We start from the raw sequence: 57,671 nt of genomic DNA, 5'->3' as shown, positions 1-57,671 counted from the left end.
CAAGGAGCATACATCAGTATGTGACTTGGGTAGCGCAATGCAGCGAACACCCCTGTAGCTCAAAGAATGACAGGGAAAATTCATATGGAAGTTAAAGGTACATAAACTATGTCAGAACAAAACAACTCAGAAATGGTTTTTCAAATTCAACGCATTTATGCAAAAGACGTTTCATTTGAAGCACCTAACGCACCACACATCTTTCAACACGAGTGGCAGCCAGAAATCAAATTAGATTTAGATACTTCTTCAACTCAGCTGTCTGAAGGTGTTTATGAAGTTGTTTTACGCGTCACAACGACTGCAACTTTAGGTGAAGAAACCGCTTTCCTGTGTGAAGTTCAGCAAGCAGGTGTTTTCTCTATCGAAGGTATTGAAGGTACTCAAATGGCACATTGCTTAGGTGCATATTGCCCGAACATCCTGTTCCCATATGCACGTGAAGCGATCACTAGCTTAGTGGGCCGTGGTACATTCCCACAATTGAACTTAGCGCCAGTTAACTTTGATGCACTGTTCATGAACTATTTACAGCAGCAACAAGGTGAACAAGCGCAGAACTCAGAAGCTCAACAGGACGCTTAATGAATACTGCTTCAATGACAGTGATCGGTGCCGGCTCGTACGGCACCGCTTTAGCCATTACGCTTGCACGTAATGCACATCAGGTTGTGTTATGGGGCCATGACCCAAAACACATTCATCAATTAGAACAAGATCGCAGCAATCAGGCGTTTTTGCCTGGCGTTTCTTTTCCTGATAGTTTATCTCTCGAAACGGACTTAAAACGCGCCGTTGAGGCGAGCCCCAATATCTTGATTGTGGTACCGAGCCATGTTTTTGGTGATGTACTAAAACAAATCCAGCCATACTTACGCGCAGACTCCCGTATTATTTGGGCGACTAAAGGCTTAGAAAGGGATACTGGCCGTTTGTTGCAAGAAGTGGCACGTGAGGTATTAGGTAATGAAATTCCTCTGGCTGTGTTGTCCGGCCCAACGTTTGCAAAAGAGCTCGCCGCAGGTTTACCAACAGCAATTTCTGTTGCCGCAAGCGATAGCCAATTTGGTGATGACTTACAAAAGTTATTCCATTGCGGCAAGAGTTTTCGCGTCTATAAAAACCCGGATATGGTTGGGGTGCAACTGGGCGGTGCAGTGAAAAACGTGATTGCTATTGGTGCCGGTATTTCTGATGGCATGGGCTTTGGTGCCAATGCACGTACTGCATTGATTACCCGTGGTTTAGCTGAAATGAGCCGTTTAGGTGCAGCTTTGGGAGCAGACCCTGCAACTTTTATGGGTATGGCAGGCTTAGGTGACCTTGTGTTAACGTGTACAGATAACCAATCCCGTAACCGCCGTTTTGGCATGATGCTAGGTGATGGCGTTAGCGTTGAAGATGCAGAAAAAGAGATTGGCCAAGTCGTTGAAGGCTATCGTAATACCAAGGAAGTCCGCGCACTAGCTGAGCGGGCAGGTGTTGAAATGCCAATTACTGAGCAAATTTATCAAATCCTTTACCGCCATAAAAATGTGTTAGAGGCGGCGCAAGCACTACTGGGGCGTGCGACGAAAGATGAAATTGCCGATATGCCAAAGCTGCATGATTAATAAAAATAGATAGGTGAGTGATTATGTCGCGTGAAGAACTGGATAGAATTTGGGGTTTCATTAAAGATGAAGCGAAGTCTCTTGCGGACTGCGAACCACTCCTCGCCAGCTTTTTTAACGCGACATTGTTAAAGCACGACAATTTAGGCAGTGCGCTCAGCTATATGCTAGCCAATAAACTGAGCTCGCCGATTATGCCAGCGCTTGAAGTGCGTGAAATTGTTGAAGAAGCTTATCGCAATGACGAAGGTATGATTTTCTCTGCAGCAATGGACTTAGCCGCGGTTCGCCTACGTGACCCTGCCGTTGATAAATATTCCACGCCATTATTGTATTTGAAAGGTTTCCACGCCTTGCAAGCCTATCGTATCGGCAATTGGCTGTGGAAAGAAGGCCGCCAAGCGCTGGCGGTTTACCTGCAAAATCAAATTTCTGTGTCATTTGGGGTCGATATCCACCCAGCCGCCCGTATTGGTTGTGGCATCATGCTTGATCATGCAACAGGCATCGTGATTGGGGAAACTGCAATTGTGGAAAATGATGTATCAATCCTACAATCCGTCACACTCGGTGGTACCGGGAAAACTTGTGGTGATCGCCACCCCAAAGTGAGGGAAGGAGTGATGATTGGCGCAGGGGCAAAAATACTCGGTAATATTGAAATTGGCCGCGGCGCAAAAATTGGTGCAGGTTCAGTTGTGCTTCATCCAGTCCCACCGCATACCACAGTGGCAGGGGTTCCAGCACGCATTGTCGGTAAACCCACCAGCGATAAACCGTCCTTAGAAATGGATCAAAACTTTAATGGTAGTATTTGGGGTTTTGAAGATGGGGATGGGATTTGAGTTGTGAGGGTTCTAGTTCGATCGTTTTTTATTGATTAAAACTAAAGGAACTCAAACTGAGCTCCTTTTATAGTCTAGTCCTTTAGCAGCGCCCCTGCATACCCCAACTGCCTCCATGCTTCAAAAACAACCACTGCCACAGAGTTGGATAAATTCATACTGCGGCTATCTGCCAACATAGGAATACGAATTTTTTGCTCCATTGGCATGTTATCGAGAACATAAGGTGGTAACCCACGGGTTTCAGGGCCAAACATCAAATAGTCATTTTGTTGGTAGCTGACATTGCTGTGGCTTGGTTTACCTTTAGTAGTTAAGGCAAACACGCGTGCCCCACTTTCAGATTGGTTATTATCCGGGTTCAGCCCTTCACTTTTCAAAAATGCGTAATAATCATGGTGATGCTTGATATCGGCAAATTCGCTATAGTCTAAACCCGCACGGCGTAGGCGTTTATCATCCCATGTAAAGCCAAGAGGGTGAATAAGATGCAAATCAAAGCCAGTATTGGCACAAAGACGAATGATATTGCCAGTATTTGGCGGTATTTCTGGTTCGAATAAAACAATGTGTGGCATAACGTTAAGCTGATATTTTTGATAAGAAATGATGGGAAGAGTTTACGCGCAAATGGGTTTGTTTTCATGTGGAACTTTTGTTTTTATCCCCTGCAAACAAAAAAGCGAGCTATGAAAGCTCGCTTATAAAGACAATAAAATAGATTAGCTGTTATAGCCGTTCGGGTTCATGGACTGCCAACGCCAAACATCATCTGCCATATCTTGAATGGAGTATTTTGCCGTCCAACCTAAGTCACGTTCAGCTTTTGCAGGTGTTGACCAGTATTCAGCAATATCACCGGGGCGACGAGCTGAAATAGTATAAGGGATTGGCTTACCAACGGCTTTTTCAAATGCAGCAAGTACTTCTAAAACACTGGTACCTGTTCCCGTGCCAAGGTTATAGATATGCAGCCCTGCTTGCTGGCTAACTTTATTCAGTGCAGCAATATGCCCATCAGCTAAATCCATCACATGGATATAGTCTCGCACACCCGTACCATCTTTCGTCGGGTAATCTCCACCAAATACTGCCAACTCTTTACGGCGACCTACCGCGACTTGTGCAATAAACGGTGTCAGGTTATTTGGAATACCATTCGGGTCTTCACCCATCAAACCTGAGTTATGAGCACCTACAGGGTTAAAATAGCGCAGTAATGAGATAGACCATTCGCTATCTGCAATATTTAAGTCAGTCAAAATACGCTCAACCATATACTTACTGGTACCATACGGGCTATTGGTATTACCCACTGATGCTTCTTCTGTTAATGGGATATGCTCAGGTTCGCCATATACGGTTGCCGATGAACTAAAAATCAGGCTTTTAACACCGGCTTTTTTCATGCTTTCCACTAATACCAACGTGCCATTGACGTTAACATCATAGTATTCAATCGGTTTCTGTACTGACTCACCAACAGCTTTTAACCCAGCAAAGTGAATGACGGAATGAATTTGATGATTAGCAAAAATGGACGCTAAAATTTGGCTATCACGCACATCACCTTGGTAAAAGACCGGCTTAACACCTGTGATAGCTTCAATACGGTTAAGCACTTCAAGGTTAGCATTATGCAGGTTATCTAAAATAACCGGCTGCATCCCTTGCTGGATCATCTGTACACAGGTATGGCTACCAATGTAGCCAAGACCACCAGTAACGAGAACTTGTTGATTATTCATCTCAATATTCCTGAGTCTTAATATTCGTAATGGTAGTTATAATCGTCAGATCTTGCATCAATACCATTCAAGATCACACCCGTAATTTCGATATCATTTTGCTTAAAGCGTTTCAGTGATAAATCGACATCTTTCACGGTATTCACCCCGTAGAAAGCAATCAGTAATGAAGTACCGACATATTTACCAATAATCGCCGAGTCAGTAATTGCTAAGATTGGTGCGGTATCGATCACCACAATATCGTATTGGTTTTTGACTTTATCCAGTAACTGCTTAAAGCGCTCACCCATTAACAACTCAGAAGAATGAGTGACATTTTTACCACGGCAAATCACATCGAGGTTTTCAATTACGTTGGTATGAATAGTGGGTGATTCTAAGCTTTGCTGTGATAAGTAGTCAGATAACCCAGCTTTATTATTTAAGCCAAAGGCTTTATGCAAACGGCCCTTACGTAAGTCAGTATCGATTAACAGAACTTTCTTCCCTGCGTTAGCCAGTACGACTGCCATATTCGAGGTAACAAAACTTTTACCCACCCCAGGGGACGCACTGGTGACCATTACTAGGTTATTACCTTGGTTCATCACCGAGAAGTAGACGCTGGTTCGCAATGAACGAATAGCTTCAACAGCAGTATCCGCTGGATTTTCTATCGCTAATGGGCTCTTATTACCTGCTTCAATCAGTTTTTTCTCATAGGTAGAAAAAGGAATAGTGGCGTAGACATTGACACCCAATGCATCGATATCATCGGTACTTTTAATTTTATTATTAAAGAACTCGCGGGCAATCACATACGCACAGCCGATAATAAAGCCAAGAATGGTAGCCAGAACGACAATCAGGGATTTTTTCGGTGCTACGGCGTTTGGTTGGGATTCCGCGGAGTCAATAATACGCACATCCGCGGTAATACCGGAGTTTAATACACTGAGCTCTTGTTGTTTAGCCACTAGTTGGGTATAGATGGCTTGTTCTGCTTCGACATCACGGGTTAAACGGACGATTTCTTGTTGGGTATTGGGTAGTTTTTGAATATTTTTGCTGATTTTCTCTTTTTCGCGTAATAATTGTTGGCGTTTATCTAACAATGACTGGTATGCAGGGTGGTTACGGGTATATAGCTGCTGAATTTCCACTTCTTTGAAGGTTAATTCGTTGAGCTTCTCTTCCACCTGCAATGCAGTATCTAAAGCGGCCTTGGCCTCTAAAGAAAGGTCAATCGATTCATTCTTTTTGCGGAAGGCATTGAGCTGGTTTTCGTAGTTATCTAACTTGGTTTTAATGGCCGGTAAGTAGTCATTTAAGAAGACTAACGTATTGTTGGTGACTTCTTTTTTACGCTCAGTATTTTGGTCTACATAATTTTGGATAACACTATTGAGAATTTTAACATTCTCAATTTTATCCGCACCTTTAATTGCTAAGTTGATAATACCGGTGCCTTTACCGGTTTCAGCGATGGTTAAGGTATTGCGTAAGTTTTCAATAGTGGAGTAGCGGGCATTTTTGATTAATGAAAACTCTTCGCCAGTTTCAGCTGTGAAACTGGAAATTAACAAGTTAATTTCCCCTTGTTTGAGCACTTCACCGACTTTACCTTGCAACACTTGGCCATCCACATTGAGGGAATAATTATTATCCCCTAAATACGTCAGGGTCAATGGCTGGCCAATTAAACTTTCAGGTAACTGAAATAGGGCAATATGAACGGGAGCTACTTCACCAAGTAATTTACTGACAAAGCCTTCAGGGGCTGCTTGAGTGTCAAGATTGAGGTCTGCAACAGTTTTTCCGAGTACCATTCGGGACTTGATCACCTCAATTTCGGAATCCACTTGATTATTACTATTACTAAAAGGCATCACGTTACTCATTTGGTCGAGCAATGAAACCTGACCTAGCTTGTCATACTGTAATGTCGCATTCGCTTGGTAAATCGGTGTTGCCAGTAAGCTATATGCCACAGCGATAGCTGCGAAAATAACGGTAAAAAATCCAATTTTAATGGTATTGGATTTCAAAACTTTAAACAGAGCGAACAGATCGATTTCATCTGAGGCCGGGGAGCTATTTTTTGTTGTGTTCATAATAAGTTAAATGTTAAGTCATCCAATAAATAAAATTAAATTTTGCCTTGCCAAGCAATCACAGCTTTTTCCATCAGTTGATAAACATGTTCAAACATTTCATCACTGCGCTTGTGAGGGTCAGGGATTTCAGTTTTATTAATCCATTGGCCAAATAGCATCACTTTGCCGCGAGTTTCAGGAAACTGCTGGTGGATTTTAGCAATATGATCGTTTTCCATCACTAGGATTAAGTCGTTTTTTTTACATAATTCGCTAGTTAATCGGCGTGACTGGTGGTTTTCAAGGGAAAGGTTGTGCTGCTCGGCAATCCAGATGGCGCTGTCATACGCTGGCATGTCATTTTTAGCGACAATACCTGCGGATTGAATGTTTTTTCCGGGGAAATAATGTTGTAATAGACGCTCCCCCGTAGGAGAGCGACAGATATTTCCCATACAAACAACGAGAATATTATTAAACATATCGATTACCAATCGTGAACTCGTTTCACACCTTCAGTTAACTGATTATAGGATGCGATAGTTGGTAACAACTGGGTAATTAGACGGTTCCAGCGTACCACTGGTGCGGCAGTAACATATACCAAATCATAAGGCTGCAGTTTAAATTCGGTACCCATCACAAGTGATGTGGCATCCGATAAATCTAGCTGATAAACCGCGGCCATTTTTTTCGGCAATAGGGCCTCGAGTTCTTTGTCTTCCACTGACTGATTTTTAATTGGGCGGATAACAAATACACCGGTTGCATTGGCGGTATTTTGGTTAATACCACTGGCTTTACTGAGTGCTTCGGTAATACTCATACCTGCACGGTCAATAGTCAGTGTGGTTGGTTGACCGACTTCACCCATCACAAACACTTTCTGGCTATCATTACGTGGTACATATAGTACATCACCTGGTAGCATCAGGTAGTTTTGGGTTAAATCCCCATACTGAACCAAATCTTGTAATGACACTTTAATTTCTTTGCCATTACGGGTAAGCACCACGTTATCCCAATCGGCTTTCTCGGTTAAGCCACCGGCATTATTAAAGGCTTCTAAGATAGTCAAAGGCACATTAGTGATAGGCAGCGTACCCGGTTTGGAGACTTCACCCGACACATACATTTTTTGTGAACGGAAGGCAGCAATACTGACATCCACTTGTGGGGATTCAATATAAGTGGCTAAACGGTTGCTGATAAGTGTACGGATTTCAGTGACCGTTTTACCGATCACTTTGACTTTACCAATATACGGGTAGTAGATGGTGCCATCTGAATGTACCCAGTTACCCGAGTCTTGCGCACTACGGTAAGAACCCGCAGGGATAGTCAATTCAGGGTGATCCCAAACTGTAATGGTTAATACATCACCTGCACCCACGCGGTATTCATAGTTGGTTAGTTGTTTTTCTAACTGTGTATTGGGTTTGGCGATGGTGGGTGCGGTGTACATATCATCCAACAATTTTGGGGAAATTGGGTAGATATCAACCAGCTTGGTAATATCACGGTCACCGGTATCAACCACATTTTTGCCTGAAGTTGATACATAGGCACCAGGGGCGACGGTGCAGCCGGTTAGTAAAATACTCATTGTGAGTAGTGTAAGTGGGAGACGCTTCCTAAACACGGTACCATCCTATGATAAAAAATGATTAGATAAGGTATAAGTGATGATGGGTATCATAATTCCCACTTATACATAATTACTACAAATTGGAGCAGTTTATATTGATGCTCGTAATTTGGCAAAGTTGCTATTTTAATAGTTAGAAGTTAATCGTTACCAAATAAATCGCGGGTATAGACTTTATCGGCTACATCTTCGATCTCAGGTACCATCCTATTTACTAAGATGATATCGCATTGAGCTTTAAATTCTGCTAAGTCATTAACTACTTTAGAATGGAAAAATTCTGTTTCTTTCATTACTGGTTCATAAACGACAACTTCAATTCCCTTAGCTTTAATACGTTTCATGATGCCTTGCACTGCTGAAGCTCGGAAGTTATCTGACCCTGCTTTCATCACTAAGCGATAAACACCGACTTTGCGTGGTGCTTTAGCAATAATTGCATCGGAAATAAAGTCTTTGCGGGTACGGTTTGATTCCACGATGGCGTTAATCAGATTGTTTGGGACATCATCGTAGTTGGCTAATAGTTGCTTGGTATCTTTCGGTAAGCAATAACCGCCGTAACCGAATGACGGGTTGTTATAATGGCTGCCAATACGAGGGTCTAAAGAGACACCCTCAATAATTTGACGTGCATTTAGACCGCGGCTTTCCGCATAGGTGTCGAGCTCATTAAAATACGCCACACGCATGGCTAAATAAGTGTTAGCAAACAGTTTAATGGCCTCGGTTTCAGTGCCGTCAGTAAATAACACTGGCACATCTTTTTTAATCGCGCCTTCGAGCAGCAAATCAGCAAAAATTTGTGCACGTTCAGAGCGCTCACCCACCACGATACGGGAAGGATGCAAATTATCCCACAAGGCACGGCCTTCACGTAAAAACTCCGGGGAGAAAATCACGTTGGTATAACCAAATTCTTCGCGTAAACGCGCGGTAAACCCAACAGGAATAGTGGATTTTACGATAATCGTCGCATCGGGGTTAATCTTATTCACGTCATGAATAACAGACTCGACCGATTTAGTGTTGAAGTAATTGGTTTTTGGGTCATAGTCAGTTGGCGTCGCCACAATGATGTATTGTGCGCCAATATAAGCTTCTGTTTTATCTTCTGTGGCACGAAAATTCAGTGTTTTTTCCGTTAAAAACTGTTCAATTTCTGTATCGACAATCGGTGATTGGTGGTTATTTAACATCGCCACTTTTTCAGGAATGATATCCACAGCAACCACTTCGTGATTCTGTGACAGTAACATGGCGTTAGATAAGCCAACGTAACCGGTTCCTGCAATTGCTATTTTCAAAATTAACCTCATATTTGAAATATATGTACATTCTACTATCTAAAGACTCTAGTAGCTGTAGTTATCTTGAGTATTTATAAGCTGCCTTCATTACCTTTTGAGGTAATATATGGAAAAACAATCTAGCCAAAATAAGAAAAGTATTTTTTAGAGAGAGTTTTTTTAGTCTAAACATATTTACTACACGAATCTTTAATTCAGTAAGTCCTTTTTTTATACCGCTTCGTCTAGATATTGTATTTTCACAAAGACGGTAATCAAGTAAAATGGTATTAATATTTGCAAATTTAAATCTTGCATTTAGTAGCTCAAACCAAAAAGACATGTCCTCGGTAAGTACAGTATTGACAGGATATCTGTAACCTAATTGAAAAATTTTCATACGAAACATAACGGTTGGATGAATAAAAGGGCAACGAGTAATGCTGAAATTAATAAGCTCATCATGACATTCAGGTAGATGCTTTTCATTGAGAGCGAAGGGTGAACCAAATTCGTGGCATGAGGTACCTAATACATCAATTGACTGATTTGAATCTAAATACTTACATTGCAGCTCTAACCTTGTAGGATGAGAATAATCATCAGCATCCATTCTAGCCACATACTCGTATAGCTTGTTTACGGTATAATCGATTAAGACATTTAATCCAGTTGCAAGTCCTAAATTTTCATCAGATTTAAATAATAAAACACTATCATTACTCAGTGCGTCAGTTAAAATAATGTTTAAATTTTCACTAATAGGTCCATCCTGATATATTAGTAAGTCACATTTTAATGTTTGGTTTAATATACTATCTATTGCGATTTTTAGATGCTCTGGATTATCTCGGTTATAAACACACATAATTACAGCTATTCGATTATTCACTATTATTACCCTAAATTTTTATAATTTAATAATTTTAGTAAATTAAAATTATCTTTATAGATAAAATTCTTTATACCAATTTATGAACATAGGAACACCTTCTGTGATACTAATACTTGGTTTGTACCCAATAGTATCGAATAGATCAGAAACATCGGCAAATGTTTGATAAACATCACCTGGTTGCATGCATCGAAAATTTTTAATTGCTATAATCCCTAAGTTTTTTTCTATTTCGTTAATAAATTTAAGAAGATTAATAGGGGAACCATGTCCAATATTATAAATAGCATAAGGAGCTGAGCTTAATGCTGGATTTCCATTTTCAACAGACCAATTATTATCTCCCTGAGGAATTTTATTGGAAATTCTAATTATTCCTTCGACAATATCATCGATGTAGGTGAAATCTCTCCACATATCACCTTGATTATTTATATCGATAGGTTTTCTTTCCAGAATTTTTTTTGTGAAAATAAAAGGTGCCATATCTGGTCGACCCCATGGCCCGTACACAGTAAAAAATCTAAGTCCTGTAGTTGGTAAGTCATATAAATGAGAATATGAGTGAGCCATTAATTCATTGGATTTTTTTGTTGCTGCATACAATGACACTGGGTGATTTACTGAATCAGAGGTAGCAAAGGGTATTTTATTATTTAAGCCATAAACAGAGCTAGATGAAGCATAGACTAAATGCTTAATTTTGTTTGTCTTACAACAGTCAAGTATGTTAAAAAAACCAACTAAGTTAGCATTTATATAAGCCTCTGGGTTTTCTATTGAGTAGCGAACACCTGCTTGCGCTGCTAAGTGAATGACATAGTCTATGTCGTTATTTAAAAAAATAGTATTTAATTCATTTTTTTTACAAATATCAGTACTAAAAAAAACGAAATTTTCATTAGCTATATTCTGTAGTCTAGATCTCTTTAGATCCACTGAATAATAATTATTTAGGTTGTCAATACCAATAACAGAATGACCATTTCGTATGAGTTCTTTTATTAAAGCGCTACCTATAAAACCAGCAGCACCAGTCACTAGATATTTTTTCTTGTACATTTTACGTTCTCATTTTTTAATTTAATTATATAGGCAAAAACGAATGATATTGAAAGGATGTTGAAGAATTCTTTGTAGCTCACCATACCATAATCATAAAAAAACTTTAAGAATATCAAAAGAATGCATACTCTAATGGTAAATGAGCTAGCTTTATTTTTTTTCTTTATTAAATAATACAAGGAGTAAATAATCGGAAAGTAGTAAAGAATTAATGCGGGAATCCCACCATTTAAAGCTATTTCTATATAATTATTATGACTGTATTCACCAGATAAAATAGGCTTAACACCTCTTTCAAATAATAAGATATAATATTCAGGGAATAGGTAGTACCTAGATTGATTTATTCCAACACCAATTATAGGATGCTCATTTATAATATTTAACCCATCTAATATTAAATTCATTCTTATATAAGAGCTTTCGCTAATATTTAATTCAGAAGGAGTGGTAACAGAATAAATAAAAGTGTATATACGTTCTGACAAAGGGTTTTGATGGATGAATGCAATGAAAATGAAAGTAAATATAAAGAAAATACTAACGAGTATCATCTTTGGTGTTAATCTAATATTTAGAATTGCATAAATTATAAATAAAGATAAAAAACCTTTCATTGACTTGGTTAATAATATGAGAATCGAAAGTGAAAAAAGTAAAAAATATAATGTAATTTTATCTTTCCGAGGTAGCAAGTACTCTCCAACAGCGGATTTATAAGATGTAATTAATGCAATTATTAAAAATATGGCTGTAATTGCAAAAGTATTTCTATTGGAAAATAAACCAGAAAAATCACTTCTATCATTATTAGATATATAATTTATGAGTGATAAAAATGAAACTAAAACAAAAGAAACGGATGCTATTTTTACATATTTATATATTAATCTAGCATCAGAATTGAATGTATATTCACAGATAATCGCGCAGGAAAGAGAGTAAAATATAGTTACTATAGTAAAAGATATAAAGTCGTTAAAATCTTTAATTATAGGGAAGTTTAATAAAGACCAGAGAATCCAAACAGTATTAAGTATAAGCACATATAAAGTTGATTTTTTTATTTTATGATTAATAAATGCTTTTATAAGGTAAGCAATACAGAGACTTAAAGATGCCCCCCAGAAAATATAGAAAGGAAAGGATTTTATATCATATAAAATAATGGCGGAAAAAAATGAAAAAAAACATAGAGACTGGATTAACTTATTCATATCATTTTCTTAAAGATATTTTCATCAAGTATCTGATTGTTATTAGTAAATGTAGTATAGTATCAGCTAAATAGGTTTCTTTAGTTGAAAGTTTTTCATAGTGAGATATTAAGGGGGGTATGCTATTTTTGACATCAAAATAGTTCTTAAAAAGAGATGAACTAAAATTTTCACAGTCGTAATAATACTCTTTATTCTCGATAAGAGAGATAATATCATTAATAACTAAATTTTCGTTATATTCCGGTAAATTAATTCTTGGAGAAAAATTCATATCGAAAAAATAGTCAATATTAGTATCATTGATCAACACAGGATATTTTTGTTCTCTGACCGGTATCAATATAGGTAACCCTAAGCTTGATGCTTCCATTACTCCTCTTCCTGTACCTATACAAATGGAAGCGGAGGTTAATAATCTGGATGAATTAATTGTGAAGTTATCTGTAGTGAACCAAACAATTAAGTTATGTACATCTTTAGCTTTAATTTCATTGAATAGTGATTTAGATTGTATAACACCAATTAGAATTAAACTAACATTATATCCTAACTCAAATAGTTTATTTACTAAATTTAAAGATTGAAAAAATAATTCTCGATAATGTTCATCTATCCTAGATATGCGAATAAAATTAAAATCACTATCTGCTTCTTTTTTTATAATGTTTACATATTCATCATCGATGCAAACACGTGTGCTTCTAGCTGGTGCTAAAGTAATTCCTTTTATTTTTTTATTTTTTGAAAAAAACAGGTAATTTTCTTTGCTAAATGTAATAATCGACGTTAGTTTTGGAAAGTATTCTTTTTTAACTGGATTAGGGCCGCCACATTTAGATAATACAATTTTAGTATTAGTCAGGATAGATATTATTCTGGAAATAGAATATGAAATTAAATCATAGCTATTAATAACGTTTGGTTTTTCTTTCTTTGTTAATTTAACTAACTTTCTGATTAAAGAGAAAAAATTAAATCCATTAAAATAAATAAATAGATGATTGATTGATGACTTTTCAATTACAGGTGATTTTTTTATACCTATTTCAATGATAGTAATATCAATACCTTCATTATCTAAAGCTTCAGATATAGCTGTAATATCATAAAAATGGCCACCTCGGCCATGTCCTAATGTGCTAATAAATTTAAAAACTTTCATATTACCTTCATCGTATAATATTTTTTATGTATTTCAAATAAATATCTGTCATTAATTCTGATGATATTGAATGATAAATATTATCATCAACTTCTAGAGAAGTATAAATTTTATTTTTTAAGTGATTATCATTACAAAGTATCACGATTTCTTCATTTAAAGATTTTTGAATTTCTAAATGGGGAGCTATACCGGATAACACAACTTTACATTTATAAGAAATAGCTTCTAAGACTGATAGTGGATATCCTTCAGCCAAAGACAAGGATATTAGGATGTCAGCATTCAAATATATAGATTGAATATCGTCTACAAATCCCTTGATAGATACGCGAGAATCTTTAATAGTTAATTTTTTTAGATCTCCAAGTAAAGGACCTTCACCATAATAAAAAAGTTGGTCACCTTTAGATGCAATTTTACAAAATAATTGATATGCTTGAATAGGTTGTTTTCTCTCAATTAAACGGCCAACAAAAACAAAAATTTTGTTTTTGTTTTTGTTTTTGTTGTAAAGAGAATGGTTATGATCTATACATACCCCATTTTTTATCGTTACAGAACTTACTTTAAAAGATTTGAGATTTTCTCTTACGGACTCAGAGCATGATATTGTATTTTTTAGTTTTGAAAATATAAAAAAATGAGCCTTACTTAAAAAGGAGCCTTTAAATTTACCATACTCGTGTAAATAATCTATATTAGGATAATTGTGACAAGTAGTAATACAACTATATTTTTTGGAAAAGAATAATGCTAAAAAATCTGGAATTAAGCAATGTGAATGTATGACTTCAATATTATTATTTTTTAAAAACTTAATTAAATCAAATAGAGAAAGGAAAATATTCTTTTTCCGACATGGTGAATGTACTTTATCAGAAAAATAGGCAAAATCTGAATATAATGTTCCGCTTTTTAGTGCGAAAATAAAAACAGAGTTTCCCCTTGACTTATAGTTTTTTGCAAGTTCAAAAGCGACTTTGACTGGGCCAGTATTGTTTAATGATGGAATTAATATACATATACTATAGCTCATCTAGTTGCTCCCTATATAAATCCCCAATTGATTGTAACGTGAAAGGTTTTAATGAGTTTTCAATGTCTAAAGATAACATAGGGTTTTCTTTAATCGAAAAAAGTGATTTACAAAATAGATTTTTATCTAAAAATGGCACTAGGTATCCATTTTTTCCATGTATGATTATTTCTGATGGACCTGACTGGCAATCATACGAAATAACAGGAGTTCCTGATTGTAATGACTCTAATAATACATTAGGAAAACCTTCATAATGTGATGTTAGAAGTGTAGCATCTGCATTACTGTAATACAATGCAGGGTTCTTTACCTGACCAACAAGCTCAATATCTGGGATATTATGCTTTCCTATATATCTAACAATGTCAGTTCGTAGCGAGCCATTCCCTAAAATTTTTAGCTTATTTTCCCCTCCTGCTTTTTTATACATGTTAAATATATCTATCAAGTCAAATAGATTTTTTTGTTTTTCTAGTCTACCGACAAATAAAAAATAATTTGTATCTTGACAAAAATTGTCTGAAGGTGAGGCCTCAATCATAGGGTTATTAATAACAATAATATTATCATTTTTTATGTTATAATTCTTTATTAAATCTTCTTTCATTCCTTTTGATTGGCAGATTATTTTTCCACAGTATCTATATAGCTTTTTTACGATGATATGTTCTATTTTTCGATAAATCCCTTTTTTATACATATAATCTAAAGATAACACATTTATATTTCTAGTGATTAATTTTATTTTTCTAAGATAAATTAAAGGCAACAGAATTAAAGATATTTGGTGTGAAAATGAAAGAATAGTTGAATCAGCGTTTTTGATTATATATTTGTATAGCTTAAATATGGAAAATATTGACCTAGAAGAATTTAGTTTCACTAAGTTAATGTTTTCTATATTTAGTTCTATTGCTGGCGTTAATATTATTAATTCTATTTCATAATTTAAGTTTTTGAAATATTTAAAGAGATTAAGGCAATTTTGCTCAGAACCTCCTGTTTTTAGAGAGTGTATGATAAACGTTATTTTTTTCATTATTCATCGGATCCTATAATAAATCTTTTTATTCGATTAATGTTTGGGATTCTTGGGGAACTAATGAAATTTTTCAACATAATACTTCTTCTTATGAGTTTTCTGTAATTTTCAAAGCCTATAATTTTTGGCCAATTAATCTTGTTTTTTATCTTTTTACTGTCAATGTAATATGAATCGTTATCAAAGTAGGTTGGTATACAATGAGCCTTAGCTCGATTTACTTCAATCATGTATCCTTGCTTGTTTTTATTCGATTGTTTTTTTATGAAATTTTGTTTTGAAATGTTATTCTCGTAAAAGGATGGTACATCTAAATCAGGGAAAATAGCATTTCCAATTCCGTAATAAATCATACAACCTTTGTAGATATCATAAGATTGAGTAACATGAGCATGGTGTCCTACGATTAAGTCTGCACCATAGTCAATTAGCGTATGAGCTATTTTAATGTTATTTGGATTTGGATAAGAAATCTCTTCATCTCCCCAGTGAATTATAACTATAATGAAAGTGTTTTTTGTTTTCATAATGCTTAATATATCAGACTTTACTTTTTCAATTTCTAGGATAGCTATATTTAATTCATTATCTCCTACACTAGGATGAGTACTTTCACAGCAATAGTTTAAAATAAAATAATGCTGTTCTGAAGTATTAATAATCATTGGGTTATTGAAGTTGTTTTCAATATTACCGATTCCACAGTATTTTATATTATTATTTTCTAAGGTACGGATGGTATCTTTAGCACCAATTAAACCAAAATCAAATATATGATTATTAGCAAGAGTAACACCAATTGGATTTTTTCCAAAAGTTTCTTTGGCAAATAAATCATTAGAAAATAAGTTAACTTTGTTTAATGCTGGTGTTTCCATATTATTCGTTATTGGATATTCTAAATTAAATATATAGTTATCAATATCAAATGATTTATACGGTTTATCAAGGAATACATCACCTAATATTTTTAATTTTTGGTTTTTCATTTGAGTCTCGTATATATACTATTAGATAAAAAATAGATGAAAACACATAAGAAATAGATGAGGCTATAGCAGCTGCATATATTCCATAAGTAGGTATAAATATGAAGTTTAAAATAATATTAATAATTAAACCTATGCTAAAGGGGATAAAACAGAGGTATGACTTACCTCTAGATGAGGCCTCTCCATGTAATAAATTGAAAGCAATAATAACAAAAGTACCAGGTAAAAGCATAAGGAGTACATTTGAGGCTAAAGAAAAATCACTGCCAAACAATATGGGGATAAAGAATTTGCATAAAAAATAATAAATAACTAATAAGGGTAATATTATTATCATTAAAGCTTTAGTTTTACTGATTACCATTTTTTGATATTTTTCTTTGTTTTCAACGCTTAATCCATAAGAAAATAATATAAATGATGCTATTATTGGAAACTGCCAAGTTAATTCAGCAAAACTAACACCAACGGAAAAAATACCGATGTCATCATAATTCACAAAATAATCTAATATGAAGTAATCAACTTTGAAGTTTAAAGAAAGTAATATCAATGGTAAACCAAATGATAGAGCGTTGATGAAAAAGCTATAAAAATCTTTTTTTGTTAAGTTTAGATTTATTGAAAATAATTTATCTCTTTTCCTAGTGTGATATACGGTATAGTAAGCTGCTAATATATATCCAATCGAAAATGATAATATATATACAGGCACTGATGACCCTATGGTTACGGATAACAGTAAGAAAAATACGATAGGTGCCAGTGATATTATTACTTTTATAATATTTAATTTTTTTATGTTGTTTTCTTCAATTAAATATGCGCTTCTATAATTTATTATAATAGCGAGCGGTGTTACAATGCACAGGTAAATATAATAAAACTTACTATCTTGAGCACCTTTAGCTATTAGACAGATAATCATGATTACTGAAGAAAGGATAAGGATAATACTTTGAATTGATAATATTTTACTTCTAGATAGTTTATTGTGTTTTAAATATAAAGAAGATGATTGTTTTACTCCTAAAGTACAGAATAGTAAGGCTAGATTAAAAAAATTAACTGCAATAGTGATTTCGCCTTTACCTATAGGGCCTAGCATTCGTGATGTTACTAGACTTTGTAAAAAAACACCCAACATGATAGCAACATTAATTATTAATGTTGCTATCATATCTTTTGATAAGTTACTCATGCTTAATTGTGATATCTAGGCCAAGAGCCGCTAATTTACTAGACATAGCATCATAGCCTCTCTCTAAGTGGTACACCCTATGTAGTGATGTTTGCCCTGAAGCTTGAAGAGCTCCAATTATTAAGCTTGCGCTTGCTCTTAAGTCTGTTGCCATTACATCTGTTCCACTTAAATTTTCAACACCTATAATTGTAGCAGTATTTCCATTTATATTAATATTAGCGCCAATTCTTCTTAGTTCAGCGACATGCATGAATCTATTCTCAAATAATGTTTCAGTTATAGTGCTTGTGCCTTTTGCCTTAATTAAGGCTGCCATAAACTGCGCTTGCATATCAGTAGGGAATCCAGGGTATTCTGTTGTAACAATATTGACTGACTTTAATTTATTGGGGCCAACAATAGTTATTTCATTTGAACCGTAACTTAAAGAACAACCCATTTCTTCTAATTTATCAAGAACAGATGTTAGATGCTCTTTACATATATTTTTGATTGTTAATGGTTCTTGACTAATTGCTCCTATTGTAAGAAAAGTACCAGCCTCGATCCTATCAGGTATAACGCGAATATCGTTAAAAGTTAATAGCTGCTGATTATTTCCTTGTATTACTAATTCACTTGTACCTACTCCTTTAATTTTAATTCCAGCAGACTGCAATGCTTCACAAAGTTGTACAACCTCAGGTTCTCGCGCACAGTTTATTATTGTGGTCGTACCGTTAGCTAAAGCACTGGCCATTATTGCATTTTCACAACCGGTAACAGTAATTTTATCGAATACGATTGTTCCGCCTTTTAAGCCATTAGGTGCACTAACTTGTACATAACCATTCATAATATTGATTTTTGCACCTAACGCTTCCATTGCTTTCAAATGTAAATCTATAGGTCGCTCTCCAATAGCACAGCCGCCAGGTAGACTTATTTCACAATGACCGAATCTTGCCAATAATGGGCCCATAACTAATATAGATGCCCTCATTTTTTTTACAATATCATATATTGCAGTTGTTGAATTAATACTTTTTGATGATATTGTCAATGAACCATTTTCAACTTTTGTGGATTTGGCTCCTAGTTTAGATAGCAGATCTAACAAAGTATTTACGTCATCAACACAGGGAACATTACTTAATTTAAAATCTTCTTTGGACAATATTGACAAACATATAAGGGGGAGCACTGAATTTTTAGCTCCGGATATGCTTACGCTTCCTGAAAGGTTTTTTTTCTTCTCTATGGTATAGTATTTCATACATCTTTTTCCGTTTTTAAAAAATTGAATAATGAATAAGCATATTCGTGTTCTAATGTATATATGTTTTTTTCTTTAATAATATTGTTAAATTCATCTATTGTATAAAAAAATTCAGATTTTATTTGAGTATATGGACCGAAGTGAGTTGCTTGATATTCAATGCAAGAAAATTTTTTTTCATCATGCATTATAATATCTAAGGATATAAAAGGAGTATTTAATGTTTTTCTTATTTTTACGCAGGTCTGTAATAACTCTAAGTTAGGTTCTATAAAACTAAACAGGCCGCTACCACTAGCTCTAAAGTCATTTTCTCTAACATTTCTTTTTAATACATATAAATGGTCCCAAAAGACTAAAACCTTGTAGTCAAACTGCAGGTTAGCTACAAAATCTTGTAATACAAAAGGAATTTTATATGATTGGTAATTTTCGAATTTATGGTTATATTTATTAGGAATTAATTTTTTAATTATTTTTTTTGTGTTTTTTATCATTGATTCCAATGATATCCTATGTATCTTTTCTTTTTTAATTATTTTTCGGATATCATTTTGATTTTTTACTAAATGGACACCACGGCTACCAGCGCCATCTGTCATTTTAAAAACACTAGCTTTATCTATGTCTTTATAATCAATAAGATAGCTTTGGTTAACTAAATTGATATCCTTACCATTATTATATAGTATAGCCTGGATGCCTTTATTTTCATGAGCAAAGTATAACTCTAATGGGGTTATTAGATTTTTATTTTTATTTGAAAACAGAGAGAATACAATATCATTTAAGTATTTTTTTATGCTTTGATTCTGATGGCTAGTAATAAAGTAGTTGCACTTTATATTTACACCATCTCTAACTAGATCTTCAATATCAATAACTCTAGATTCAACTCCCATTTTATATAATATTTTTTTTATTTCTGTTACATTTAAACTTGATTCAACGCTTAAATGTTGCCCAAAATATTCATTAAATGTAACAATATATAGCATTTATTAAATTACCTCTGAATACTTTCATATTTAAAAAAAACATAGCTACCGCACTGGGTTGTCGGGTCCCAGAGCACCATTGAAATTGTAAACGCATACTTATCAATTGAAAACATTGCATTTTTTGCTAATTTGCTCAATTGATAAGCAAAGCTTATTGTTTTTTGACCGCCAAAGGGTATGCCTCAGCATTTATTTGGTCAAGTAAAAAGCGCTTAATAATACCATTAAAGCTAGTTACTGACTATCACTGCGATAGCGTTAGAGAATAGTCCTAACACAATCACCAATAGAATAAGTTATTTTAAATTATTAGGTTATAATCCTATTCTTACGCTTTCTACGCGATTAAATATTTAAGTTAAGTTATTCCTTGTATATCATTGCTTTTAGTGTGGGTTCAATAAAAGCCAGATCCCAATATTTCTATATTTATCCGAATTCCGCGTAGGAATAGATTAATAAAATGCTTAATTGATTATATTAATTAACTTGGCTGTCGGATGGAGTTATATGAATAGTGTATTTTTGACTAGAATAATAATGTTTGAGGGATAAAAAAACGGATTATGCTAAAAACATAACCCGTTTTTGATAAAATATGTTGTCAAACATAACAGCCCATGATGAAGGGGCTCAAAGCGAGATTGTTGTGCGGTATTATTCAGTTAAATTCTTAACTTGATGCATCAATAGCTCAGCAAAACTAAAATCAATTGATTGATCGATATCGACTGAGTGGATTGGGTCCATAATAAAGGCATATGACTCAGGGGTATAACGTATTTCACCATATTCCATTAATTTTTTGGCATCAAAAATGTAGATGGCACCATTGATGCGGTAAAACGTGCTTAAATCTTGTGAGCGCTTTAATGATTCTGGGCGAATGAAATCACCCATTGAATGGTTTTTTGGCAGTGTATTTGCCCACAACGGTGAGTGTTCGCAAGGTGTCACTGAAACAATAGAAAATGCATTTTTTTCTATGTACATTTCTAAAGCATTATCAATGTGTTGTGCATTTCTAAGCGGTGAGGTTGGTTGTAATAAAACGATAATATCAACATCTTTACCGAATTTATCTAAAGTATATGTAAGTACACTTTCTGTTGATGCTTCGTCAGTGGCTAAATGTGAAGGCCTTAACTCAGGCACTTTTACACCATAGCTAGTACTCACTTTTGCGATATCTGCATCATCTGTACTAACAAATATATCATCAATATATTGGCTATTTTGTGCCGCTTCTATTGACCATGAAATTAAAGGCTGCCCTGCTAAAGGCAATATGTTTTTATGTGGTAGGCGTTTACTTCCCCCTCTTGCAGGAATAAACGCTATAACTTTTTTATTATTTATCATGATTCTATGCCTAAATTATAGATATCAATTTGTGCCTTATTGAAATCATCTAAACGGCCTATATCGAGCCAATATTCATAAATAGGATACATAAGAATATTTTTGTTATTTTCAATGTGTTGGCTTAATAAAGTAGGCATGTCGATATAACTATTTTTTACTACAGAATTAATCATTTGTGGGGATATAACATAGATACCTGCATTGACATGATATTGATAACTTGGTTTTTCTACCATTGAGGTAATTTTTTGTCCTTCGCTATTAACCACGCCATAAGGTATTTGATATGAGTATTCTCTTACACACATAGTGGCATCGGCCCGATTATCATTATGAAATTTTAATAGTTTATGATAATCGATGGTGGTTAAAATATCGCCATTAATCATAATGAGTGGATGTTCTTGTGAAAGATCTGCAGGTAATAGCCCCAGTGCTCCGCCAGTTCCTAATGGTTTATCTTCATAAACATATTGAATGTTCACACCTAATTTTTCACCATTACCAAAGTAATTCTGAATAACTTCGGGCATGTAATGCGTTGAAATATAAAAATTTGAAAAGCCAGCTTTGATAAAATGGCGAATAATGGTTTCTAGCATTGGCTTATTGCCAATTTTTAACATAGGTTTAGGGCAAGAGTCGGTTAATGGCTTTAACCGAGTACCAAAGCCGCCCGCCATGATGAAAACTGGATTTTGATATTTGGGTTTGCTTAATACGTTTTGTAATATTTCCAAACCAGCAATTTTTCCATTCTGAAGTAAAGGAATGGAAAGAATTTCTTTTACTCTCATTAATTCGACCAATTCTTCTTTCGGAGTGTCAATTTCCGCTGTCGTAGGATTGGTATTCATCACCATTGTTATGGGATCAGAGAGTGAAAGGTTGTTTAATAGTCCTCTGCGGATATCGCCATCTGCGACTACCCCGATTAAATAATCATTTTTATCAGTGACTAATGCAATGCGTAAGCCTTCTCTATTAATGACATCTAATGCATCTAATATTGTTGCAGAAGAAGGAAGTAATACATTTTTCCATTTAGAACTCATTCTTTTCACCCTAATTTTTATATTTAACTATTTGATTAGTTAGGTGTTTCTTTCTGGCTATCGGTCAAGTTTTTTAATTAACTCACACATATGTTGAATATCTTCAGTGGTGTAACGAGAATCTAACGGCAAAGATAGTATTTTTGGAGATAATTCATTTGAAGCTTCTTGTATTTCAGGCCAATGAACAGCTAAAAAAATGGAGTGTTCCATGAGTGTCAGTCGAACGTTATCACGATTTTTTAACGTTAAAGGTAAAAAGCTGGGGTATTCAGGTGAGATATCAATAAATTGATGACTATTTAAGTGTTGCTTCGCAGTGATTAGATTTTTTTTATGTATGGCTTTAGTCTGATCTAACTTACGATAAAACTGGTTAGTTAAGTTAATGCTCTTATCGTCAGCGGAAAATATTCCATTTGAATTATCTAATAATTTTTCTGCTTTTGAAAATAGTGTTAGGTAATGACTTTCTTCACCTTCAGATGATTCAATGAATTTTGCTTTTGCTTCTTTGGCTTGATATTTTAAATTTGAAAATATGGGAAGCGGTTCTTTTTTTATCTCAATTAAAGGAGTATTTGAAATTACCTGGCTGAAGTCTGAAATAGAAGATATTTTTCGTAAACTATTAAAATAACTCCATTTAACTGAATTTTCGAATTGCGGTAATTCGGTACCAAATACATCATCAATAATGATGGGAACAGTCAAACTCGCGAGTGCTGATTTAAAGGAATCCGAGGTGTGCCCAAAATATCTAATAAGATAAAAGGCGTCAACTTGTGTTGATATTGAGGGTAGTATGAATTCAAAATTATCATTTATTTTGTAGAAGGCGATTTCTATGTTGTACTCATGTAGGACATCAATCACTACCTGGCAGATGAAATCAGGAACAAGAATCCGTTTTCCTTGCAGTTGCATGGATTGGATTATCCACCGTAATGATGAGCGGCCACTATTGGTGGTGCCATAAAAATAGCCATCATGAAAAATTTCTTGTTCACCACCAATTGGTTTATTTTTTGCAGAATGGGATGTCATAGAATGGTTTCGTCTTTAATGACTCTAAGTTGGCCTGTTTAAGTATTTCAACGACTTGTTTAGAGCTATTCCCCTGTCCATAAGGATTAAGAGTACTATTCAAAATTGATTTGAATTCCGGTGAATACACTTTATTTATTGCTAAGAGAAGCTGTTCTGTATCTGCGCTTATATCAATAACACTGTTTGCCCTGACCCTTCCTCTCTGTCGATTACCTATATTTATTGTTGCTAATTTAAATGAAGGGGCTTCAACTATGCCACTTGAAGAGTTACCGATAACGGCATCAACATATTGTAGTGCTGATAAATATCTTAATTGCCCTAATGAAGTGAATGCAATTGCCTTATTGGGGTTTTCAACAACAAATTCATCAATCATTTTATTTATTAGCCGTCCACCTACATCCGCATTTGCCTTTGTAAAAATAATCAGCATATTATTTAATTGACTTAACCCTTTTAGGATCTCTGTAAAGTCCCCTTTTATTTCTTCTATATCCTGAGTCGTCTCTGGGTGATAAGTGAAAAGAATATTTTTTTCTTGTAGTTGGCAGTTTATTGCAGATTCAAATTCTTCTCGTGACATTAACTTCATGCGCAGTAAGTTATCTAAACCTATTTCACCCACTGTAAATACTCGTTCAGGTGGTTCTCCCATCTGTATAACACGGTTGGTATATTCTTCCATCGCAGTGAAATGCAATTGTGATAACTTAGTTATTGCGTGGCGGACTAGTTCATCAATGGCACCTTCTGTTATTTCACCACCGCTGAGGTGAGCGATGGGTATTTTTGCCATATTTGCAGCAGAAACGATGGGGATTAATTCATATCTATCGCCGAGTACCACAACAATATCAGGTTTTAGCTCATCAAAAGCTTCCGCAAAGCTAATCTGAGCTAGCCCCATACTTTTACTGACGCCCACAGCTGAGTCTGATGATAGTAAAATTTCAATTTTTTTATTAACAGTAAACCCATCATCTAAAATTTGTTGGTGCGTATAATCAAATTCAGGAGATAAATGCGTGCCTGTCGATATAAGTTGTAGTTCTAGCTGAGGATCATGCTGTATATCTTCTAGTAGGCATCGCAATAGCCCGTATTCAGCTCGAGTTGCAGTTACTACACAAATTTTACGCACTAAATTAACTCTCCTGTTTGATAATCTTTTTTAGCTATAGAACCAACCACTTCATCCCATCGAGTCGGAGGAATACCATTGCCCGGCCGCTTTATTTCAAGCATATCTTCCGTTATAGGAGTTCCAAAAGGAATGGCTTTTTTCGCGATAATACTTTTTCTGACAACATCACGATTTAGTTTTTCAGTTTTTGTGGGTACTTTCCAACCCGTCCCAAGAGCTTGTTCAATATTGCGAATTGCTTTAACCATATTTGAGAGCTCTGTCGGTTCTAAACTGGCTTTATGGTCTGGGCCATCCATATTTTTATCTAGCGTAAAATGTTTCTCAATGACCTTAGCACCCAGTGCAACCGCTGCAATAGGAATTTCAATGCCTAAAGTATGGTCGGAATAGCCAACAGTAATGCCTGGAAATGCATTTTTAATTGTTGTCATTGCTAGTAAGTTCACATCTTCAGGTGAGGTTGGGTAGTCTGTTGTTGCGTGAAGAACTGTGATTTGTTGAATTAATAAACCAGCATCTAGTAGCGTAAAAATTGCATGCTCAACTTCAGACAAATATCCCATTCCAGTAGATAAAATGACCGGTTTACCAAAATTAGCAATATGACGTAAGAAAGGGGTGTTGGTTAATTCACCAGAACCAATTTTGAAAATATCTTGTAAATTATTTAAAAAATTAGCACTTTGTTCTTCATCAGGCGTTGACATAAATATGATGTTTTTTTCTACGCAGTATTCTTTTAATTCCGTGAAATCTTCGTAACTCAGTTCTAAACGCTTGAGCATTTCAAATTGAGTTTCTTTTACCTTGGTATTTTCTATCTGATACTCAGCCATTTGAGCATCTTCTGTTACTAAAAGCTCAGTTTTCCAAGTTTGAAACTTTACGGCATCAACACCTGCATCAACAGCTGCATCAATCAATTTTTTAGCAAGTTCAAAATTACCATTATGATTAACGCCAGCTTCGGCAATAATAAATACATTGTTATTCATCTTATTTTAGGCTCGCTCGATATAACTGAAATAATGAAGGAATTTGCGGGTTTTCTTGTTGTTTACGCCATAAACAATTTAGCCATTTTCTTTTTTCAGGTAAGAAATCAATACCTGCAATATAGAAAGGGAGTGTGATAGGCGAAAATTTTTGTTTGAATTTAAATAAGCTGTCGTCTGGTGAAGCTGTTCTTCCACCACCTAACATCATATAGCGACAACCCTTTTCTTTTGCGAATTCGAACGCAGAATCGAGTAGAAGGTAATTACCATTCTCTTTACTTAAACTTTGGTTATTTGCAGATAAATGGTAGTGCGCTAATTTATTTCCTATCATAAAGAAACCTATTGATGCATATTGGTCATTTGATTTAATGCCAATTAAATGTACATTTTTCATTTGCATCAATTTTTTGAAGTATTCTTCTGGAAAGTAAAAAAAATCACTAGCTGAATTTTTCTGCATTGTTTCGTAGTAAAGCTCGATAAATGATGCTAAGTCGACATTATTGAAATCAGAGGTTAATTTGCTTTGCGCTTTTTTGATGATATTTCGTGTAGTTTTTGAATACTCGCTTCTTCGCTCATCACTCGTCTTTTCAAGATCAACAATAACGACTTGCCTCTCTTGAAAATGCATATCGAACAATGTGCTTTGTGAACCTAATGGATTAAATGGATGAAAACGAATGAATTCACAGACAATTTTGTGTTTGACACAATACTCACGATACGCAGAAAAAGCGCGTTTGAGAAATTCAGGATCATCTGAATTACTCAGTGGCCCACCATAACCATATGCAGTTTCTAAATCATACAATTCTTCATCAATTTTAGTTTGGCCAACAGCTTCAATTTTTCTTTTTAACGCACTAAATAATACAAAATGTTGATGCTCAGTATAGCGAAATTCAAAATACTCACAGTCACTCTCATATAGCGTACTGTATTCACGCTGATAGTAGCTATCTGAAAGTAAGTCATTTGTATTAAAACTAATCATAATGGTGTGCTAGGTAGATTAATGAGGTGTGCTTCAATAAACTCGGATTGATTAAGTTCACCACATAAAGCGTCTTTGAACATTGGCAAACGGTGCATCAGTTTCCAAATAGGACGAGTCATTACACCTGCTTCATTCGTCTGTTTTAACAGCTCATCTCGTGATTTTACATCGGAACAGATGACGGCATTTAGCCAATAATTAGATTTCGCATAAGATGGCTCAACAATAAATTGATAATCGCTACCAGCGAAGAAATTTTGGTATTGATTTGCGAGTCTGCGTTTTTGCTCTAAAAATAAGGGTAAGTGTTCCATTTGGGCACAGCCTAACGCGGCATTTAAATTGGGTAAACGGTAATTAAAGCCCGGTTCATCGTGGAAAAACTCATATGGATGAGGAATTTTTGCCGTTGTGGTGACGTGTTTTGTGTGTTTACCTGTTTCTTCTGTGGCGCAGAGAACCATTCCACCACCGCCAGTGGTAATGATTTTATTACCATTAAAGCTTAGCGCTGCAAACTCCCCAATAGTCCCAGTGTGTTTACCTTTATAAAAAGACCCTAAGCTTTCTGCTGCGTCTTCAACTAAAGATAAATGCCATTTTTGGCATACGATAAGTAACTCATCAAGCTCAGCAGGGTGGCCGAATGTATGCATAGGCACAACGGCTTTAATTCTTTGTTTGGTTTTTTTATGAAAGCAGCCATTTGGGGTTAGCTCAGCATATTCTTCAAGGTATTGTTCTACGGCTTTAGGACATAAACTTAGACTGATAGGGGAAACATCAACAAAAATAGGCTGAGCCCCCATATGATAGAGTGCATTACAAGTAGCAACAAAGGTTAATGCTTGTGTAATAACTAAATCATTAGCTCGAACACCCGCCATATAAAGCGCGGTATGTAATGCCGCAGTCCCATTAACGGTGGCAACGGCACGAGTGCTACCCGTAAATGCTTCTATCTTTCGTTCAAATTCGTCGACGAATTTTCCAACACTAGAGACGAAAGTACTATCGATGGTTTCTACAACATAATTTTTTTCATTACCTGTAAATGTTGGGGCATGTAGCGGAATGAAATCATTCGTTTTGTATGTGTCTCGAATAAATTCTATCAGTGCTTGTGGTTTCATTGGCTGGCCTTACATTTTACTATCGAGATATTTGCCGGTTTCTTGGTGGCCGAAATCGGGGATCATTTTAAAAAATAGTGCAACAATTTGTTCTTTATTCCACGCTTTTTGCGCTTTCATTTGTGCGATTTCAGTTTCAAATAACGATAATAGCTCTGGCTGGTAATTAGCTTTATTTTTAATGATGCCGAGATTTTCAAAACGCGCCATGTCGAGTGTTTCTTTATCTGTGAAAAACTCTTCGAAATCTTTTTCCCCAGTCGTATCGCTTGATGTGAAGAGGCAAGGCCATTTACCTTGGGCTGGTAGTGTTTTAGCGAGTTCTCTGGCTTCGTCCTCATCTTTACACAGGTGCGGCTCGTAGCCACGCTGTTTAAGGTATTTAACCGCAATATCAGCAAAGGTGATAAGGTGAAGGGCTTCGCTGAGTTTGGGGAAGAAAATATCTCTATTTTCCCCAAAAATACAAGACATTAAACAAAGTTCACCTGATTCTTGTGGTGTCACGAAATAACGTTTTATATCATTTGGAGCCACGATAGGCTGACGTTTCTTCAGTCTTTGGTCAAATCCATGGAGGAGAGAGCCGTCAGAAAAGGCGACATTTGCAAAGCGGGCTGTTGATATTTCTATTTCTTCGCTGCGACGCATTAAGAACATTTCCATAATACGCTTTGATGCTCCCATCATATTGACTGGGTTAGCGGCCTTATCAGTAGATACACAAAAATATTTTTTAACACCTGAATGAATTGATTGTTGAATTGTTTTATCAGTATTAAAAATATTGACGTCAATCATGCGCATTAGGGTAAATGGATCTTTCTCACTACGAACATGTTTTAGTGCTGATAAATTTAAAACATAATCATACTGCCCATCAGCTTTAATAAACGCATCATATTCGATGGAGCTAATATCTAAAGCAAAGGTTTGGAAGTCGCCATTGATATAACCAAATGAACTGCGAATATCTCTCACTAATTCAACCATGTTGTTTTCACTAATATCAACAACATGAAGTTTTTTAGGGTTACGTTTGAAAATTTCTTTTGTCACTGCTTGGCCAATTGAGCCAGCACCACCTAAAACCAGAAACCGGGACTGAGACACAATGTGAGAAAGTTCAGCGCTACTATTATTTATATCTTGAAGTAATAACGCTTTATCTCTTCCAATTAATGGAAGTATTTGATTCATAAATTGACTCTCATTTATTTGTTAAAATATTTGCAGCTATTTTTGGCTTTCTTAAGGTTTTGAGTAAATCAAACTAATGTTATTAACTAACCAAAGCTAGATACTTGATATTTAATTCCGATAAAAATTTTAGATATAGCTACCGCAATGACGCTCTATTGAAGCGCCTAATGGCATATTTTGGGGCCATATCTCTCAATACTCTAAACTGCTTATTCTCAATAAAATAATATTAGCACTAATAGGTAACTCTGACTATGATGAGTTATGGGTTTGATTTGCTTTAATTATTTGATTTTTATCAAATAATTATTTTTGAATAATAAGGGAGTTTGTGAGAAATGTTCTTTTGTATGGGAGAGAGCGCAGAGACTAGATATAATAACTCTCTAGTCTCTGAGTTTGATGCATTATTTATTTGCAGCAACTACCACTTAAACGGTACGTTTACCGTAACGGCAGCGCCTAAATCATTGCGTGTTTCGTAATCAGTTTTAGATACCCAAACTTTCGCATCCGTGCTGACGTCATTGTCAAAGTTATGCCACCAACCGAAATCAACACCTTTGATGGTTTCTGATTTAGGGAACAACTTGTTGCCATCAAAGTTAGATTTATTCACTTTCGCGTACATCAAACGAGAGCTGACGCGGTTGTCATCATCGAGAGTGTATTCCACTTTGGTGGTGAGCATACGCCCGTCACCGCCCATCGCGTGGCCTAGTGATGCACCTTGTTGGTAATAACCATTTTTGTAGATAAAGTGGCGATACATTACGCCGTCTTTGTCCCACTCAGTATGGGTATTCGCGCCTTCAATGTACCAATTTAAAGGTTGCCCCCATAGCGTGTGGTAGCCTTCGATACCGCCCATAAAGGCATTTTTCGATGGGAATAGCCCTGCTTCATCTTCACCGACCATTTGACCATAGAAACTAACGGGTAGGTCGATTAATGGGTAAAGTTTCAGTTTAAAGTCTAAACCTGCGAGTTGGTTGCCTGGGTCATCGTTATAGTCGCCAGTATTATCCCTACCACCCATTGCATTCCAGAAAGAGTTCCAGTTATTAGGGCGGCCATCGCCTCCCCACATGACCACGCGGGAACCACCGAGTTCGAAGAAGTCAGTTGGGTTCATGGTCATGCGTAAACCAATCAGTTTAGTGTTTGGCTGGGAAGAGTATTGTTTGATTTGCCCTGCGGTGAGTTGGTATTGCCATGAACCAATCCAAGAAAGCCATGGAGTTTCAAATGGGCTTTGGTCAGCACGTTGAATTAAGAAGCCAGTAACAGGGCGAGCCGCATCGGTACGAATTAAGCTACCATCGTGGCCCGGTCCCCACCATTGTGGGATTTCACCAAAGGATACCCACTGGTTCCAAATTTTGACACCACCATATGAGCCATTGAGGTTGTAGTCAGAACCATTTTCAACGCGTAAAGCACGTTCGCCATTTGCGGTCAGGTTTAAGTCTACGTCGTCAGTGCTGTAGTTACCTGAAACGGTATAGCGAATATCACTATATTCACTTTGGGCAAAGCCCTGTGGCATAGAGTTGTGGCTAGATGCAAGGTGAGTTTCTAGTTGAACGCTGTTTTTCTTACGGTCAAGGTTCTTTTTAATGCGCTGAATAATGGCTTCTTGTTCGCTATTAGTAATATTTGCATTATTTAAAGAACGCGTGATTTCTTCTTGGGATAGTGGCCAAGTTGATAAGCTAATTTGGATGACGTTACGTTCAGAAAGCCAAGCAAGATCACTGCGTAAGTTGTTATCGGGTAGAACTAATCCCCCCGCAACGCTTTGTGCACTTATGGCGCCGAACACAGCAAGTATGGCTAGCTTAGTGAGCTTGAATTTTTTCATTGATAAATCCATTTGAAGTTGAGTTCGCCTAATATTGAACAGGTTAATAAGGGAAAACCTGTAAATTAAATAAAGTTAAAATATGATTATTATCAGCCCACATTATAAGTATCTTAATTTGCATTGAGTTGGGCTTCTGTGCTTTCTATTAATATCAATTATCACACTTTAACTAAGTAAAACAGAATATCAGATTAATATAGTCGGTGTAGAAGTTAGTAACATATTAAGATATAAAACGATATGCTTTTTGTTGGATTACTACATGGTTAATTTTAAGTATCCTTCTTTATTGTTCTTTTTTTGGAGGGTAAGTAGCATTAAAATAGAATTTTATATTGGTCGGGTATTTAGGAATTGTTGTTATTAGAGCCAATATAGGATTATTCTCTATTTAATCGCGATAGATATATCTTGATTGAAAAAAATAACCCCCTTCTTTAATTAAAAGAAAGGGGTTATTGGTAATGAATAAAGTTAATTTATCGGCCGTGTTCAGGTAGCCAGATTTGTAACCTTAAACCACCTAATGGGCTATCATCCGCTTTCACCCAACCTTTATGTTGTGTTATGGCGGTTTCAACAATTGCAAGACCTAAACCAGTACCGCCTGTTTCTCGGTCTCGAGCTTCATCAGTGCGGTAGAATGGACGGAAAATGTGCTCGCGGTCAGCAGGGCTAACACCCGGGCCATCATCATCGACGGTGATGAGAATACCGTTATTTTCTTCTTTGAAATCAACGGCAATGTGTGTATGCGAATAACGTAATGCGTTACGCACAATATTTTCAAATGCACTACCGACGGCAGAAGGGTTGCAATATAACGGCCAAGGCCCAGGGTGAGAAGTGACTTCGAGCGTTTTGTTCATTTGCTCAGCTTCAAAGCTAGCATCATCTAAGATATCGCCCCAAAGTTCATCGGCTTTGATATTTTCACGCAAGATTTCGTTTTTATGCTGGCTGCGGGATAACACCAGTAAATCGTTAATCATGCTATCTAGGCGATGGGTCTCGGTTTCGATGCGTTCTAGCTCTTTACTTTCCCCATGGCGACGGCGTAATAAGGCGGTTGCCAGTTGCAAACGAGTCAATGGAGTGCGTAATTCATGAGAAATATCAGAGATTAAGCGTTGCTGTGCGCTAACCATACCATCAAGGGCACTGATCATTTGGTTAAAGCTATTTCCCGCAGATAAGAACTCTTGCGGACCGGCTTCTAGCTCTGGGTGTGGCCGTAAATTCCCTTTCGCCACATCGTCTGCCGCCATTTTTAATTTACGGGCAGGGCGGGCGAGACTCCAAGATAACCATAATAGTAGTGGAGCGCTGATCAGCATGGTGGCAATCAGTAATAAGAAAGGCCTATCAAACAATAAATTAATAAAGTCAGATTGTGGGCTGCTTGCTGGGCGAACTAAATACAGTTGGTAGTGGTCCTCCCCATCACGAATGGAGAAAGGACCAAGGATTTCGGCTCGTCCATATTTTTTCTTTTTCGGGTGATCCGCGTTATCGGACTGCCCAATAAAGTTACGTATTACCTGCATTTCACTTGGCATTGCACCAATCACGCGGCCTTCACTGGTGACGATAATCAACCGTTGGCCGGGAGGTGCCCATTTTTTGATGGCGTTAGAAATACGCCGCCACCAAAGTAGGTCATTCATCGGAGCTTGTGCGAGTTCGGCTTCAATATGCTGCTCAAGCATCTCCCCTTGGCGTTGTTCACTTTCCATCAGGACGGTGATTTGCCGAGAGTCGAGCTTGGGCACCATCAGCACTAGCATTAATACTAGTGCGAGGGTAAACCAGAAGATCGCAAAGATCCTTGCGGTTAAGCTGTTGATCATGTGGCAGAAACCATTAAGTATCCGCGACCACGTAGAGTTTTAAACCACGGCTGGCCATCAGTGCGTTCTGGAAGTTTGCGGCGTAAGTTTGAAATATGCATATCAATAGCACGGTCAAACGGCGTTAAGCGCTTCCCAAGTACTTCTTGGCTAAGGTGTTCACGAGAAACCACTTGGCCTAGGTGCTGTGCGAGTAGATATAACAACGTAAATTCTGTTCCTGTTAAGTCCAAAATTTCATCATCAAAGCTGGCTTCTTGGCGACCTGGGTTAAGTTGCAGTTTATCAACTTGTAAAACAGGGGTATTGCTATTGTCGCCTTGAGTTTGCTCGCTCCAGTTAGAACGGCGTAATAAAGCACGAATACGTGCTACCAGTTCACGGTCATTGAACGGTTTAGGTAGATAGTCGTCTGCACCTAGTTCTAGGCCCAGAACCTTATCTAACTCACTACCGCGAGCCGTTAACATGATAACGGGGGTCTGATGGATTTGGCGCAGTTCTTTCAATGTCTCAATACCATTTTTTTTCGGCATCATGACATCAAGTAGTAACAGGTCAATGGATGAGTCAATTTGCTGTAATGCCTGTTCACCATCATAGGCGATGACAACATTGAAACCTTCCATTTCCAGCAGTTCTTTTAACAGCGACGTGAGTTCACGGTCGTCATCAACTAATAGGATTTTATGCATTTTTTAAGTCCTCCAACTGCCAAAATACGATAACAATCTGTACGATTCCATGACTTTACGTTCTTTTACATGCTCTGACGCTAGTTTGCAGCCACAGGTGTATATTTATTCACATTGAATCACGAGCACAGTTCGGAGACAAGGTGTCAAATGCTGAGAACAACGCATAGCAAAGTACATAATACAGTACATAAAACCGCAATGTTAGTTTTAGCTTCTGCGTTTGTGTTCGGACCAGCGGTTGCTTTTGCAGAAGAGCCACAAAGTGCTGCAAATGAAAGTTCAACACCTTTGATGTTACAGATGCAGTCCGAGCCAACTACGCCAACAGGCAATGCGGTTGTGCCCTTTCAACATCATGAGTTATTTAGCAGTGAAGAACGTGCCAGTACCTTTATGTTTAATGGTATCACGTTAAATGAAAAACAGCGTCAGCAATTACGTGATTTAATGGCAACACAGCGTCATTATCATGTTGATAACTCTGCTTTAGTTAAAGAACGTGAAGCACTGCACAAATTAATTATAGCGGATAACTTTGATGACAAAGCGGTTCGTGAAGAACTTGAAAAACGAATGCAGAAAGAACTGGAACAACGTGTTGAAATGGCTCGAATTCACCATGAATTGTACCAGTTGTTAACGCCAGAACAGAAAACAGAGCTTGAACACATTCACCAACAAGAAATGAATCAGCATAAAATGGCGGAATTTCAAGCGATGCAGTTTCAATAAGTTTAGTTGTTAGTACCTGTAGTAATGCAAGTTAGTTAATTTTATATCCTGAGTTCCATAGTAAGTAGTGAAGTAGCAATAAGTGAAGTTTTTCCTTGCCATAGACACCATCCCTGTCTTTTATAGCCCCTTTTAGGGGCTTTTTTTTTATTTCTAAACTAGTCTTTTATTCATGTTTGTTAACTATAGTTGACAACTAAACGAAGATTGCTAAGATAAAAACATAAAGACAAGGAGCAGTCTTATGATCACGGTTCTAACAACGGAATGTTTTGATAGTTGGATTAAAAACCTTAGAGATATTCGAGCTAAAACTAAAATTCTAATGAGAATTAGGCGGTTAAAGAATGGGAATTATGGTGATGTGCAACCCATTGGTGATGGCTTTTCGGAACTGAGGGTACATGAAGGACAAGGGTATCGTGTTTATCTAAAGCAGAAAAGCAATGTTATTATAATTTTACTTTGTGGTGGAACAAAGGCAACGCAGCAGAAAGATATCCATAAAGCTAAACTCCTTTTTGGTGAAGTTGAGGGGGAACTATGAATACTAAATTAAAAGAATTTGATATCGCTGAGTATTTAAACAGTGAAGAAGAAATACAAATGTATCTAAACGAAATTCTAGAAGAAGGTGACCCTAGTCTAGTTCTCGCTGCACTTGGTGATATTGCAAAGGCAAGAAATATGAGTCAATTAGCTAAAGAAGTTGGAATGAGTCGTGAAGGTTTATATAAGGCACTATCAGGACAGGGAAATCCAACATTTATGACGATTATAAAAATCGTTAATTCTCTCGGATTAAAGTTACAGTTTAAGAGTATCTAAAAATAGCTTATCTATGATTAGGTTAGCCATTAGATAAGCTAACTATAAAAATAATGTATCCACCAAAGTAGGGTTCACCTTATGACTCAGATATTAACGACGCAAGATTATCGCAATATGCCTTGGAAAAATGGCCAGGGGTCGACACTTGAATTGGCGCGCAGCCATGGTGAAGGTTTAGATGATTTTGATTGGCGAGTGTCAGTAGCAGATGTTAAAACGGCGGGCTCGTTTTCCTTTTTCCAAAATCGGCAACGTATTATTGGTGTATTGGAAGGGGAAGGACTTATTTTGCATGTAGATAAGAAACCTGCGGTGGCATTACAGCAAAAAGAATTTTTTGCTTTTAATGGGGAAAGCGAGGTTTATGCGGAACTCGTTCAGGGTGCAATTCGTGATTTTAATGTCATCTATAACCCTGAAAAATATCAGGCTCGCTTACAATGGGTGAATACTGCGTTCATTAATTCTTGGGTGAGTGGGGCTAGTGAGATCTTAATTTTTAATATTACACCTCGTTTGAGTATGAAAATTAATTCAGATTCCTTTTATTTAAAGCCATTTGACACTCTATTAATTAAAGAAAATCGAGAAGCTCTGCAATTTATTGTTGAAAAGAATACAGAAAATGATTTTTGTGTTATTGAGTTATTTATTAAGTAGTTAGAGTGATTTTTTGGCCATTGCCCTAATGGCCATTTGCATGCAATCTGTATGTGTACCTATTATTGGAATAATATTCTGTCTATTTTGCAATTTTAATAAAAACGTTATCAAATTCATATATTGGATAATTATGGCTTTATTCCTATTGTTATTTTTCGCAGAATTTATAGTCTTTAGCGTCATTAAAAAATAATACCTATATATACTAAAGGAAAAATGTTCTATGAAGATGAAAGCGCTTGTGGCAGTTGCTGTTTCTGCTGTCATTTTAACGGGTTGTAAAAATTTAGACCAAGGGATGTTGACTAACTCAGGCATGCAATTATTCCAAGCTGCGACACTGACTGACTCTGATGTTAAACAATTAAGTGACCAATCTTGTAAAGAAATGGATGCGCAAAACAAAATTGCTCCAGCGTCTAGCAAGTATGCGAAACGCTTAGACAAAATTGCAAAAGCACTGGGTAACGAAGTTGATGGTACTCCAGTAAACTATAAAGTTTATCTGACTAGCGATGTCAACGCATGGGCAATGGCAAATGGTTGTGTGCGTGTATATAGCGGCCTGATGGATGTGATGAACGATAACGAAGTTGAAGGCGTTCTGGGTCATGAAATGGGCCACGTTGCATTAGGTCATACACGTAAAGCAATGCAAGTTGCTTATGCGGCAGTTGCTGCGCGTACTGCCGCAGCATCAGCGGGTGGCGTTGTAGAACAACTGAGTGCATCACAAGTTGCAGCTCTGGGTGAAAAACTGATTAACTCACAGTTCTCTCAACACCAAGAAAGCGAAGCGGATAACTTCTCTTATGACTTACTAAAAAAACGTGGTGTTAAAACTGACGGTTTAGTCACTGGTTTTGAAAAATTAGCGAAAATGGGTAGCGGCGAGACAAGCATGTTTGACTCTCACCCACCATCAAGCGAACGTGCGCAAAACATCCGTGACCGTATTGCCGCTGACAAAAAATAATATTTAATTATTGACGTTAGTTGAGTGTTATTTTGGTGTAGTAATATGATGATATATTGCTACACCAATCACGTATTTCCTGCTATTTATCTCAATATTACTTTTCTTATATTGCAAATCAGAACTTATCCCGTTGTGCTCCTGTAACCGACTCTCTATCTTGTTAATTAAACGATATTCAGGTCTTTTCGTAATTTTGCAAATTTTCGTTTGATAAAACGTTAGCAAGGAAAAAAGATGGAAAAAGTGCAGAGAATTTCTCTTTTAGCTAAGGGAATGGGCATGCTGTTATCGGGAACCTGCCGTTTATTAACGGGTGTTCGCACTCGTTGGGTAGGGTGCCAACCTTCAATGGCTTCACGTATTTATTATGCCAATCATTCAAGCCATCTTGATGGTTTGGTTATTTGGTCTGGGTTACCGCCGTTAATGCGTCATTTTGTTCACCCGGTTGCTGCTAAAGATTATTGGGTCAAAACACCCTTTCGACGTTATTTAGTTAATAAGGTTTTTCGGGCGGTATTGGTCGATAGAAAAGGTGATAAGCCAGCTCAAAACAATACATTAGCTCCTTTAGAGTCAGTATTAGAGGCAAAGCATTCATTAATATTTTTTCCTGAAGGCACGCGTGGTGATGGGGAAACTTTAAGCCAATTTAAAAGTGGGCTTTACCATCTCGCGAAAAAATACCCTGATGTTGAAGTGGTTCCCGTTTATTTGGAAAATTTAAATCGTGTGTTACCGAAGGGGTCAAAGCTTGTTGTGCCGGTGATTTGTTCAGCTATCGTTGGTAAGCCTCTGGAGCCTCTTATGGAAAATGAAAATAAAATCGCTTTTTTGCAGCGAGCAAAAGTAGCGCTTGAGGAGCTAATGCCATGAATATTGGGGACAGGGAATTAGTATTATTGTTGTCAGGTGTCTTTGGGATACTGGTATTTTCCAGTGTTGTTGGTGGTATTCTTGCATACCGTTATTCAGGTGAAAAAAGCAATCCAACAATTGATAATTTGAATGCACGTATTCGCGCATGGTGGGTCATGTGCATTATTTGTGTACTGGCTGTTGTGCTTGGCAATATAGGTGTGGTGATCTTATTTGCGCTGATATCGTTTTTTGCACTCAGAGAGTTTATTACCTTAACGCCAACACGGCGCAGTGACCATGAAGCATTATTTTGGTGCTTTTTTGTTTTTATTCCATTGCAATATGTCTTAGTTGGTATTGAATGGTATGGGTTATTTTCAATTTTTGTGCCTGTTTTTGTCTTCCTTTTCTTGCCAACTCGCATTGCTTTAGCGGGAGATACCTTTCATTTTCTTGAGCGAACAGCAAAAATTCAGTGGGGAATGTTGGTGGCTGTTTTCTGTTTGAGTCATGTACCCGCGTTGTTGATGCTGAATATTCAAGGTTATGAAGGCGAAAACGTAAAATTATTACTTTTCTTGATTATTGTGACGCAAATTTCAGACGTTTTGCAGTATGTTTTTGGTAAGTTAATGGGTAAACGGCCTATTGTGCCTAAGCTGAGCCCAAACAAGACCATTGAAGGCTTTATTGGCGGCGTATTATCTTCAGTACTTATTGGTGTTTGCCTTTACTGGGTAACTCCATTTAGCTGGTGGGTTGCGGGGCTGATGTCATTAGCGATTACTATTATGGGGTTTGTGGGAGGGTTATGTATGTCAGCCATTAAGCGTGATAGTGGCATTAAAGATTTTGGGGCGATTATTGAAGGACATGGGGGCATGCTGGATCGCATTGACTCATTGTGTTTTGCTGCGCCTATTTTTTTCCATTTAACGCGTTATTACTATACATAGGCCAATTTTATTTTCGTTTTTGTTCGTTAATTAAAAGAGCACCAAATGGTGCTTTTCTTTTGTTTTATAGGTACAGCATCGAAGGAATTTAAGTGTTATCATCAATACTTAATTTTTATTTCAAACTAAGATTCAACTAGGGTAATTCGCTTTAGTTGGTACTCTAGGGCTTTTTTTGCATTGAAAGATTTACCTATTGGGGTGTTCGGCTAGAATTATGTAAACTGGATCACAATAAAACATAAAAGCTTGATGGAAAGCAGATGCATAATTCACTCTTTGCCGTATTATGCTGCTAGGTGAATCAATTCAGCACTGGTAAGCCAGCGTAATTAGCGTTAAAAAGATTAGCAGCGTAACGGTTTTATCGATTTGCAATTTTATGTTCATTAATCAGAGGTCATCATGGTCAAGCAGATTAAAAGAATTGGGGTTTTAACGAGTGGTGGTGACGCGCCAGGCATGAATGCAGCGATCCGCGGTGTGGTTCGCGCGGCATTGGGTGAAGGTTTAGAAGTCATGGGTATTTTTGACGGGTACCTTGGCCTATATGAAAACCGCATGAAGCAATTAGACCGGTATAGCGTGTCAGATATGATTAACCGTGGTGGTACCTTCTTAGGCTCAGCTCGTTTTCCACAATTCCGTGATGAAAAAGTGCGTGCAGTCGCATTCGATAATCTGAAGAAAAATCATATTGACGCATTAGTTGTTATTGGTGGTGATGGTTCTTATTTGGGGGCTAAAGCACTGACGGAAGCTGGGTTCCCATGTATTGGATTACCGGGAACGATTGATAATGACGTTGCTGGCACAGACTATACCATCGGTTATTTCACTGCACTTGAAACGGTTGTTGAGGCTATTGACCGCCTTCGCGATACCTCGACGTCCCATAAACGTATTTCTATTGTTGAAGTAATGGGTCGCTACTGTGGCGATTTAACGCTATCTGCTGCGATTGCTGGGGGCTGTGAGTTCTTAGTGTTACCTGAGCAGGAAATGGCTTTTGACCGCGAAGAACTATTATCAGAAATCAAACGTGGTATTGAAAAAGGCAAACGTCATGCGATTGTCGCTATTACCGAACACGTTTGTGATGTGGGTGAATTAGCGAAATATATTGAGCAGGAAACACACCACGAAACCCGTGCAACGGTTCTAGGTCATATCCAACGCGGTGGTTCTCCGGTTGCTTATGACCGCATTTTAGCATCACGCATGGGGGCTTATTCCATTCAACTTCTGTTGGAAGGCTACGGCGGGCGCTGTGTGGGTATTCAAAATGAAAAATTAGTCCATCATGATATTATTGATGCGGTTATGAATATGAAGCGCGTCTTTAAGAAGGATTGGTTTGATACAGCGAAGAAGCTGTACTAATCCCTCTATAATTGCAAATCTTTCCTGCATAGTGATTTCCCACTATGCAGGTTTGATCCTGTATTCCAGATAATACTCTGTTCATATATTCCTCATTCTTATAAGTTTTTCTTTTTAATTATTTCCCGTAATTGATGCTATCTGTCAGCCTCTCCTTATCGCAAATTTAATGAGGGAAGGCAAATGACACGTTCATGGCAGGTAAAAAAATCACAATTCACGACAGCATTGCTATTGCTGTTAGCGACAGGGACATGGGCGAAAAACATTCAATTGTTGAATGTGTCTTATGATCCAACTCGTGAGTTTTATCAGCAATATAATCAGGAATTTAGTGATTATTGGCAAAAGAAAACGGGGGATACCGTCACTGTTCGCCAATCTCATGGTGGCTCAGGTAAGCAAGCCATATCAGTGGTGAATGGGTTAGAAGCCGATGTTGTGACGTTAGCTTTAGCCTACGATGTTGATGCTATTGCACAAAGTGGCCGTATAGATAAAAACTGGATAGAAAAACTTCCCGATAACTCAGCTCCTTATACATCGACTATCGTCTTTCTAGTTCGTAAAGATAACCCGAAAAACATCAACGATTGGGACGATTTAGTCCGTAAAGATGTCTCTGTGGTGACACCCAACCCGAAAACTTCTGGTGGAGCTCGTTGGAATTACCTCGCAGCGTGGGGGTATGCATTAGATAAAAACCAGCAAGACTCTGAAAAAGCGAAGCAGTTTGTTAAACAGCTGTATCAAAATGTGGAAGTCCTCGATTCAGGGGCTCGTGGCGCAACCAATAGTTTTGTTGAACGTGGTATCGGCGATGTATTAATTGCTTGGGAAAATGAAGCGTTATTAGCCATCAATGAGTTAGGGGAAAGCGGGCAGTTTGAAATTGTGACGCCAAGTATTTCGATTCTCGCTGAGCCAACCGTCGCTGTTGTCGATAAAACCGTCGATAAACGTGACCGCAGGGCGGTTGCAGAAGCTTACCTAGAGCATCTCTATTCTGCGCAAGGGCAGGAAATTGCAGCTAAAAACTATTATCGACCACGAAATAGTGAAGTGGCCAAAAAATATCAACAACAGTTTCCTGAACTAAAACTGCTGACGGTTGATGGCAGCTTTGGGGGCTGGCAAGCCGCGCAAGCAACCCATTTTGCGAATGGAGGGGTGTTCGACGAAATCATTCAACGCTAATACTCGTCATATTTCAATTTGTAGGGGTGTTGGCTGCATGCTCTCACCCTAGTCATATACTGGTGTATGCTCCTAAATACTCGTCATATTTCAATTTGTAGGGGTGTTGGCTGCACGCACTCGCCCTAGTCACATACTGGTGTATGCTCCTAGGGCCTCGTTTGTTTGCCGCCTACCTACAATTTGAACTATTTAGAGTATTATCTTAGGTGTAATAAATATTTTGAGTAATGATAGTTAAGGGCGGGGATAATAAAAACAGGATTAAAATGGGGTATTATTCCTAGCCTGTGAGGGGCAGACTAGGAATGAGGTTAATTTATTGCCACTGGTATTTGACACCTAACTGGCCAAGATAAAATGTTTGACGGTTATTGCCACCAGAGGTGATACCTGCATTTTTGGGATTTTCCCAAGTACTAGGTTCAACCGCGAAGCCGCCCCATAGCGTTAGTTTTGGTGTTAAGTTATAAAAAACCTGTGTCCCGACACGGTAGCCGTCTTTAACCTTCTGAGTTGTACGTTTGTTGCTATCGTAGTTATGTTCATTTAAATAATAGCGAAAATAAGGCATTACGCTCCAATCCTGGTTTAACGTGATAGGAAAATAACCGCGAATTTGGTTTTGTTCCCATGTCTTATTAAAGTCTTTATCCCATGTCCAATCGGTGTATAGATAGACTTTGGCGGTTGCGGAATCATTGACCTTGTAAACAAGCCCGTGCTCGGATTCCCACTCATAACTGTTGGGGGCGTGGAAATTGTCGTAGTGATAAACCGCATCCCAAAAGTTAAACGCCCACTTATCATTGAAATTGTATGTCCCGCTAGGCATTAACCAAAACATCGTATTCGATGGGCGCGCTTGTGTACCTGGTGCGGAGTCATTGGATTCTTTGCGATAGGTGACATTTAAATTGAACTGGCCAATCTCGCTGGCATACATTTTCCGAGTAGCGCCAATTTGTGTACGATTACGAATAAAAGAGTCTTTGGATGTTGAAAAATTATGGTTGTAGCTTCTTAATGATTCCTTATGTTCCAGAAAAAAGCTCCATTTTGATTCAGGATTCACTAAAAATAGCTGCCCAACCATCGTGGTTTTGTCGTAGACCTTACGACCGCTGGTATTATGATGCCCTTCAAATTTTTCGAGTTCCATATAGACGTTGGAAGAAACGCGCCAGTAATCATTGTTGACCTGATCGGCTGCGAAAACGGATGTTGCCAATCCTGTGAGCGTAACAAAAAGTAAACCATTCAGTGAAGTTTTCATTTTAACCCTTTAATTTTTATGTGTATTTTATTTTTTTATGCCTTTATTCAAGGCGTTAGTATCTGGCCTTTATACCGTGGAGGTATAAAGGCGGAATCATTGCTAAATAATTAATAGGCTGTGTAATTAATTGACTGTGGAGTAAGTTTCGCCATGACCATAAGGGAACAGGACTTTGTTACCTTGTGGGGTTTTGATATTAACGGGTAGCACCCCTTGAGGTGGGTTTAACGGCTGGCCATGAGTATTAGCAAATAATGTCCGTAACCCGCTACGAATATTGGTTTCTAATGAATTGCGGTTATTATTGGTGATATCAAATCCAGTGATACCATAGATGGCAATATTTGCGCTTACATTGTTTAGGTATGCAATGTCATAGGGATTACGTGAAGAGATAACAACAATCGGGGTTTTAAGTTGGTTTGCAGCATCAATGATAAGCTGAGCATTCGTTGGCGTATCCTTTAAATTATAGGTCGTCAGTAATACCAAATCTTGGTTTTGCACCAGTTTTTTTGCTTCATCTTGAGTTAGTGTGTTTTCATTTAATTTAACAACACTTTCGCCTGTAATAATCGCAACTCCCGTTTCTTGTGCGATATCATTTAACTGTTTTTGAATTAAGGAATTACGTGGCTTTTCATCAGAAATAGTGAAAATTCGATTGAGTGGTTTTAATTGATAAGGCAGTACATTCTCATTCTTAATTAATGTGATAGCCTGCTCAGAAACCATATTTTCAATATCTTTATGACCTTTTGATGCGACGACTTGTTCCGCTTTCACTAAGTCTACAGGTTGTGCCGTAATTTCTTGCTGAAGCTTTTTCAGCACCACACGTTTTGCGGATTCATCAATACGTTTCTTCAGTTCTGGATTTTTTTCTGCTTGTGTTTCTAAATAGCGGTACATGTTATCTAAACGAGAAACCGCTTGGGAGTCCCACATTTTGATTGGCATAAGAATAATATCTGAGCCAGCAAGTAGCGAGGTTTCTACCGCCCAATTAATATCGAAATTGTCTGCAATAGCCCCCATATCCATGGCATCTGTCACTATCAAGCCGTCATAGTTGAGCTCATCACGTAAAATATCATGCAAAATAGGTTTGGAAAGCGTCGCTGGGGTGCCAACTTGTTTACCGGCAAGTGTGGTGATCTTATGGTCATCCAGTGCTGGTACAATAATATGTGCGGTCATGACGGCATCAGCACCATGAGATAACGCGTATTTGAATGGGACGAGTTCAGTATCTCGCCATGTTTTTGCGTCAGAATTAACAACGGGTAAATCAACATGAGAGTCAGCAGAAACATTTCCGTGACCAGGGAAATGTTTAAGTGACGTCAATAAATTATATTTATGAATACCTTGAATATAGCTGGTGGCCAGAGTTCCAACTAAATTTTTATCATCTGAGTATGAACGTACCCCAATCACTGGGTTATTTTGATTGTTATTAACATCAACAACTGGACCAAAATTGATATTAAAACCAAGACTGGATAGCTCATATCCGTGGATCATCCCTGTTAGCTCTGCAAGGGCTGGGTTACGTGTTGCGCCTAGAGCCATATTACCAGGCATTTCGGTGCCTACGCGTAAGCGGGTGACATAGCCGCCTTCTTGGTCGGTGCCAATAAATAATGGAAGGTTACTGCGGGAAGATTGAAGTTTATTAATTAACTCCACAGTTTGTGGTGTATCAATCAGATTTTCTCTAAATAGGATCACTGATCCGAGATGGTATTGATTGATAACCTTAGAAACCTCATCATTCATAGCCAAAAATGGTGCGGGTTCCCCATTACTGTCTTTATTCCAATATCTAAAATCCAGCATGAATAGCTGACCAATTTTCTCAGCCTCGGACATATTATCCACTATTTCTTGAGCAGACTTTTGTTTGTCTTGCCATAATTCATTCAATTGGGCTTGTGTTATTGGGTTAGCCATTGAAAACGCACTGAAAATACAAGCACTAAGTAAAGTGAATTTATTCATTTTCATTTTCTCTAGGTTATTTTTCGAAAAATAATAAGTGGCTGGATATATTTATGATGTGAGAGTGCTCACAGTTGATAGTATTCTCTCTTTTAGAGTAAGAGGAATAGAGCACAAATAAATGTTGAGATGGTTTTTATTTATCTAATTGATATTAAATAGTAAATTTTCGAGAATAATTGATTTTAACCTAGAATAATTTCAGTTTGATATTATTTTGTTATGTGACGTAAGTATAAATTATAATTAAATGGTATTTAAATCGAAAATTTAACGTTAAAAGTGAATATTTCAACTGATTATTTGCTTTTCGAAATGTTTTATTCTTATATTTAAATGGTTTTGTGATTTAAAATATATAAGCCACATGATATTCCATATGGCTTGTTTTTTTATGAAAAATAAGTTGATGGCAAATTAAAGGTTACCATTGGTATTTTACGCCAATTTTACCGAGGTATAGCGTTTGTTTATTATCATACCCTGACGTGATTTCATTCTTTTTAGGTGATTTCCATGTTGAAGGTTCATAGGCAAGTTCACTCCATAAAGTCAGGGATGGTGTAGCTTTATATTCCAAGCGGGAGCCAATACGGAAGCCATTTTTAATTTCCTGTGTTAAATAATTATTTTTGTCATAGGTGTTTTCTTGTAAGAAATAACGCACATATGGTGTAATTTTCCAGTTAGGCTTAATGGTAATGGGTAAGTAAGCACGAACTTGCGATTGTAAAAAGCGGGTACTGAAATTTTTATCCCATTGGTTGTCAATATAAACAGTGAGTTTTGCTTTTAATGCATTTGAATATTTGTAAGTCACACCATATTCAGTTTCTGCTTCATGGCTACTGTCATTGAAATAATTACTGTAATAAAAATAAGAAAGCCAAAAATTAAAAGACCAATCATCGTTGAAGCGGTACTCACCGGCTGGGGTTAAGCCATATAAACGATTCGAAGAGCGTGCTTTGGTGTTGGGCTCGACATCGTTTGACTCTTTTCTGTAACGAAAACCAAGTTCTAAGTCTGATTTTGAGGTGTTGAGAATTTTTTTGATAGCATCAATTTGTGTGCGGTTTCGAATATAAGAGTCCCGTGAAGTCGTGAAATTGCGACCATGATTCCTTAAGGATTCACGATGATCTAGGGTGAAGCGCCAGTCAGATTTAGGGTTGTATAGCTTTAATTGCCCAACTGTGCTGATTTTATCGTAGACTTTATTTTTAAATGAATCACGTTGACCTTGGTATTCTTCTATTTCCAAATAAATATTAGTATTAACTCGCCAAGAGTCATTGTTTAATTCAGAGAAACAAATTGCAGGGAATATAATTATGATACTATAGATTAAACCAACTATATATTTCATATTTATCCTTCAGAGTAAAAGTTATTAATGTTAATTATCTAGTTGAGCGATTAGCGAGATAAATGTGTATTAACTTTTATGGGTTGTCTACCGTTATTATTTAATGGGTGATAGATGGTATATATAAGGCAAAGTGTTAGTGACTCATATCTCACTGTTATTATGGTTATTTTTATTTCCTTGAAAATAAATTTATATTTTTATTAATAATGTTTTTTTGGATTTTTAATCATTTGTTTGTTAATTAATTTTAAATCTAATTATTTTTTATTAAAAATTAAATTATAATTATTTATATGATTTTGGATCATAGGAATGAAATTGCAGATATAGATTTCATTATGAATTAGATACATTAATTAATACAAAAAAACCGCCAATATTTGGCGGTTAATCTCAAGGTATTATAATAACCTTATTTGTTTTTTTTCGCTTCAGCGGCTGCTTTAACAATAACAGCAAAAGCGTCAGCTTTCAGAGAAGCCCCACCCACTAAGGCACCATCGATATCTGGTTGGGTGAATAGCTCAGCCGCGTTGCTCGCATTAACAGAACCGCCGTACTGGATGATAACTTGCTCGGCAATAGCAGCGTCTTTCTTCGCAATATGAGTACGAATAAATTTATGGATTGCTTGTGCTTGAGCTGGTGTTGCAGACTTACCTGTACCGATTGCCCAGATTGGCTCATAGGCGATAACGGCACCTTGGAAAGCTTCTGCACCTAAAGAGTTCAATACGGCATCAATTTGACGAGCGCATACTTCTTCGGTTTTGCCTGCTTCATTTTCAGCTTCAGTTTCACCAATACACAGTACTGGGATCAGACCTTGTTCTTTTAATACAGCAAATTTCTTAGCGACAAATTCATCACTTTCGTTGTGATAAGTACGACGCTCTGAATGGCCGATAATGATGTATTTGGCGCCAACATCTTTTAACATTTCAGCAGAGGTTTCACCTGTAAATGCACCTGATAAGTTAACGTCAACGTTTTGTGCACCTAACGCAATACGGCTACCTGCTAACGCGTGTTTAGCTTGGGTTAAGTAAATTGCAGGTGGTGCAATAGCTACATCACAGCCATCAACGCTGCTTAGTTCATTACGCAAGCCAGCGACGAGGTCATTGACCATCTGTGTGCTGCCGTTCAGTTTCCAGTTACCCATTACCAATGGATGTCGCATGTTATTTCCTCCAACCAGAGAGTTTTAATGATTAATCAATAAGTTATTCATCACACGCTTATGTTACACGCGCAACGTGACAATGTTGTCGCCATTCACCTTCCGCATTATAAGAACAATAGATAATAATAGCTTTGCTTTTCATCATGCTTGTTCTTAGAGCGTGATCACAGTCAGTTTAGGGTGTTTGTTGTTCTAGCTTAATCGGTTCAACAGCAAAAGTAAGCACATTATTGTCACTTTTTACTAAAATATATCTTAAAGCGCCTAATCGCGCTTCTTCAGCATGAGTCGCATTATTATTGGCAATAAATTTATTTAAGGCTTCTGTAAGTGCAGGGGCGTTGTCCAGTGAAACTTCTGGGGCAAATATATGGATCATTGCAATAGTATAGTTTTCCATTAACTGCCGATTCTTTTGGGTTTCTTGTGGGTCATCTGATGGCAGTAATGTAATTTGTAAACTTTTAATTTTTTCACTACCACGCTCTAACACTGCCGAGGAGTATATCTGTTGGTTAATACGAGACGCTGCGCGAATATAGGGAGCGGAGATATCTTGGCTAGCAATAACTTTATATTCATGGAGATATAAGTCTTTATTAGCCTGATTGAATTGATTGCGTAATTTTGGAATGGTGAGTTCAAAAGAAGGGGCATCTGGAGCTAAATAGGCGACTTTGAAATCGGTATCAGGCAAAGTGGGTACTTTTTGAGCGAAAGCCAGTTGTGGCGCACTAAGTACAAAAATGGTTATGATGGCGTATACAGAACGAAATAAAATTTGGGTCATTTTTGAACCACTCATTTTTAGTTTTCCACATTGTATCAGGATAATAGGTAATGACATTACAACAATGGGCTTTTTCCTTCAAAGGCCGTATCGGTCGCCGGCCATTTTGGGTAGGTATTGCGGTCATTTTTATTTTAATGACAGCAGTTGCCCTGTTACAAAATGTACTGCTATTCTCTGAAACGCTTGCTATATCGTTATTTATTTTACTACTTTACCCTTTGGCCGCTATCTTTGTGAAGCGTTTACATGATCGAGGGAAATCGGGGGGATGGTTTGCGTTAATTTTGCTGGCATTTGCTCTCTTTTCAATCGATGTCAGTCAATTTGAATCTGTGTGGCAATGGGGAATAGGGCGTTTCTTACCCTTATTTATTACGATGATTATGGTGATAGATTGCGGTGCTTTTCTGGGAATGGAGGGGGTTAACCGCTATGGTGAAGAAACAGAAACGGTAGATTATCTATAATGCCAATACCACATAGCATGAATGCTACCCTGAAATATTTCAGGGTAGTGTTTTGCATTACCAATATTGCTCACTAGAGATATGGCCGGGTTTGCGGCGCAAGTGTTTAACCATTTGATGACTATTTTTTAATGTATCACGAGTGTCCCTCACCATTTCGGGGTTTCCGCATAACATGACATGGCAGGTCTCGGGTGAAAGTGTCAGGCCAACCGCATCTTCGAGAGCGTGGCTTTCAATTAACGCAGGAACACGGCCATGCAATGAGGTTGTGCAGTGCTCACGGCTGACAACGGTAACTATTTTTAACTTCCCTTGATATTGTTGTTCCAACTTTTTCATTAAGGGTAAATAACTTAAATCTTTCTCATAACGGACGGCGTGGAGTAAAACAATTTTTTCGAAACGATCCAAGTCTTTGCCTTCTTGTAGGATAGACAAAAAAGGCCCAATAGCAGTTCCTGTTGAAAGCATCCACAGGTTTTTACATGGTGGGATTTCATTTAAAACAAAGAACCCCGTCGCTTCATCCGTAATTTGTAACGTATCATTAGGTTTTAGTTTAGCGAGTTTTGGGCTAAGTTTGCCCCCTGGTACAATGACAAAATAGAATTCGAGTCGGTCATCGCTTGGCGCATTGACATAAGAGTAAGCTCGTTGGACACGTTCTCCCTCGATTTCTAGTCCAAGTTTTGCGTATTGCCCTGCTGTAAAGGGTTTAATCGGGGCCTTGATAACAAGGCTGAATAATGAGTCGGTCCAAAATTTGGCTTCAGTCACTGTTCCTGTTACCCAATTAGCCATACATTCCACCTCTTTATATTTCAAATATCTACCGGCTAAAAATGACAAATATATAATTCGAATAACTCAAAGCACGGCTCACTAGGATTTAATACTAAAACAGTTCACTATTTATGCTTATCGATAACGTGTTCCAGTGGTTTGTTCTTTAAATGAATATTTTTTGAATCTTAATGTACAGTTATGTTGACAATGCTGGCGAATATTACTGCCATTAGTGAAAAACATAAAATGTCGCACTACTACGAAAAGGTGGCGGCTTTTGTTATCTTAGTCACACTCAAGCAAAACGCATTATTTGCCATTTATTTTAAATGACACAAAAGCTTATTTAAAATGATATCAAAGCGTGGAGCGGTATTTTATATTGATAATTAAGCACCTAAATAATTTTGCGTTATTACATTGAGATAATGCAGCGTTGTTTTGTGTCTGAAATAGGGTGTATTTGAATTATTGGATGTATCTGAGAGAAAAATGAGAAAGCTGGAACACTTTAATTTGCTATTAATGCTAATTGCATTGGCAGCGGTCGGCCAAATGACACAAACTATTTATGTTCCTGTCATTGCTGAAATTGCCACTTATTTTAATGAGCCTTCTGGTGCTGTTCAACAAGTGATGGCGGCTTATTTATTTTCTTATGGTTTTTCACAGTTAGTTTATGGGCCGTTATCTGACCGAATTGGTCGCCGACCTGTTATTTTAACGGGTTTAACGATTTTCTTATTTTCAACGATTGTGGCGATTTTTGCGCCAACATTAAATATACTCACTATAGCGAGTGGGTTGCAGGGCCTCGGAACGGGTGTTGCAGGTGTGATGGCAAGAACTATGCCTCGTGATCTGTATAAAGGCACCGCGTTACGTTATGCAAATAGCTTATTAAATATGGGTATATTAGTGAGTCCATTATTAGCCCCAATGTTCGGTGGAATATTGGCGCATTTCTGGGGGTGGCATGCTTGTTATATTTTCCTGTTTATCTTAGGTGCTTCTGTATTATTAAGCATGTATCGTTGGTTACCCGAAACGCGTCCTGTTTCACCTGAAAAACATAAAATGATTGCGTCATATCGGGAATTATTATCAAGCGGTTCATTTCTATCTTATTTATCCATGTTAGTGGGCGCGTTAGCTGGAATAGCCGTATTTGAAGCTAGTAGTGGTGTATTAATGGGCGGTGTTTTAGGGCTCAATAGCATTACTGTGAGTATTTTATTTATATTGCCTATTCCTGCTGCTTTCTTTGGTGCTTGGTATGCGGGGCGAGAAGGAAAAACGTTTTATAATTTGATGTGGCACTCCGTTCTTATTTGTCTATTGGCAGGCTTTATGATGTGGATTCCAGGTTGGTTTGGGATTATGAATACTTGGACACTGTTAGTACCTGCAGCGGTATTTTTCTTTGGTGCGGGGATGTTATTTCCCTTAGCAACGACAGGTGCGATGGAGCCCTTCCCTTATTTAGCAGGGGCAGCGGGGGCACTCGTGGGTGGCTTGCAAAATATAGGTTCAGGTGTTGCTACCTGGGTTTCTGCATTATTACCGCAAAACGGGCAGTTTAGTCTTGGGCTACTGATGTTTTTAATGTCGACACTCATATTATTGTGTTGGTTGCCTTTAGCAAAACGCATGAGTCATTCAGAGCGTATGGTTTAATCGTGAGAAGGTCAGGCTGCATAACACAGCCTGATTTTCGGATTACGCACTTAGCAGTATATCAGCTTGCTTGTGTTGCGGAATTGATAGCGTTGATGAATAAAAGGAGCTAGGTTCCTTTTCTGGTATTGATGATATTAGCTCCGGCAAAATGACTCCTGAATTAAATACCACCGGTTGGTTGTCATCTAGAAGTTCCGTATTTTCTGCTAATTGTCCCACTAGATTTTGATGGTTTTGTTGAAGCCAAATCAACTTCGGTGCAACATGGTCTTGCAAGTGCTGGTCAATATGAATGAGTATTCCATCTAGTTTTAATCCTGGGGTGCTGTCTATCGTGCCTTTTAGGGTTAATTGATTTTGCTGTATTGCAAAAAACCACTCCTCTACAGGCACTCTTTCTTGAACCCGTCTTTGCTCATCACTGCTTATGAGTGTTACCCAATAGGTATAATGTCCATTAGATAAGTTTAAATCACTAATATCAATCTGCTGCTCAATATTCATATCTGCGATTAGTGGTGTTTCTATTATTTGATGGTGGCTCATGTTTGCCGATAAATAGCCAGTTTTGTAGGTATCAAGATGATTAAGAGCAATAAAGTTCATTGACGTATCAACTTGCCCATCTTGCCCAAAGGGATCCGATAATGAAAAATATTGTTGGTGCAGACGCCCATTTTCAACCCATTTAGCCGAGAGTGCACTTTTTGAGGTGATTTTGTTGGCATCAACTTTACCCGTCGAAAAATCAATTAAGCCTTCTTCTGTTGCTGCCCAAAAAACAGGTGCGCCTTGCCAATAATTATCAAGGAGCAAGTGGTCAGGTAATGTTTGGCCATCATATTTTGCAAATATGCGATTCGCTAGTGAGGTCGGGTTTTTATAGTGGTAAATAAGTTGCCCGAGCTCTTTTTTGTAGTTCAATTTATGTATGGTGAATTGAACTAATTCGCCTTTATCTGCAATATTGAAGCTCGTTGCGTGTGGAATTTGTAATACTTCGGTCAATAACCCATTCGGCGTGGCATAAGTCACCGTTAAAGCATTATTATGGTAAATATAAAACGGACGACCTACGCCTGTTTTTAGGTTGTGATAATCAGCGGGTAAATTACCCACGGTACGGTCAACGGTAATCGTACTATAAGGGTGAAGTGTATTGTCCGCCATGTTGGCTGAGTGAATGTGTATCCAATAGATAGGGACATCACGTTGATGAGGAAATTGTTCAATTTGAGTACGGTGATAATATTTTGAATAATTCTCTTTTTTTAGCGTAACCCACTGTTTAGAATCTTTATTCCATCGTTGATAAAACCCTTCCCCCGCAAATCCATCATCCTCACTATCGACACCTTTTATTTTATTCGGCTGCCAACGTACTCTTTTACTTAAAAATTGGTGGATTTTTTGGTTGTAGGTATCTGCGTGCGGTAAAAATGCATCGTAGGCATCGCTCCTAAAAGGAGCATAGCTCGAAAACATAGTCGGAATAGCCTGTTGTAGCGGGTCGTGGGGATCGTGATAAGTGACATAATATTGTCTAGATTGGTTATAAGCTGGATTTTTACCGTGGTCATAGGGGCGGTAAGGGTATGTTGGCTGATTATTATGAGCTTGCGAGTCCGTATGTGGCAACCCAAGGCCATGACCAAAAATTTCGTGAAACATCACGTTAGGTTCGTGAGCTCCCCCTCCGTGATTGGGTGATGCAAGTCCTAATAGCGAATTGAACACACTCGAAGGCAGGGTTTCAATGGCAGTATATTGGTAATCAGAATCAGCATTGTTAGCGGTTTGGTATTGTTGGCTATTATTATAAGCCCAATAGATTTGGGCTCCTGGGTGATAGCTGATTTTTTCAGGGTTATCATAATAGGGGTGAATAAACGGCATAGGATTTTTATTTACCTCACCGTATGGCGTTAAGCTTGGGTGACTGACTGTGGCGGGAGAGCTATACAATGTGAGCTGCCGAATAGGCAAGACTGACACAGCTTCTCTTCCCCAGCCTAATGGGGAGTCTGAATAAACGCCATGCCCTTGTTGGTATAAGCTGTGGCTATCTACACGAACAATTAAGTGGCTATCAAGCGTGATGTTTGGGGAGAACGCCCCATATTGGTTGGTTTCTTCGGTGATAATGGGTTTGCCATTAACAGTGATAATGATGTTGATATCCGGTTGTATCCATTCACCTTTTAGCGGGGCAGTAAAGCGTTGTTGATGCCAGTTTTGTGCGGAGACATTGGGCCGGCGGGGAAGTGCTGTCAATGTTTTGGGTAAATGGTCTGGTCCTGTAAGTTTTATTCGACCTAATATTTTTCTTTCTTTACTACTGATAATCGCCTCAATATCGGGGGATTTTTCCGCGGTTTCACTGGTTATCTCCATATTCAATAATGCCCAGCGATTAGCCGTTAAGCTTATATGCTTATCTGTCATATTCTGCAGATGAGTTTGTGCAAGTTGAATATTATGGATTTGCATATCGCTTGGTGTTGGGTGATAACGCAGTTGAGGTTCATGATAAATCGGGTCTGGAACGGAAAATGTCCGTTTGCCAGGAATACGGAGTTGTGGTGTATTTTCGGTTTGTAACTGAATGGAAATAGGCTGGGATTTTTGCCCATTAGACAGCATGGCGATAAAGTCAAACTGGTCTGAGCGGGTTTTAAATTTTGTGTTATTGGCAATATATTGCCATTCATTGGTGGTGCTGTTTAGTGTTAGTTGCCCAAATTGGGGCTGTTCAAGGATTTTGTAACCCTTAATATGAGGGATATTGGGTAGTTTTCCTGTTATGGCCCCTACAGTTAATTGATTGGGTATTTCATCTGGGTTTTCTGCCACAAAAATAGGGAGAGTTTGAGCGATGGTTTTTTGCTTACGATATCGAGAGATGACTTGTTTTACTTGTTTCAATTGAAACTGGCGAAAAATGATATTTTCCCCAACAAGTTTTAATGTATTCTTTTCATAGCTGATTTTAACCGCAGGCAGTCGGTGCTCTGCCATCATTCTATTGACATCGGTTTCGATTGAATGGGCAATCTTTTGCCAAGATGATGTTTCTGCAATTGGGATATCATGTAAATTTAATATTTTGTTATTATTGGTATCTCTTATGGTTACTGAGAAATATTGACTATTTTTTCGTAATTCATCAGTTAGCTTCAATGAGCTTATTGTATGGGGTGGTAAGATAATAACTTGTTGGAAGTTGTGATTTTCTAAGGTATTGCTGGCTAGCTCAATGTGCTCTACTGGACGAAGTTCATTGATTAACTGTTGAGTAGAAGCTGATGTTTTTTTTTGTTTGTCTTTTACTATCAATAAACTACCACCTGTGAGCTCCAACCAATGGCGAATGAGCTCAACTTGTTTGTCATTAGCACTTTCGGGCAAGGCTACGATGCTGTAATGGCGGTGCCATTCCCCACTTGGCAGCAATAAATCGGCGAGTTGGGCCTGTGCCCTGACTTCTCCGTCGATCCATTCATGTGGTGAATTAAAGCTTTCTACAAATATGCCTTGCTTGGGATGGAACGTGAAACCAGAAAATTGAGACTCTGGTAACGTGCTAACAATGTAGTTTTTTTGAGTTTCTCCTATAATTCGCGGCTTATTTATAAGCCAGCTAAATAGCTCATGAGCGGCTTTGCCTTCTTTTGAAGATGTAGGGTTAAGGCTTAAGTTTTTTAATAATGGTGAGTTATTATCAATAACTACGACCCTACCTTTATTTGCGTATAAGCCAATTTTTAATGGTTGTTGTTTAATATTGCTATCATATTGGTTTTTAATGAATGAAATAGGTCTGCTTTGTTCTTCGTGTCGGTTTTCCATAACCGTGTCCTTTCTTTATTTCTTAAACTATCAATAGTTAATTTTCCTCTTGCTAGATAACTTTAAATAAATACTTATTGTTCTTCTAATTTATTATTAATCTGATTATTGATTTTATATTTATTAGCTAATTAGTTTTATGAAAAAGAAAGGCAGCACTGAAGTGCTGCCTTTGAACGATTTGTTTTTAATGAAAAACTAACCGCGATCTTCCCATTCTTGAGCACGTGCTACGGCTTTTTTCCACCCTTCGTATTTGAAATTACGTTCTGTAGTCTCAATACCCGGTTTGAATACGCGCTCAATCGTCGCTTTACTTTGTAACTCATCAAGGTTACTCCAAAAACCAACGGCTAAACCAGCAAGGTAGGCTGCACCCAATGCGGTACTTTCTCGTACTTCAGGGCGCTCAACAGGGGTGCCTAAAATATCTGACTGGAATTGCATTAAGAAATTATTAGCGACAGCGCCCCCATCAACGCGCAGTGCTTTTAAGCGTTCGCCTGAGTCTGCTTGCATGGCATCAAGCACATCACGGGTTTGATAAGCGATAGATTCTAATGTTGCGCGGATAATATGGTTGCGGTTTGCGCCACGGGTTAAGCCAAAGATTGCTCCGCGCGCATACGGGTCCCAATAAGGAGCACCTAAACCTGTAAAGGCAGGAACAACATACACGCCGTTACTGTCTTTCACTTTAGTAGCAAAATACTCAGAGTCAGTTGATTCATCAATCAATTTCAATTCATCACGCAACCATTGAATTGAGGCTCCTCCAACAAATACGGCACCTTCAAGGGCATAATTGACTTCGCCTTTTGGGCCGCATGCGATAGTTGTCAGTAGGCCGTGATTTGAGCGTACAGCAGTTTCGCCGGTGTTCAGAAGTAGGAAACAACCAGTGCCATAGGTATTTTTTGCCATTCCTGGTTTGACACACAGCTGACCATAAAGTGCGGCTTGTTGGTCACCTGCCATCCCGGAGATTGGAATACGTGTTCCGCCTTTTCCCCCAATATTGGTTTGCCCGTAGACTTCGGAAGAAGGGCGCACCTCTGGGAGCATCGCACGTGGAATATTCAGTGCTTTGAGGATTTTATCATCCCATTCAAGGTTACGGATATTGAACAACATGGTTCGAGAAGCATTGGTGTAGTCGGTGACATGAACACGCCCTTGCGTCATTTTCCAAACGAGCCAAGTATCGACAGTCCCAAATAGTAATTCACCTTTCTCGGCACGTTCACGAGCGCCTTCAACATGGTCTAAAATCCATTTTACTTTGGTACCGGAGAAATAGGGGTCGACAACTAGACCGGTATTTTGGCGAATATACTCTTCTAAATCACGGTCATTTTGTTTTAAATGCGTACAAAAATCAGCGGTGCGGCGACATTGCCATACAATCGCATTATAAACGGGTTTCCCGGTGGCTTTTTCCCATACAATGGTCGTTTCTCGTTGGTTCGTGATCCCAATCCCAGCGACCTCATCCGTACGAATATCCGCTTTAGCGAGTACTTCCACAAGAGTTGAGCTTTGTGATGCCCATATTTCCATTGGGTCGTGTTCTACCCAGCCTGGTTTAGGGTAAATTTGGGTGAATTCACGTTGTGAAATACTGACAATATTTGCATCATGGTCGAGCACAACAGCGCGTGAGCTGGTTGTGCCTTGGTCGAGTGCAACAATATATTTTTTCGCAATAGTGGTTTCAGTTGTCATAATTTAAGCCTGTTCCGAGGATTTGGTGTTTTTAACGGATAATTTTTCTGTTTTGGTCTCTTCTTCACATACCATGCAAGGCAAGTGGCGACCAATCAGTTTGCGATAGGCGAATGCGCCTAGCAGACCACCAACAATAGGTGCTGTCAATGGGACAAGAAAATACGGAATATCGCGACCACCGGTGAGAGCAATATCACCCCAACCTGCGAGATAAGCGACAACCTTTGGTCCGAAGTCACGAGCTGGGTTGAGCGCAAATCCGGTGAGTGCGCCAAATGACCCGCCGATGACGGCAATCAAAATACCAATTAATAATGGAGCGAGTGGGCCGCGAGGAACACCGTTGCCATCATCGGTTAGCGCGAGGATTAAGCAAACTAGAATGGCTGCAATAATGACCTCAATAAAGAATGCATGAGGAACACTAATTTGTGGCGCAGGGTAGGTTGAGAAAACGCCCGCAGTAAATAAGCTTTCTTGTGAGCCTCTAATGATATGGTGAACTTGCTCGTAATCGAAAAATACAGGGGAATACATTGAGTAAACTAATGCGGCGGCAAAGAAACCACCTAACATCTGTGCGATGATATAAGGGACAACTTTGCGTTTATCAAAACACGCAAATAGCCATAGTGCGAGAGTAACCGCTGGGTTTAAGTGGGCACCTGAGGTGCCTGCTGTTAGGTAAACGGCTAAAGCAACGCCGAAGCCCCAGATAATACTAATTTCCCATAAGCCTAGCTGTGCACCCGCTATTCTAACGGCAGCAACGCAGCCTAGACCAAAAAATACCAGTAGCGCAGTCCCTAAAAACTCTGAGATGCACTGACCTGTGAGTGATGTAGTCGTCATTTGGCTCATATGTTTCTATCCTACGAAAATGAAAAATATTGTAATGTTTTTTTAAGTTAAGATTTTCTAATCGAAAACCATTAACTGTGAATTTATCGTTAAAGAACATAAACGAGAAATATCGAAATTGAAAAATGTGTGTTACATCACTAAAGCGAAACAAAACAATCAAAAATAGTGATGAATTCGACCTTTGTGATGTGATCTGACCAGTATTTTTTTATGAAGGTAACTACGATTCAGATGGAAGGAACTGGACACAGAGGATCATGCTACTTACAATCGTGTAAAAGCTGATAAGGGAGACCAGAATTATGTCATTTGAAGTATTTGAGAAACTCGAATCCAAAGTCCAACAAGCGATTGATACAATCGCACTGTTACAAATGGAAATCGACGAATTAAAAGATAAAAATGGTGCGCTAAGCCAAGAGCTAGAAATAGCAAAATCAGGTACGGATTCACTGGTGCGTGAAAATGAACAATTAAAACAAGAGCAGCAAGCTTGGCAAGAGCGTTTACGGACTCTGCTAGGTAAGATGGAAGAGGTGTAATTTCTCGTCATACTTCGCGTTGTAGGGGTGTTGGCTTCGTCT

General features: G+C 37.8%; 52 protein-coding genes. 16 read left to right on the top strand and 36 right to left on the bottom strand.

Annotation, left to right across the window (positions count from 1 at the left end; translation table 11 throughout):
• The first annotated feature begins 108 nt into the window (after positions 1-108).
• The 3 genes from secB to cysE are packed head-to-tail and all read left to right on the top strand — an operon-like array spanning position 109 to position 2,458.
• Positions 109-585 (top strand): protein-export chaperone SecB, encoded by a 477-nt coding sequence (gene secB / locus PSE60_RS18095; RefSeq protein ID WP_004906947.1) that lies wholly within the window; start codon positions 109-111, stop codon positions 583-585.
• Positions 585-1,613, top strand: a complete 1,029-nt coding sequence (gene gpsA / locus PSE60_RS18090; protein WP_004265161.1) for an NAD(P)H-dependent glycerol-3-phosphate dehydrogenase — start codon at positions 585-587, stop codon at positions 1,611-1,613. The genes secB and gpsA overlap by 1 nt, the downstream gene beginning before the upstream one ends.
• Before the next feature lie 23 nt (positions 1,614-1,636).
• Positions 1,637-2,458 (top strand): serine O-acetyltransferase, encoded by an 822-nt coding sequence (cysE, locus tag PSE60_RS18085; RefSeq protein WP_004906950.1) that lies wholly within the window; start codon positions 1,637-1,639, stop codon positions 2,456-2,458.
• 74 nt (positions 2,459-2,532) lie between these two features.
• On the opposite strand, the gene trmL is transcribed toward cysE, so the two are convergent.
• The 27 genes from trmL to cpxR form a co-directional block, all read right to left on the bottom strand.
• The gene (gene trmL / locus PSE60_RS18080) at positions 2,533-3,036 is read right to left on the bottom strand and encodes a tRNA (uridine(34)/cytosine(34)/5-carboxymethylaminomethyluridine(34)-2'-O)-methyltransferase TrmL (protein WP_042846710.1); all 504 of its coding nucleotides are present in this window, start codon (positions 3,034-3,036) and stop codon (positions 2,533-2,535) included.
• A gap of 144 nt (positions 3,037-3,180) precedes the next feature.
• A complete protein-coding gene (gene galE, locus PSE60_RS18075) occupies positions 3,181-4,206 on the bottom strand; it encodes a UDP-glucose 4-epimerase GalE (protein ID WP_210845734.1) in 1,026 nt (341 codons plus the stop codon).
• 17 nt (positions 4,207-4,223) lie between these two features.
• Complete coding sequence (locus PSE60_RS18070) at positions 4,224-6,302, bottom strand: polysaccharide biosynthesis tyrosine autokinase (protein WP_272666350.1); 2,079 nt, start codon at positions 6,300-6,302, stop codon at positions 4,224-4,226.
• Between the two features lie 35 nt (positions 6,303-6,337).
• Complete coding sequence (locus PSE60_RS18065; RefSeq protein WP_272666349.1) at positions 6,338-6,766, bottom strand: arsenate reductase/protein-tyrosine-phosphatase family protein; 429 nt, start codon at positions 6,764-6,766, stop codon at positions 6,338-6,340.
• Between the two features lie 5 nt (positions 6,767-6,771).
• Complete coding sequence (locus PSE60_RS18060) at positions 6,772-7,926, bottom strand: polysaccharide export protein (protein ID WP_272666348.1); 1,155 nt, start codon at positions 7,924-7,926, stop codon at positions 6,772-6,774.
• 146 nt (positions 7,927-8,072) lie between these two features.
• Positions 8,073-9,239: a nucleotide sugar dehydrogenase gene (locus PSE60_RS18055; protein WP_272666347.1), complete on the bottom strand. Its 1,167-nt coding sequence runs from the start codon at positions 9,237-9,239 to the stop codon at positions 8,073-8,075.
• A gap of 61 nt (positions 9,240-9,300) precedes the next feature.
• Complete coding sequence (locus tag PSE60_RS18050) at positions 9,301-10,113, bottom strand: glycosyltransferase (protein WP_272666346.1); 813 nt, start codon at positions 10,111-10,113, stop codon at positions 9,301-9,303.
• A 54-nt stretch (positions 10,114-10,167) separates the two neighbouring features.
• Positions 10,168-11,178 carry an NAD-dependent epimerase/dehydratase family protein gene (locus PSE60_RS18045; RefSeq protein ID WP_272666345.1) on the bottom strand — a complete coding sequence of 337 codons (1,011 nt, stop codon included), beginning with the start codon at positions 11,176-11,178 and terminating at the stop codon, positions 10,168-10,170.
• Positions 11,157-12,398 carry an O-antigen ligase family protein gene (locus PSE60_RS18040; RefSeq protein ID WP_272666344.1) on the bottom strand — a complete coding sequence of 414 codons (1,242 nt, stop codon included), beginning with the start codon at positions 12,396-12,398 and terminating at the stop codon, positions 11,157-11,159. Before PSE60_RS18040 ends, PSE60_RS18045 begins: the two co-directional genes overlap by 22 nt.
• A gap of 1 nt (position 12,399) precedes the next feature.
• On the bottom strand, positions 12,400-13,563 hold the full coding sequence (locus PSE60_RS18035) for a hypothetical protein (protein ID WP_272666343.1): 1,164 nt from the start codon (positions 13,561-13,563) through the stop codon (positions 12,400-12,402).
• 7 nt (positions 13,564-13,570) lie between these two features.
• On the bottom strand, positions 13,571-14,602 hold the full coding sequence (locus tag PSE60_RS18030; protein ID WP_272666342.1) for a glycosyltransferase family 4 protein: 1,032 nt from the start codon (positions 14,600-14,602) through the stop codon (positions 13,571-13,573).
• On the bottom strand, positions 14,592-15,644 hold the full coding sequence (locus tag PSE60_RS18025) for a glycosyltransferase (protein WP_272666341.1): 1,053 nt from the start codon (positions 15,642-15,644) through the stop codon (positions 14,592-14,594). Before PSE60_RS18025 ends, PSE60_RS18030 begins: the two co-directional genes overlap by 11 nt.
• The gene (locus PSE60_RS18020) at positions 15,644-16,636 is read right to left on the bottom strand and encodes a CapA family protein (protein ID WP_272666340.1); all 993 of its coding nucleotides are present in this window, start codon (positions 16,634-16,636) and stop codon (positions 15,644-15,646) included. The genes PSE60_RS18025 and PSE60_RS18020 overlap by 1 nt, the downstream gene beginning before the upstream one ends.
• Positions 16,605-17,840: an oligosaccharide flippase family protein gene (locus tag PSE60_RS18015; RefSeq protein WP_272666339.1), complete on the bottom strand. Its 1,236-nt coding sequence runs from the start codon at positions 17,838-17,840 to the stop codon at positions 16,605-16,607. Before PSE60_RS18015 ends, PSE60_RS18020 begins: the two co-directional genes overlap by 32 nt.
• Complete coding sequence (murA, locus tag PSE60_RS18010; RefSeq protein ID WP_272666338.1) at positions 17,833-19,098, bottom strand: UDP-N-acetylglucosamine 1-carboxyvinyltransferase; 1,266 nt, start codon at positions 19,096-19,098, stop codon at positions 17,833-17,835. Before murA ends, PSE60_RS18015 begins: the two co-directional genes overlap by 8 nt.
• Entirely contained in the window at positions 19,095-20,099 is a 1,005-nt protein-coding gene (locus PSE60_RS18005) for a hypothetical protein (RefSeq protein ID WP_272666337.1), read from the bottom strand. Before PSE60_RS18005 ends, murA begins: the two co-directional genes overlap by 4 nt.
• A gap of 660 nt (positions 20,100-20,759) precedes the next feature.
• Positions 20,760-21,464 carry an acylneuraminate cytidylyltransferase family protein gene (locus PSE60_RS18000; RefSeq protein ID WP_272666336.1) on the bottom strand — a complete coding sequence of 235 codons (705 nt, stop codon included), beginning with the start codon at positions 21,462-21,464 and terminating at the stop codon, positions 20,760-20,762.
• On the bottom strand, positions 21,461-22,522 hold the full coding sequence (locus PSE60_RS17995; RefSeq protein ID WP_272666335.1) for a nucleotidyltransferase family protein: 1,062 nt from the start codon (positions 22,520-22,522) through the stop codon (positions 21,461-21,463). The genes PSE60_RS18000 and PSE60_RS17995 overlap by 4 nt, the downstream gene beginning before the upstream one ends.
• 57 nt (positions 22,523-22,579) lie before the next feature.
• Entirely contained in the window at positions 22,580-23,449 is an 870-nt protein-coding gene (locus PSE60_RS17990) for a hypothetical protein (RefSeq protein ID WP_272666334.1), read from the bottom strand.
• A 94-nt stretch (positions 23,450-23,543) separates the two neighbouring features.
• A complete protein-coding gene (gene neuC, locus PSE60_RS17985; RefSeq protein WP_272666333.1) occupies positions 23,544-24,716 on the bottom strand; it encodes a UDP-N-acetylglucosamine 2-epimerase in 1,173 nt (390 codons plus the stop codon).
• Positions 24,716-25,717, bottom strand: a complete 1,002-nt coding sequence (gene neuB, locus PSE60_RS17980) for an N-acetylneuraminate synthase (RefSeq protein ID WP_272666332.1) — start codon at positions 25,715-25,717, stop codon at positions 24,716-24,718. The genes neuC and neuB overlap by 1 nt, the downstream gene beginning before the upstream one ends.
• A 1-nt stretch (position 25,718) precedes the next feature.
• Entirely contained in the window at positions 25,719-26,720 is a 1,002-nt protein-coding gene (locus tag PSE60_RS17975; RefSeq protein ID WP_272666331.1) for a GNAT family N-acetyltransferase, read from the bottom strand.
• A complete protein-coding gene (locus PSE60_RS17970) occupies positions 26,717-27,856 on the bottom strand; it encodes a LegC family aminotransferase (RefSeq protein ID WP_272666330.1) in 1,140 nt (379 codons plus the stop codon). Before PSE60_RS17970 ends, PSE60_RS17975 begins: the two co-directional genes overlap by 4 nt.
• 9 nt (positions 27,857-27,865) lie before the next feature.
• On the bottom strand, positions 27,866-29,056 hold the full coding sequence (locus PSE60_RS17965; RefSeq protein WP_272666329.1) for a UDP-N-acetylglucosamine 4,6-dehydratase: 1,191 nt from the start codon (positions 29,054-29,056) through the stop codon (positions 27,866-27,868).
• Positions 29,057-29,483: 427 nt separating this feature from the next.
• Positions 29,484-30,923, bottom strand: a complete 1,440-nt coding sequence (locus tag PSE60_RS17960) for a capsule assembly Wzi family protein (protein WP_209102562.1) — start codon at positions 30,921-30,923, stop codon at positions 29,484-29,486.
• A gap of 482 nt (positions 30,924-31,405) precedes the next feature.
• The gene (gene cpxA, locus PSE60_RS17955) at positions 31,406-32,776 is read right to left on the bottom strand and encodes an envelope stress sensor histidine kinase CpxA (protein ID WP_004906999.1); all 1,371 of its coding nucleotides are present in this window, start codon (positions 32,774-32,776) and stop codon (positions 31,406-31,408) included.
• Entirely contained in the window at positions 32,773-33,471 is a 699-nt protein-coding gene (gene cpxR, locus PSE60_RS17950) for an envelope stress response regulator transcription factor CpxR (RefSeq protein ID WP_004265224.1), read from the bottom strand. The genes cpxA and cpxR overlap by 4 nt, the downstream gene beginning before the upstream one ends.
• A gap of 150 nt (positions 33,472-33,621) precedes the next feature.
• Here cpxR and PSE60_RS17945 point away from each other — a divergent pair, with 150 nt between their 5' ends.
• The 9 genes from PSE60_RS17945 to PSE60_RS17905 all read left to right on the top strand — a co-directional run bounded on the left by PSE60_RS17945 (position 33,622) and on the right by PSE60_RS17905 (position 41,076).
• Positions 33,622-34,206, top strand: coding sequence for a Spy/CpxP family protein refolding chaperone (locus PSE60_RS17945; protein ID WP_272666328.1), 585 nt, complete (start codon positions 33,622-33,624; stop codon positions 34,204-34,206).
• 244 nt (positions 34,207-34,450) lie between these two features.
• Positions 34,451-34,753, top strand: coding sequence for a type II toxin-antitoxin system RelE/ParE family toxin (locus PSE60_RS17940; protein WP_115168161.1), 303 nt, complete (start codon positions 34,451-34,453; stop codon positions 34,751-34,753).
• On the top strand, positions 34,750-35,034 hold the full coding sequence (locus PSE60_RS17935; protein ID WP_004265229.1) for an addiction module antidote protein: 285 nt from the start codon (positions 34,750-34,752) through the stop codon (positions 35,032-35,034). Before PSE60_RS17940 ends, PSE60_RS17935 begins: the two co-directional genes overlap by 4 nt.
• 81 nt (positions 35,035-35,115) lie before the next feature.
• Positions 35,116-35,697, top strand: coding sequence for a HutD/Ves family protein (locus PSE60_RS17930; protein ID WP_272666327.1), 582 nt, complete (start codon positions 35,116-35,118; stop codon positions 35,695-35,697).
• Between the two features lie 226 nt (positions 35,698-35,923).
• A complete protein-coding gene (locus tag PSE60_RS17925) occupies positions 35,924-36,676 on the top strand; it encodes a M48 family metallopeptidase (RefSeq protein WP_004907010.1) in 753 nt (250 codons plus the stop codon).
• 237 nt (positions 36,677-36,913) lie between these two features.
• Positions 36,914-37,555: a lysophospholipid acyltransferase family protein gene (locus tag PSE60_RS17920; RefSeq protein WP_210839592.1), complete on the top strand. Its 642-nt coding sequence runs from the start codon at positions 36,914-36,916 to the stop codon at positions 37,553-37,555.
• On the top strand, positions 37,552-38,496 hold the full coding sequence (locus tag PSE60_RS17915; protein ID WP_210839594.1) for a phosphatidate cytidylyltransferase: 945 nt from the start codon (positions 37,552-37,554) through the stop codon (positions 38,494-38,496). Before PSE60_RS17920 ends, PSE60_RS17915 begins: the two co-directional genes overlap by 4 nt.
• A 405-nt stretch (positions 38,497-38,901) precedes the next feature.
• Positions 38,902-39,879 carry a 6-phosphofructokinase gene (pfkA, locus tag PSE60_RS17910; RefSeq protein ID WP_004265237.1) on the top strand — a complete coding sequence of 326 codons (978 nt, stop codon included), beginning with the start codon at positions 38,902-38,904 and terminating at the stop codon, positions 39,877-39,879.
• Between the two features lie 183 nt (positions 39,880-40,062).
• On the top strand, positions 40,063-41,076 hold the full coding sequence (locus tag PSE60_RS17905; RefSeq protein WP_102140624.1) for a sulfate ABC transporter substrate-binding protein: 1,014 nt from the start codon (positions 40,063-40,065) through the stop codon (positions 41,074-41,076).
• Between the two features lie 319 nt (positions 41,077-41,395).
• Here PSE60_RS17905 and PSE60_RS17900 read toward each other — a convergent pair whose 3' ends face one another.
• From PSE60_RS17900 to PSE60_RS17880, 5 genes are all read right to left on the bottom strand, one after another.
• On the bottom strand, positions 41,396-42,352 hold the full coding sequence (locus PSE60_RS17900) for an OmpG family monomeric porin (protein WP_004907017.1): 957 nt from the start codon (positions 42,350-42,352) through the stop codon (positions 41,396-41,398).
• A gap of 126 nt (positions 42,353-42,478) precedes the next feature.
• Positions 42,479-44,359 carry a glycoside hydrolase family 3 protein gene (locus PSE60_RS17895; protein WP_272666326.1) on the bottom strand — a complete coding sequence of 627 codons (1,881 nt, stop codon included), beginning with the start codon at positions 44,357-44,359 and terminating at the stop codon, positions 42,479-42,481.
• 424 nt (positions 44,360-44,783) lie between these two features.
• Complete coding sequence (locus PSE60_RS17890) at positions 44,784-45,728, bottom strand: OmpG family monomeric porin (protein WP_272666325.1); 945 nt, start codon at positions 45,726-45,728, stop codon at positions 44,784-44,786.
• A 415-nt stretch (positions 45,729-46,143) separates the two neighbouring features.
• Positions 46,144-46,914 carry a triose-phosphate isomerase gene (gene tpiA / locus PSE60_RS17885; protein WP_004907024.1) on the bottom strand — a complete coding sequence of 257 codons (771 nt, stop codon included), beginning with the start codon at positions 46,912-46,914 and terminating at the stop codon, positions 46,144-46,146.
• Between the two features lie 178 nt (positions 46,915-47,092).
• Positions 47,093-47,722 carry a DUF1454 family protein gene (locus tag PSE60_RS17880; protein ID WP_202981446.1) on the bottom strand — a complete coding sequence of 210 codons (630 nt, stop codon included), beginning with the start codon at positions 47,720-47,722 and terminating at the stop codon, positions 47,093-47,095.
• A gap of 35 nt (positions 47,723-47,757) precedes the next feature.
• On the opposite strand from PSE60_RS17880, the gene PSE60_RS17875 reads away from it, so the two are divergent.
• Positions 47,758-48,177 (top strand): DUF805 domain-containing protein, encoded by a 420-nt coding sequence (locus PSE60_RS17875; protein ID WP_272666324.1) that lies wholly within the window; start codon positions 47,758-47,760, stop codon positions 48,175-48,177.
• A 57-nt stretch (positions 48,178-48,234) separates the two neighbouring features.
• Here PSE60_RS17875 and fpr read toward each other — a convergent pair whose 3' ends face one another.
• Positions 48,235-48,981 carry a ferredoxin--NADP(+) reductase gene (gene fpr, locus PSE60_RS17870; protein ID WP_102140627.1) on the bottom strand — a complete coding sequence of 249 codons (747 nt, stop codon included), beginning with the start codon at positions 48,979-48,981 and terminating at the stop codon, positions 48,235-48,237.
• A 183-nt stretch (positions 48,982-49,164) separates the two neighbouring features.
• On the opposite strand from fpr, the gene PSE60_RS17865 reads away from it, so the two are divergent.
• Complete coding sequence (locus PSE60_RS17865; protein WP_272666323.1) at positions 49,165-49,299, top strand: hypothetical protein; 135 nt, start codon at positions 49,165-49,167, stop codon at positions 49,297-49,299.
• Positions 49,300-49,458: 159 nt separating this feature from the next.
• The gene (emrD, locus tag PSE60_RS17860) at positions 49,459-50,643 is read left to right on the top strand and encodes a multidrug efflux MFS transporter EmrD (RefSeq protein WP_102140628.1); all 1,185 of its coding nucleotides are present in this window, start codon (positions 49,459-49,461) and stop codon (positions 50,641-50,643) included.
• 42 nt (positions 50,644-50,685) lie between these two features.
• Here the strand turns inward: emrD and PSE60_RS17855 are convergent, their stop codons facing one another.
• From PSE60_RS17855 to PSE60_RS17845, 3 genes are all read right to left on the bottom strand, one after another.
• The gene (locus PSE60_RS17855) at positions 50,686-54,495 is read right to left on the bottom strand and encodes a hypothetical protein (RefSeq protein WP_272666322.1); all 3,810 of its coding nucleotides are present in this window, start codon (positions 54,493-54,495) and stop codon (positions 50,686-50,688) included.
• 198 nt (positions 54,496-54,693) lie between these two features.
• Positions 54,694-56,220 (bottom strand): glycerol kinase GlpK, encoded by a 1,527-nt coding sequence (gene glpK, locus PSE60_RS17850; protein WP_102140630.1) that lies wholly within the window; start codon positions 56,218-56,220, stop codon positions 54,694-54,696.
• 3 nt (positions 56,221-56,223) lie between these two features.
• On the bottom strand, positions 56,224-57,084 hold the full coding sequence (locus tag PSE60_RS17845) for an MIP/aquaporin family protein (RefSeq protein ID WP_210838062.1): 861 nt from the start codon (positions 57,082-57,084) through the stop codon (positions 56,224-56,226).
• A gap of 305 nt (positions 57,085-57,389) precedes the next feature.
• Here PSE60_RS17845 and zapB point away from each other — a divergent pair, with 305 nt between their 5' ends.
• Positions 57,390-57,629 (top strand): cell division protein ZapB, encoded by a 240-nt coding sequence (gene zapB / locus PSE60_RS17840; RefSeq protein WP_272666321.1) that lies wholly within the window; start codon positions 57,390-57,392, stop codon positions 57,627-57,629.
• Positions 57,630-57,671: the final 42 nt, after the last annotated feature.

The sequence above is a fragment of the Providencia sp. PROV174 genome (genome assembly GCF_028480685.1).
Lineage (GTDB): Bacteria > Pseudomonadota > Gammaproteobacteria > Enterobacterales > Enterobacteriaceae > Providencia > Providencia rettgeri.
The sequence above is the reverse complement of the archived record's forward strand: the minus strand, read 5'-3'. Positions and strand labels throughout refer to the sequence as shown.

Excerpts from the sequence above, each read along its gene's own strand:
- PSE60_RS17945 (WP_272666328.1), top strand. The coding sequence starts at position 33,622 with ATGCTGAGAACAACGCATAGCAAAGTACATAATACAGTACATAAAACC.
- PSE60_RS17845 (WP_210838062.1), bottom strand. The coding sequence starts at position 57,084 with ATGAGCCAAATGACGACTACATCACTCACAGGTCAGTGCATCTCAGAG.
- murA (WP_272666338.1), bottom strand. The coding sequence starts at position 19,098 with ATGAAATACTATACCATAGAGAAGAAAAAAAACCTTTCAGGAAGCGTA.
- tpiA (WP_004907024.1), bottom strand. The coding sequence starts at position 46,914 with ATGCGACATCCATTGGTAATGGGTAACTGGAAACTGAACGGCAGCACA.
- trmL (WP_042846710.1), bottom strand. The coding sequence starts at position 3,036 with ATGCCACACATTGTTTTATTCGAACCAGAAATACCGCCAAATACTGGC.
- zapB (WP_272666321.1), top strand. The coding sequence starts at position 57,390 with ATGTCATTTGAAGTATTTGAGAAACTCGAATCCAAAGTCCAACAAGCG.
- PSE60_RS17875 (WP_272666324.1), top strand. The coding sequence starts at position 47,758 with ATGACATTACAACAATGGGCTTTTTCCTTCAAAGGCCGTATCGGTCGC.
- PSE60_RS17990 (WP_272666334.1), bottom strand. The coding sequence starts at position 23,449 with ATGCAACTGCAAGGAAAACGGATTCTTGTTCCTGATTTCATCTGCCAG.
- cpxR (WP_004265224.1), bottom strand. The coding sequence starts at position 33,471 with ATGCATAAAATCCTATTAGTTGATGACGACCGTGAACTCACGTCGCTG.
- gpsA (WP_004265161.1), top strand. The coding sequence starts at position 585 with ATGAATACTGCTTCAATGACAGTGATCGGTGCCGGCTCGTACGGCACC.
- PSE60_RS17970 (WP_272666330.1), bottom strand. The coding sequence starts at position 27,856 with ATGAAACCACAAGCACTGATAGAATTTATTCGAGACACATACAAAACG.
- neuB (WP_272666332.1), bottom strand. The coding sequence starts at position 25,717 with ATGAATAACAATGTATTTATTATTGCCGAAGCTGGCGTTAATCATAAT.
- PSE60_RS17925 (WP_004907010.1), top strand. The coding sequence starts at position 35,924 with ATGAAGATGAAAGCGCTTGTGGCAGTTGCTGTTTCTGCTGTCATTTTA.
- PSE60_RS18005 (WP_272666337.1), bottom strand. The coding sequence starts at position 20,099 with ATGCTATATATTGTTACATTTAATGAATATTTTGGGCAACATTTAAGC.
- PSE60_RS17920 (WP_210839592.1), top strand. The coding sequence starts at position 36,914 with ATGGAAAAAGTGCAGAGAATTTCTCTTTTAGCTAAGGGAATGGGCATG.
- pfkA (WP_004265237.1), top strand. The coding sequence starts at position 38,902 with ATGGTCAAGCAGATTAAAAGAATTGGGGTTTTAACGAGTGGTGGTGAC.
- PSE60_RS18065 (WP_272666349.1), bottom strand. The coding sequence starts at position 6,766 with ATGTTTAATAATATTCTCGTTGTTTGTATGGGAAATATCTGTCGCTCT.
- PSE60_RS17960 (WP_209102562.1), bottom strand. The coding sequence starts at position 30,923 with ATGAAAAAATTCAAGCTCACTAAGCTAGCCATACTTGCTGTGTTCGGC.
- PSE60_RS18025 (WP_272666341.1), bottom strand. The coding sequence starts at position 15,644 with ATGAAAAAAATAACGTTTATCATACACTCTCTAAAAACAGGAGGTTCT.
- emrD (WP_102140628.1), top strand. The coding sequence starts at position 49,459 with ATGAGAAAGCTGGAACACTTTAATTTGCTATTAATGCTAATTGCATTG.
- glpK (WP_102140630.1), bottom strand. The coding sequence starts at position 56,220 with ATGACAACTGAAACCACTATTGCGAAAAAATATATTGTTGCACTCGAC.
- PSE60_RS18035 (WP_272666343.1), bottom strand. The coding sequence starts at position 13,563 with ATGAAAGTTTTTAAATTTATTAGCACATTAGGACATGGCCGAGGTGGC.
- PSE60_RS17915 (WP_210839594.1), top strand. The coding sequence starts at position 37,552 with ATGAATATTGGGGACAGGGAATTAGTATTATTGTTGTCAGGTGTCTTT.
- PSE60_RS17930 (WP_272666327.1), top strand. The coding sequence starts at position 35,116 with ATGACTCAGATATTAACGACGCAAGATTATCGCAATATGCCTTGGAAA.
- PSE60_RS17865 (WP_272666323.1), top strand. The coding sequence starts at position 49,165 with ATGTTGACAATGCTGGCGAATATTACTGCCATTAGTGAAAAACATAAA.
- PSE60_RS18070 (WP_272666350.1), bottom strand. The coding sequence starts at position 6,302 with ATGAACACAACAAAAAATAGCTCCCCGGCCTCAGATGAAATCGATCTG.
- PSE60_RS18000 (WP_272666336.1), bottom strand. The coding sequence starts at position 21,464 with ATGATAAATAATAAAAAAGTTATAGCGTTTATTCCTGCAAGAGGGGGA.
- PSE60_RS17940 (WP_115168161.1), top strand. The coding sequence starts at position 34,451 with ATGATCACGGTTCTAACAACGGAATGTTTTGATAGTTGGATTAAAAAC.
- PSE60_RS17880 (WP_202981446.1), bottom strand. The coding sequence starts at position 47,722 with ATGAGTGGTTCAAAAATGACCCAAATTTTATTTCGTTCTGTATACGCC.
- PSE60_RS18015 (WP_272666339.1), bottom strand. The coding sequence starts at position 17,840 with ATGAGTAACTTATCAAAAGATATGATAGCAACATTAATAATTAATGTT.
- secB (WP_004906947.1), top strand. The coding sequence starts at position 109 with ATGTCAGAACAAAACAACTCAGAAATGGTTTTTCAAATTCAACGCATT.
- cpxA (WP_004906999.1), bottom strand. The coding sequence starts at position 32,776 with ATGATCAACAGCTTAACCGCAAGGATCTTTGCGATCTTCTGGTTTACC.
- PSE60_RS17935 (WP_004265229.1), top strand. The coding sequence starts at position 34,750 with ATGAATACTAAATTAAAAGAATTTGATATCGCTGAGTATTTAAACAGT.
- cysE (WP_004906950.1), top strand. The coding sequence starts at position 1,637 with ATGTCGCGTGAAGAACTGGATAGAATTTGGGGTTTCATTAAAGATGAA.
- galE (WP_210845734.1), bottom strand. The coding sequence starts at position 4,206 with ATGAATAATCAACAAGTTCTCGTTACTGGTGGTCTTGGCTACATTGGT.
- PSE60_RS17975 (WP_272666331.1), bottom strand. The coding sequence starts at position 26,720 with ATGATTAGTTTTAATACAAATGACTTACTTTCAGATAGCTACTATCAG.
- PSE60_RS18020 (WP_272666340.1), bottom strand. The coding sequence starts at position 16,636 with ATGAAAAACCAAAAATTAAAAATATTAGGTGATGTATTCCTTGATAAA.
- PSE60_RS18030 (WP_272666342.1), bottom strand. The coding sequence starts at position 14,602 with ATGAGCTATAGTATATGTATATTAATTCCATCATTAAACAATACTGGC.
- PSE60_RS18045 (WP_272666345.1), bottom strand. The coding sequence starts at position 11,178 with ATGTACAAGAAAAAATATCTAGTGACTGGTGCTGCTGGTTTTATAGGT.
- PSE60_RS17895 (WP_272666326.1), bottom strand. The coding sequence starts at position 44,359 with ATGAATAAATTCACTTTACTTAGTGCTTGTATTTTCAGTGCGTTTTCA.
- PSE60_RS17890 (WP_272666325.1), bottom strand. The coding sequence starts at position 45,728 with ATGAAATATATAGTTGGTTTAATCTATAGTATCATAATTATATTCCCT.
- PSE60_RS18040 (WP_272666344.1), bottom strand. The coding sequence starts at position 12,398 with ATGAATAAGTTAATCCAGTCTCTATGTTTTTTTTCATTTTTTTCCGCC.
- PSE60_RS17965 (WP_272666329.1), bottom strand. The coding sequence starts at position 29,056 with ATGAATCAAATACTTCCATTAATTGGAAGAGATAAAGCGTTATTACTT.
- PSE60_RS17900 (WP_004907017.1), bottom strand. The coding sequence starts at position 42,352 with ATGAAAACTTCACTGAATGGTTTACTTTTTGTTACGCTCACAGGATTG.
- PSE60_RS17905 (WP_102140624.1), top strand. The coding sequence starts at position 40,063 with ATGACACGTTCATGGCAGGTAAAAAAATCACAATTCACGACAGCATTG.
- PSE60_RS17855 (WP_272666322.1), bottom strand. The coding sequence starts at position 54,495 with ATGGAAAACCGACACGAAGAACAAAGCAGACCTATTTCATTCATTAAA.
- PSE60_RS17995 (WP_272666335.1), bottom strand. The coding sequence starts at position 22,522 with ATGAGTTCTAAATGGAAAAATGTATTACTTCCTTCTTCTGCAACAATA.
- fpr (WP_102140627.1), bottom strand. The coding sequence starts at position 48,981 with ATGGCTAATTGGGTAACAGGAACAGTGACTGAAGCCAAATTTTGGACC.